At 67.9% G+C, this 54,746-nt stretch carries 55 protein-coding genes (1 of these 55 running past the window's edge); 46 read left to right on the top strand and 9 right to left on the bottom strand.

The genetic code is table 11. From position 1 onward, the window contains the following. The 8 genes in view from ETC07_RS10925 to murB are tightly spaced (at most 57 nt apart) and all read left to right on the top strand, a layout consistent with a single transcriptional unit that may run on beyond the window. A protein-coding gene (locus tag ETC07_RS10925) for a MotA/TolQ/ExbB proton channel family protein (RefSeq protein ID WP_136248553.1) crosses the window boundary here: on the top strand, positions 1-369 show its 3' portion. The gene continues 303 nt to the left of window position 1, outside the view; the window shows 369 of its 672 coding nt (coding positions 304-672); its start codon lies beyond the left edge, outside the window; the stop codon is at positions 367-369. After that, positions 366-788, top strand: coding sequence for an ExbD/TolR family protein (locus tag ETC07_RS10920; RefSeq protein ID WP_136248552.1), 423 nt, complete (start codon positions 366-368; stop codon positions 786-788). Before ETC07_RS10925 ends, ETC07_RS10920 begins: the two co-directional genes overlap by 4 nt. Continuing rightward, positions 785-2,530 (top strand): lipid A export permease/ATP-binding protein MsbA, encoded by a 1,746-nt coding sequence (gene msbA / locus ETC07_RS10915; RefSeq protein WP_136248551.1) that lies wholly within the window; start codon positions 785-787, stop codon positions 2,528-2,530. The genes ETC07_RS10920 and msbA overlap by 4 nt, the downstream gene beginning before the upstream one ends. After that, positions 2,527-3,522, top strand: coding sequence for a tetraacyldisaccharide 4'-kinase (lpxK, locus tag ETC07_RS10910; RefSeq protein ID WP_136248550.1), 996 nt, complete (start codon positions 2,527-2,529; stop codon positions 3,520-3,522). The genes msbA and lpxK overlap by 4 nt, the downstream gene beginning before the upstream one ends. Positions 3,523-3,579: 57 nt before the next feature. Beyond that, positions 3,580-3,783: a Trm112 family protein gene (locus ETC07_RS10905; RefSeq protein WP_136248549.1), complete on the top strand. Its 204-nt coding sequence runs from the start codon at positions 3,580-3,582 to the stop codon at positions 3,781-3,783. Positions 3,784-3,792: 9 nt separating this feature from the next. Then, entirely contained in the window at positions 3,793-4,566 is a 774-nt protein-coding gene (gene kdsB / locus ETC07_RS10900) for a 3-deoxy-manno-octulosonate cytidylyltransferase (RefSeq protein ID WP_136248548.1), read from the top strand. Continuing rightward, positions 4,566-5,042 (top strand): low molecular weight protein-tyrosine-phosphatase, encoded by a 477-nt coding sequence (locus ETC07_RS10895; RefSeq protein ID WP_136248547.1) that lies wholly within the window; start codon positions 4,566-4,568, stop codon positions 5,040-5,042. Before kdsB ends, ETC07_RS10895 begins: the two co-directional genes overlap by 1 nt. After that, positions 5,039-6,070 carry a UDP-N-acetylmuramate dehydrogenase gene (gene murB, locus ETC07_RS10890; protein WP_136248546.1) on the top strand — a complete coding sequence of 344 codons (1,032 nt, stop codon included), beginning with the start codon at positions 5,039-5,041 and terminating at the stop codon, positions 6,068-6,070. Before ETC07_RS10895 ends, murB begins: the two co-directional genes overlap by 4 nt. A gap of 351 nt (positions 6,071-6,421) precedes the next feature. Here the strand turns inward: murB and rne are convergent, their stop codons facing one another. Next, positions 6,422-9,616, bottom strand: coding sequence for a ribonuclease E (gene rne, locus ETC07_RS10885; RefSeq protein WP_205742542.1), 3,195 nt, complete (start codon positions 9,614-9,616; stop codon positions 6,422-6,424). Positions 9,617-10,183: 567 nt separating this feature from the next. Here rne and ETC07_RS10880 point away from each other — a divergent pair. Genes ETC07_RS10880 through sppA form a run of 3 tightly spaced genes read left to right on the top strand, consistent with a single transcriptional unit; the run spans position 10,184 to position 12,913 of the window. After that, positions 10,184-11,131, top strand: coding sequence for an RluA family pseudouridine synthase (locus tag ETC07_RS10880; protein ID WP_136248545.1), 948 nt, complete (start codon positions 10,184-10,186; stop codon positions 11,129-11,131). Positions 11,132-11,143: 12 nt separating this feature from the next. Beyond that, entirely contained in the window at positions 11,144-11,794 is a 651-nt protein-coding gene (locus ETC07_RS10875) for an HAD family hydrolase (protein ID WP_136248544.1), read from the top strand. A gap of 33 nt (positions 11,795-11,827) precedes the next feature. Beyond that, the gene (sppA, locus tag ETC07_RS10870; protein ID WP_136248543.1) at positions 11,828-12,913 is read left to right on the top strand and encodes a signal peptide peptidase SppA; all 1,086 of its coding nucleotides are present in this window, start codon (positions 11,828-11,830) and stop codon (positions 12,911-12,913) included. 53 nt (positions 12,914-12,966) lie between these two features. Here sppA and ETC07_RS10865 read toward each other — a convergent pair whose 3' ends face one another. Then, positions 12,967-13,548, bottom strand: a complete 582-nt coding sequence (locus ETC07_RS10865) for a Maf family protein (RefSeq protein WP_136248542.1) — start codon at positions 13,546-13,548, stop codon at positions 12,967-12,969. 115 nt (positions 13,549-13,663) lie between these two features. Between ETC07_RS10865 and ETC07_RS10860 the strand changes: the two genes are divergently transcribed. The 16 genes from ETC07_RS10860 to ETC07_RS10785 all read left to right on the top strand — a co-directional run bounded on the left by ETC07_RS10860 (position 13,664) and on the right by ETC07_RS10785 (position 27,446). After that, entirely contained in the window at positions 13,664-14,194 is a 531-nt protein-coding gene (locus ETC07_RS10860; RefSeq protein WP_136248541.1) for a YceD family protein, read from the top strand. Positions 14,195-14,226: 32 nt separating this feature from the next. Then, positions 14,227-14,397 carry a 50S ribosomal protein L32 gene (gene rpmF / locus ETC07_RS10855; RefSeq protein WP_136248540.1) on the top strand — a complete coding sequence of 57 codons (171 nt, stop codon included), beginning with the start codon at positions 14,227-14,229 and terminating at the stop codon, positions 14,395-14,397. A gap of 46 nt (positions 14,398-14,443) precedes the next feature. After that, on the top strand, positions 14,444-15,487 hold the full coding sequence (gene plsX / locus ETC07_RS10850) for a phosphate acyltransferase PlsX (protein ID WP_136248539.1): 1,044 nt from the start codon (positions 14,444-14,446) through the stop codon (positions 15,485-15,487). Between the two features lie 86 nt (positions 15,488-15,573). After that, on the top strand, positions 15,574-16,545 hold the full coding sequence (gene fabD / locus ETC07_RS10845) for an ACP S-malonyltransferase (protein ID WP_136248538.1): 972 nt from the start codon (positions 15,574-15,576) through the stop codon (positions 16,543-16,545). Positions 16,546-16,576: 31 nt separating this feature from the next. Then, complete coding sequence (fabG, locus tag ETC07_RS10840) at positions 16,577-17,320, top strand: 3-oxoacyl-ACP reductase FabG (protein ID WP_136248537.1); 744 nt, start codon at positions 16,577-16,579, stop codon at positions 17,318-17,320. Positions 17,321-17,445: 125 nt separating this feature from the next. Next, complete coding sequence (gene acpP, locus ETC07_RS10835) at positions 17,446-17,679, top strand: acyl carrier protein (protein ID WP_016854353.1); 234 nt, start codon at positions 17,446-17,448, stop codon at positions 17,677-17,679. Positions 17,680-17,874: 195 nt separating this feature from the next. Then, positions 17,875-19,113, top strand: coding sequence for a beta-ketoacyl-ACP synthase II (gene fabF / locus ETC07_RS10830; RefSeq protein WP_136248536.1), 1,239 nt, complete (start codon positions 17,875-17,877; stop codon positions 19,111-19,113). A gap of 35 nt (positions 19,114-19,148) precedes the next feature. After that, entirely contained in the window at positions 19,149-19,958 is an 810-nt protein-coding gene (gene pabC / locus ETC07_RS10825) for an aminodeoxychorismate lyase (protein WP_136248626.1), read from the top strand. A 13-nt stretch (positions 19,959-19,971) separates the two neighbouring features. Further along, positions 19,972-20,976, top strand: coding sequence for an endolytic transglycosylase MltG (gene mltG / locus ETC07_RS10820; RefSeq protein ID WP_136248535.1), 1,005 nt, complete (start codon positions 19,972-19,974; stop codon positions 20,974-20,976). Between the two features lie 14 nt (positions 20,977-20,990). Then, positions 20,991-21,641: a dTMP kinase gene (gene tmk, locus ETC07_RS10815; protein ID WP_136248534.1), complete on the top strand. Its 651-nt coding sequence runs from the start codon at positions 20,991-20,993 to the stop codon at positions 21,639-21,641. Next, the gene (locus ETC07_RS10810; protein ID WP_136248533.1) at positions 21,638-22,627 is read left to right on the top strand and encodes a DNA polymerase III subunit delta'; all 990 of its coding nucleotides are present in this window, start codon (positions 21,638-21,640) and stop codon (positions 22,625-22,627) included. The genes tmk and ETC07_RS10810 overlap by 4 nt, the downstream gene beginning before the upstream one ends. Before the next feature lie 22 nt (positions 22,628-22,649). Beyond that, entirely contained in the window at positions 22,650-22,985 is a 336-nt protein-coding gene (locus tag ETC07_RS10805) for a PilZ domain-containing protein (protein ID WP_136248532.1), read from the top strand. A gap of 48 nt (positions 22,986-23,033) precedes the next feature. After that, a complete protein-coding gene (locus ETC07_RS10800; protein ID WP_136248531.1) occupies positions 23,034-23,864 on the top strand; it encodes a TatD family hydrolase in 831 nt (276 codons plus the stop codon). Positions 23,865-23,890: 26 nt separating this feature from the next. Continuing rightward, on the top strand, positions 23,891-24,430 hold the full coding sequence (locus ETC07_RS10795) for a DUF1285 domain-containing protein (protein WP_136248530.1): 540 nt from the start codon (positions 23,891-23,893) through the stop codon (positions 24,428-24,430). After that, positions 24,427-26,616: an ATP-dependent helicase gene (locus ETC07_RS10790; protein ID WP_136248529.1), complete on the top strand. Its 2,190-nt coding sequence runs from the start codon at positions 24,427-24,429 to the stop codon at positions 26,614-26,616. Before ETC07_RS10795 ends, ETC07_RS10790 begins: the two co-directional genes overlap by 4 nt. Further along, positions 26,613-27,446, top strand: coding sequence for a sulfurtransferase (locus ETC07_RS10785; RefSeq protein ID WP_136248528.1), 834 nt, complete (start codon positions 26,613-26,615; stop codon positions 27,444-27,446). The genes ETC07_RS10790 and ETC07_RS10785 overlap by 4 nt, the downstream gene beginning before the upstream one ends. A 167-nt stretch (positions 27,447-27,613) precedes the next feature. Here the strand turns inward: ETC07_RS10785 and ETC07_RS10780 are convergent, their stop codons facing one another. Beyond that, positions 27,614-29,284, bottom strand: a complete 1,671-nt coding sequence (locus tag ETC07_RS10780; RefSeq protein WP_136248527.1) for an electron transfer flavoprotein-ubiquinone oxidoreductase — start codon at positions 29,282-29,284, stop codon at positions 27,614-27,616. Positions 29,285-29,630: 346 nt separating this feature from the next. Between ETC07_RS10780 and ETC07_RS10775 the strand changes: the two genes are divergently transcribed. Beyond that, positions 29,631-30,380: an electron transfer flavoprotein subunit beta/FixA family protein gene (locus tag ETC07_RS10775; protein WP_136248526.1), complete on the top strand. Its 750-nt coding sequence runs from the start codon at positions 29,631-29,633 to the stop codon at positions 30,378-30,380. 29 nt (positions 30,381-30,409) lie between these two features. Next, complete coding sequence (locus tag ETC07_RS10770) at positions 30,410-31,348, top strand: electron transfer flavoprotein subunit alpha/FixB family protein (protein WP_136248525.1); 939 nt, start codon at positions 30,410-30,412, stop codon at positions 31,346-31,348. 117 nt (positions 31,349-31,465) lie between these two features. On the opposite strand, the gene ETC07_RS10765 is transcribed toward ETC07_RS10770, so the two are convergent. Then, positions 31,466-32,005, bottom strand: coding sequence for a hypothetical protein (locus ETC07_RS10765; RefSeq protein WP_136248524.1), 540 nt, complete (start codon positions 32,003-32,005; stop codon positions 31,466-31,468). A 61-nt stretch (positions 32,006-32,066) separates the two neighbouring features. Between ETC07_RS10765 and ETC07_RS10760 the strand changes: the two genes are divergently transcribed. The 6 genes from ETC07_RS10760 to ETC07_RS10735 are packed head-to-tail and all read left to right on the top strand — an operon-like array spanning position 32,067 to position 37,072. Further along, on the top strand, positions 32,067-32,867 hold the full coding sequence (locus ETC07_RS10760) for a DUF3450 domain-containing protein (protein ID WP_136248523.1): 801 nt from the start codon (positions 32,067-32,069) through the stop codon (positions 32,865-32,867). Next, the gene (locus ETC07_RS10755; RefSeq protein WP_240724626.1) at positions 32,867-34,267 is read left to right on the top strand and encodes a MotA/TolQ/ExbB proton channel family protein; all 1,401 of its coding nucleotides are present in this window, start codon (positions 32,867-32,869) and stop codon (positions 34,265-34,267) included. Before ETC07_RS10760 ends, ETC07_RS10755 begins: the two co-directional genes overlap by 1 nt. Next, positions 34,248-34,784: a MotA/TolQ/ExbB proton channel family protein gene (locus ETC07_RS10750; protein ID WP_136248522.1), complete on the top strand. Its 537-nt coding sequence runs from the start codon at positions 34,248-34,250 to the stop codon at positions 34,782-34,784. The genes ETC07_RS10755 and ETC07_RS10750 overlap by 20 nt, the downstream gene beginning before the upstream one ends. Continuing rightward, positions 34,777-35,184, top strand: a complete 408-nt coding sequence (locus ETC07_RS10745; RefSeq protein WP_136248521.1) for an ExbD/TolR family protein — start codon at positions 34,777-34,779, stop codon at positions 35,182-35,184. Before ETC07_RS10750 ends, ETC07_RS10745 begins: the two co-directional genes overlap by 8 nt. Further along, positions 35,184-35,936 (top strand): energy transducer TonB, encoded by a 753-nt coding sequence (locus ETC07_RS10740; protein ID WP_136248520.1) that lies wholly within the window; start codon positions 35,184-35,186, stop codon positions 35,934-35,936. The genes ETC07_RS10745 and ETC07_RS10740 overlap by 1 nt, the downstream gene beginning before the upstream one ends. Further along, positions 35,933-37,072, top strand: a complete 1,140-nt coding sequence (locus ETC07_RS10735) for a tetratricopeptide repeat protein (RefSeq protein WP_136248519.1) — start codon at positions 35,933-35,935, stop codon at positions 37,070-37,072. The genes ETC07_RS10740 and ETC07_RS10735 overlap by 4 nt, the downstream gene beginning before the upstream one ends. 49 nt (positions 37,073-37,121) lie before the next feature. Here the strand turns inward: ETC07_RS10735 and xthA are convergent, their stop codons facing one another. Further along, complete coding sequence (gene xthA / locus ETC07_RS10730; protein ID WP_136248518.1) at positions 37,122-37,952, bottom strand: exodeoxyribonuclease III; 831 nt, start codon at positions 37,950-37,952, stop codon at positions 37,122-37,124. 3 nt (positions 37,953-37,955) lie between these two features. After that, complete coding sequence (locus ETC07_RS10725) at positions 37,956-38,192, bottom strand: hypothetical protein (protein ID WP_136248517.1); 237 nt, start codon at positions 38,190-38,192, stop codon at positions 37,956-37,958. A 161-nt stretch (positions 38,193-38,353) separates the two neighbouring features. On the opposite strand from ETC07_RS10725, the gene ETC07_RS10720 reads away from it, so the two are divergent. Together ETC07_RS10720 and dinG are read left to right on the top strand one after the other, a co-directional pair. Further along, the gene (locus tag ETC07_RS10720) at positions 38,354-39,634 is read left to right on the top strand and encodes a DEAD/DEAH box helicase (RefSeq protein ID WP_240724625.1); all 1,281 of its coding nucleotides are present in this window, start codon (positions 38,354-38,356) and stop codon (positions 39,632-39,634) included. 298 nt (positions 39,635-39,932) lie between these two features. Then, positions 39,933-42,068: an ATP-dependent DNA helicase DinG gene (gene dinG / locus ETC07_RS10715; protein WP_136248515.1), complete on the top strand. Its 2,136-nt coding sequence runs from the start codon at positions 39,933-39,935 to the stop codon at positions 42,066-42,068. On the opposite strand, the gene ETC07_RS10710 is transcribed toward dinG, so the two are convergent. Both ETC07_RS10710 and ETC07_RS10705 read right to left on the bottom strand, forming a co-directional pair. Beyond that, positions 42,069-42,659, bottom strand: a complete 591-nt coding sequence (locus ETC07_RS10710; RefSeq protein WP_136248514.1) for an SCO family protein — start codon at positions 42,657-42,659, stop codon at positions 42,069-42,071. 9 nt (positions 42,660-42,668) lie between these two features. Next, positions 42,669-43,526 carry a cytochrome c oxidase assembly protein gene (locus ETC07_RS10705; protein WP_136248513.1) on the bottom strand — a complete coding sequence of 286 codons (858 nt, stop codon included), beginning with the start codon at positions 43,524-43,526 and terminating at the stop codon, positions 42,669-42,671. Positions 43,527-43,708: 182 nt separating this feature from the next. On the opposite strand from ETC07_RS10705, the gene ETC07_RS10700 reads away from it, so the two are divergent. Further along, positions 43,709-44,590: an Nmad3 family putative nucleotide modification protein gene (locus ETC07_RS10700; RefSeq protein ID WP_136248512.1), complete on the top strand. Its 882-nt coding sequence runs from the start codon at positions 43,709-43,711 to the stop codon at positions 44,588-44,590. A 49-nt stretch (positions 44,591-44,639) separates the two neighbouring features. Here ETC07_RS10700 and ETC07_RS10695 read toward each other — a convergent pair whose 3' ends face one another. Beyond that, entirely contained in the window at positions 44,640-45,719 is a 1,080-nt protein-coding gene (locus ETC07_RS10695) for a 3-deoxy-7-phosphoheptulonate synthase (protein ID WP_136248511.1), read from the bottom strand. Between the two features lie 330 nt (positions 45,720-46,049). On the opposite strand from ETC07_RS10695, the gene rpoE reads away from it, so the two are divergent. From rpoE to era, 8 genes are all read left to right on the top strand, one after another. Beyond that, entirely contained in the window at positions 46,050-46,655 is a 606-nt protein-coding gene (gene rpoE, locus ETC07_RS10690; RefSeq protein WP_136248510.1) for an RNA polymerase sigma factor RpoE, read from the top strand. Positions 46,656-46,848: 193 nt separating this feature from the next. Further along, a complete protein-coding gene (locus ETC07_RS10685) occupies positions 46,849-47,592 on the top strand; it encodes a sigma-E factor negative regulatory protein (protein ID WP_136248509.1) in 744 nt (247 codons plus the stop codon). Between the two features lie 47 nt (positions 47,593-47,639). After that, entirely contained in the window at positions 47,640-48,602 is a 963-nt protein-coding gene (locus ETC07_RS10680) for a MucB/RseB C-terminal domain-containing protein (RefSeq protein ID WP_136248508.1), read from the top strand. Between the two features lie 138 nt (positions 48,603-48,740). Then, a complete protein-coding gene (locus ETC07_RS10675; protein WP_136248507.1) occupies positions 48,741-50,162 on the top strand; it encodes a DegQ family serine endoprotease in 1,422 nt (473 codons plus the stop codon). 165 nt (positions 50,163-50,327) lie between these two features. Then, a complete protein-coding gene (gene lepA / locus ETC07_RS10670) occupies positions 50,328-52,148 on the top strand; it encodes a translation elongation factor 4 (RefSeq protein WP_136248506.1) in 1,821 nt (606 codons plus the stop codon). A gap of 15 nt (positions 52,149-52,163) precedes the next feature. After that, positions 52,164-52,976, top strand: a complete 813-nt coding sequence (lepB, locus tag ETC07_RS10665; protein ID WP_136248505.1) for a signal peptidase I — start codon at positions 52,164-52,166, stop codon at positions 52,974-52,976. A gap of 42 nt (positions 52,977-53,018) precedes the next feature. Further along, on the top strand, positions 53,019-53,708 hold the full coding sequence (gene rnc / locus ETC07_RS10660; protein WP_136248504.1) for a ribonuclease III: 690 nt from the start codon (positions 53,019-53,021) through the stop codon (positions 53,706-53,708). Next, positions 53,705-54,604: a GTPase Era gene (gene era, locus ETC07_RS10655; protein WP_136248503.1), complete on the top strand. Its 900-nt coding sequence runs from the start codon at positions 53,705-53,707 to the stop codon at positions 54,602-54,604. The genes rnc and era overlap by 4 nt, the downstream gene beginning before the upstream one ends. The last annotated feature ends 142 nt before the right edge of the window (positions 54,605-54,746 follow it).

Here is a 54,746-nt window from a genome sequence, read left to right as displayed (position 1 = left end):
ATGGAGCGCTTCCTGAGCCCGCTCGGCACCGTCGCCTCGATCGCGCCGCTGATCGGGCTGTTGGGCACCGTGGTGGGCATGATCGAGGTCTTCGCGGTACTGGTCGCAAGCGACGGCGGTGAGCGCACCGCCGATCTGGCCGGTGGCATCTCCCGGGCGCTGGTGACGACCGCGGCAGGCCTGAGCGTGGCGATTCCCGCGCTGATCTTCCATCGCTACTTCCAGCGGCGGATCGAGGACATCACGCTGCGCATCGAGGCGCAGGCCGGCCAGGTGGTGGAATGCCTGGCCCATCACGACGGCGAGCTGACGCTGGCGGAGCGCCACGAGTCGGCCGGGCGCCCCGCGGGGAAGGGAGAGCTCCCATGAGGGTGCCGCGCAGGCGGCGCGAGGCGGTGGACATCAACCTGACCCCGCTGATTGATGTGGTCTTCCTGCTGCTGATCTTCTTCATGGTCTCGACCACCTTCGAGACCCGCCGGGCGCTCGAGTTGGAACTCCCCGAGGGCGTCGCCGGAGGCACCGCCGGGGCCAGTGCGGTGACGGTGGTGGTCACCCCCGACGATGGGTATCGCCTGGGTGGCCGGCGCCTGACGGCGGGACAGCTGGCCGTGGCGTTGAGCGACGCCGCCCCGGCCGCTCGCGAGCACGGGCTTGTGATCGAGGCCGACGCCCGCGCGACCCACGCCGACGTGGTGCGGGTGCTCGACCGGGCCGGCGCCCTGGACATTCGGCGGGTGCGAATCGCCACCGCCGAGGCGACACATTCTGAAGCGGAGACACCGTGAGCGAACACTCGGGCTGGACCCTCTACAAGCGTCTGCTGGGCTATGTGAAGCCCCATTGGAAAGCCTTCGCCCTGGCTGTCGTCGGCTATGCCATCTATGCCGCCTCCAGTACGGCGCTGGCCGAGATGATGAAGCGGCTGATCGACGGCATCCAACAACCGGACGCCGCCTTCCGCCTGATGCTGCCGTTGTTCGTGGTCGGCATGTTCGCGACCCGCGGACTGGGCACCTTCCTCGGCACCTATTTCATGAGCAGCGTCGCGCGGAACCTGGTCCACGCGCTGCGTTGCGACGTCTTCGGCCACATGCTGCACCTGCCGGGGCGCTTCTTCGACGAGCATTCCACGGGACACCTGATCTCACGGGTCACCTATCACGTCGAGCAGGTGACCGGGGCCGCCACCAAGGCGATCACCATCCTGCTGCGCGAGGGGTTGTTCGTGATCGGCCTGGTGGCTTACCTGCTCTGGACCAACTGGATGCTGACCCTGCTGTTCCTGGCGGTCACCCCGCTGATCGGCGGCGTGGTGAGCTATGCCAGCAAGCGTTTCCGACGCATCTCGCGGCGTATCCAGCGTTCCATGGGCGATGTGACCCACGTGGCCTCCGAGGCGCTATCCGGTTATCGGGTGGTGCGCACCCATGGCGCCGAGGCCTTCGAGAAGGCCCGCTTCGCCGAGGCCAGCGAGGTCAACCGTCGCCAGAGCATGAAGGAGGCCCTGACCAAGGCCACCAGCACGCCGGTGATCCAGCTGCTGGTGGCGCTGTCCCTGGCGATACTGGTGTGGTTGGCCATGTCGCCGGCGATGCTGGACGACATGACCCCCGGTGAATTCGTCGCCTTCATCACCGCGGCGTCGCTGATGGCCAAGCCGGTGCGCCAACTCACCGAGATCAATGCCACGATCCAGAAGGGACTGGCCGCGGCCGGTGAGCTGTTCGGCCTGCTGGATATCTCCCTCGAGGATGATGGTGGCCAGCGCGAGCCGGGTCGGCTCGAGGGGCGGGTCAGCCTCGAGGGCGTGCGCTTCGCCTATGGCGCCGATCAGCCGGAGGTGCTCAAGGGCATCGATCTGGAGGTCAGCCCCGGCGAGATGGTGGCCATCGTCGGCCGCTCGGGCAGCGGCAAGTCGACCCTGATGGGGCTGATGCCACGCTTTTATCGGCCGACGGCGGGACGCATTCGCCTGGACGGCGTGCCGATCGAGGACTTCAAGCTGCAGCCGCTGCGTCGCAGCATCGCCCTGGTCTCCCAGCAGGTCACGCTGTTCAACGCCAGCATCGCCGGCAACATTGCCTATGGCATCGATGACCCCGATCCGGCGGCGATCGAAGCCGCGGCACGGGCCGCTCACGCGCATGAGTTCATCGAACGCATGCCCCAGGGCTATGCCACCGTGGTGGGCGAGAACGGCGTGATGCTCTCCGGCGGCCAGCGCCAGCGCCTGGCCATCGCCCGGGCGATCTTCAAGGATGCGCCGTTGTTGATCCTCGACGAGGCGACCTCGGCGCTGGATACCGAGTCCGAGCGTTATATCCAGGCGGCCCTGGAGGAGGTGTGTCGCGATCGCACCACCTTCGTCATCGCGCATCGGCTCTCGACCATCGAGCGGGCCGATCGCATCCTGGTGATGGAGGGCGGCGAGATCGTCGAGCAGGGCAGCCATGCCGAGTTGCTGGCGCGCGAGGGCGCCTATGCGGCGCTGCACCGCCTGCAGTTCCAGGATGCCGGGCCGGCATGAAGGGATTCGGTGAGCGCTGGCTCGAGGCGGCCTACGCGGGAGCCTTCTGGCTGTGGCCGCTGCGCCCACTGGAACGGCTCTATCGTCGGGTGGTGGCGCGTCGGATCCGTGCCTACGCCGAGGGCCGGCGCAAGGTCTGGCGCGCCCCGGTGCCGGTCGTGGTGGTGGGCAACATCACCCTGGGCGGCACCGGCAAGTCGCCGTTGGTGGCCTGGCTGGCGCGCCATCTCGAGGAGGGCGGTTGGACGCCGGGCATCCTATCGCGGGGTTACGGCGGTCGGGCGGAGCGCTATCCATTGTGGGTCGATGTCGAGACCCCGGCCTCGGCCTGTGGCGACGAGCCCCGCATGCTGGCGGATCAGACCGGCGTGCCGGTGGTGGTCGACCCCGATCGCCCGCGGGGTGCCCGGCGGCTGGTGGAGGCAGGCTGCGATATCCTGCTGTCCGATGACGGCCTGCAGCATCTGCCGCTGGGCCGTGACCTCGAGCTGGTGGTGGTGGATGGCCACCGGGGGCTCGGCAACGGCCGCTGCCTGCCGGCCGGCCCGCTGCGTGAGCCGCTCGAGCGGCTGTCGACGGTGGATGCCGTGATGGTCAACGGCACGCCTCGCGACACCGCCCTCGACGGCCGCTATCGCATGCGCCTCGCGCCGGCCGGCTGGCGCCCGCTGGGCGGCGGTGATCGTCGGGCGGTGATGCCGACGCCGTTCGTGGCGCCGGTGCACGCCCTGGCCGGTATCGGCCGCCCGGCGCGCTTCTTCGAGACGCTCAAGGAGCTGGGGATCGCCCATTGGACGCATCCCTTCGCCGACCATCATCGCTTCAATGCCGATGACCTGACCTTCGCGGACGGTCGCCCGTTGGTGATGACCGCCAAGGACGCGGTCAAGTGCCGCGAGTTGGAGGCAGACGAGGCCTGGGTGTTGGAGGTGGAGGCGCTGCCCGATCCTGAATTCGTCGCCTGGCTGGACGAGCGCCTGGCGACGCTGTGACTTTCCTGGCGGCCGCCGTTCAGGCGGTCGTCGATGCTGATTCCGGAGGCGTGAGAGATGGACAAGCAACTGCTGGCGATGCTGATCTGCCCGTTGTGCAAGGGCAAGCTGGTCTATGATCGTGAGGCAGGCGAGTTGGTCTGTCGCTACGACGGCCTGGCCTATTCCGTGCGCGACGGTATCCCGGTGATGCTGCCCGACGAGGCGCGGGCCCTGGATGTGGACGAGAAACTGCCGCCGTCGACCGGCGCCGAGGGCTGAGGAGGCATGATGCAGGATTTCATCGCCGTGATTCCGGCGCGTTTCGCGTCTAGCCGTCTGCCGGGTAAACCGTTGCTCGATATCGCCGGCGAGCCGATGGTGGCGCATGTCTGGCGCCGGGCGGCGGCCAGCGCCGCCGGCCGTGTGGTGGTGGCCACCGATGATCCGCGCATCGAGGCAGGCCTCGCGTCGCTGGGTGCCGAGGTGGTGATGACCCGCGACGATCATCCGTCGGGTACCGATCGCCTGGCCGAGGTGGCCGAACGCCTGGGGCTTTCCGACGACGCCGTGCTGGTCAATGTCCAGGGCGACGAGCCGCTGCTGCCGTCTGCCTTGATCGATCAGGTGGCGGCCCGCCTCATGGACGACCCCGGCGCCTCGATCGCCACCCTGGCCGAGCCGATCGGCGATGTCGAGACGCTGTTCAATCCCAACGTGGTCAAGGTGGTGCGCGCACTCTCCGGGCGCGCGCTGTACTTCTCCCGTGCGCCCATCCCCTGGGATCGCGACACCTTCGCCGCCCGGCCCGAGCTGCTCGAGACCGATGCCTGGCTGCGTCATATCGGCCTCTACGCCTACCGCGCGAGTTTCCTCGCCGAGTATCGCCACTGGTCGCCCTCGGCGCTCGAACAGCTCGAACAGCTCGAGCAGTTGCGTGCCCTGCAGCATGGCCATGCCATCCAGGTCGCGTTGTCCCGGGAGCCGCATCCGGCCGGGGTGGACACCGCCGAGGACCTTGCCCGGGTTCGCGAGATCCTGGGGCATGCGGAAGGGGAGGCGTGATGCGGGTGCTGTTCGTCTGCCTGGGCAATATCTGTCGTTCGCCTACCGCCGAGGGCATGCTGCGTCGCCAGCTGGAGGAGGCGGGGCTCGCCGATCGCATCGAGGTCGATTCCTGCGGTATCGGTTCCTGGCACGCGGGCAAGGCTCCGGATGTCAGGGCCCAGGCCGCCGCGGCCTCGCGCGGGCTCGATATCTCCGCCCAGCGGGCCCGCCAGCTGGAGGATGACGACTTCATCCGCTACGACTATCTGCTGGCCATGGACCACGACAACCTGGCCGCGCTGGAGGCACGCCGTCCGGGCGGCGTCGAGGCACACCTGGGGCTCTTTCTGGCCTTCGCCGGGCTGCCCGAACGCGCGGTGCCGGACCCCTACTACGGTGGCGACGAGGGCTTCGAGACGGTGCTGGACCTGGTCGAGGCGGCCTCGAACGGCCTGGTCGCGGAGCTGCGTCGCCGCCTGGAGCGTGACGCTTGAGCCTGACGGTCCTCGCCGATCATGACCTGACCTCGGCCAATACGCTGGGGCTCGCCTGTCGTGCCGAACGCTTCGTCGCCCCGCGCAGCGCCGCCGAGCTCGGTGAGGCCCTGGCATTGGCCTGCCGGTCGGGCTGGCCGACCCTGGTGCTGGGCGGTGGTAGCAACCTGATATTGCCCGCCACGCTGCCCGGGTTGGTGGTCCAGCCGGCCCTGCGTGCATGGTGGCTGGAAGAGGCCGAGGGCGACGCCGTGCGGGTCCATGTCGAGGCCGGCGTGGTGTGGCACGAGCTGGTCATGGCGTTGGCCGAGCGAGGCCTCTGGGGGCTGGAGAACCTGGCGCTGATCCCCGGCCACTGTGGCGCGGCGCCGATCCAGAACATCGGTGCCTATGGCGTCGAGCTGGCGGAGGTGCTCGAGGCGGTGCATCTCGTCCGTCTCGACGATGGCCGCGAGGCGGTGCTGGACGCGCAGGCGTGTGGCTTCGGCTATCGCGACAGCGTCTTCAAGCATGCCCTGGCGGGGCGGGTGGTGATCACCCGGCTGGTGTTGCGGGTCTCGCGTCGGGGCGAGCCGAGGCTCGGTTACGGCGACCTGGCGCGCCGGGTCGGGGCGTCACCTACGCCGCTCGAGGTGGCCGAGGCCGTGTGTGCGGTGCGTCGTGAGAAGTTGCCGGACCCGGCGGTGCTCGGTAATGCCGGGAGCTTCTTCAAGAACCCGGTGGTCTCCGCGGAGCGTGCGGCGGCGCTGCGCGCGGTGCACCCCGACATGCCCGGCTACCCGTTGGCGGATGGCCGCACCAAGCTGGCGGCCGGCTGGCTGATCGATCGTTGCGGGCTCAAGGGCTGGCGTGACGGTCCCTTCGCGGTCCACGACCGTCAGGCCCTGGTGCTGGTCCATCATGGCGGTGGCGACGCGGCCGGACTGTTGGCCTTCGCCGCGAGTATTGCCGAGAGGGTGGAGCGCCGCTTCGCCGTGGCGCTGGAGCGTGAGCCCCGGCTGGTGGGAGAAGGCGAAGGCGAGACCTAGGCAATGTCTGAAAACCGTCTGCGCTCGGCCATGCCACGCTAACAATCAGCTCAAAGTCCCCATTGGCACTCCGTAAACTCCGGCTTTTGACGAGCGACATCCTGTCATTCGCTCTTCGAGCAGCGGAGCTGCCCAAATTGGCAACCCCTGTCGATTTGTCGCTGATTCTTGTCTTGCGCCCCACATGGATGTGGGAAGTGCGCGAGCCCGTCTGGAGCGGGCCTAGCCCTAGCCTTTGCTCGACGACTTTTCAGACAACGCCTAGCGCTACCGTTCGATTTTTTCCGTGACCGACGAAAACGCCCGTGGCCAATGGCCACGGGCGTTTGCTTTCAGGGGGTAGCGTCAGGATCAGCCTTCCTGCCGCTTAGCCTCCTGTTCCCGACGACGGATTTCTCGTGGGTCGTTATGGGCGCGACGGCGGCGATGCGGCGTCTCGTCTTTCGCCTTGGCCTGCGGCTCCGGCTTGGTCTCTTCGGGCTGAGCCTCGGCTTGCGGTTCCGGCTTGGCTTCGGACTTGGGCGCTTCGGCTTTCGGCTCCGGCTTGGCCTCGGCCTGGGGCGCTTCGGCTTTCGCTTCGGCCTTCGGCTCCGGCTTGGCCTCGGCCTGGGGCGCTTCGGCTTTCGCTTCGGCCTTCGGCTCCGGCTTGACCTCGGCTGCCTCAGTCTTGGCCTCGGCCTTCGGCTGCGGCTTAGTTTCGGCCTGGGGCGCTTCGGCTTTCGCTTCGGCCTTCGGCTCCGGCTTGACCTCGGGCTTGGGCGCTTCGGCCTTCGGCTCTGGCTTGGCTTCGGACTTGGGCGCTTCGGCCTTCGGCTGCGGCTTGGCCTCGGCCTGGGGCGCTTCGGCCTTCGGCTCTGGCTTGGCTTCGGACTTGGGCGCTTCGGCCTTCGGCTCCGGCTTGGCTTCGGACTTGGGCGCTTCGGCCTTCGGCTCTGGCTTGGCTTCGGACTTGGGCGCTTCGGCTTTCGCCTCGGCCTTCGGCTGCGGCTTGGCTTCGGCCTCGGGTGCTTCGGCTTTCGCCTCGGCCTGGGGTGCCTCGGACTTGGCCTCTTCGGGCTGGGTCTCGGCCTTGGCGGCCTCGGCCTGCAGGCGTTGCTGCTCGGCGACCGCGTCCGGGTTCAGGGCGTGCTGGCGACGACGCCGGCGCGGGTTGTTGCGCGTGCGTTTCGGCGTGGTATCCGTCGCGACGGCCGCGCCATCATCCTGGGGGCGCTCGGGCTTGGTCGGCTCGGCCTTGCGGTCCTGACCCTTGCCTTCCTGAGGCTTGGTGTCCTGAGACTTGCCACCCTGTTGCGGCTTGCCGCCCTGGGGCTTGCGCGCCGGGTTATTGCTTTCCTGAGGCTTGCGGCCCTCGGCCTGCTGACGACCGTCGTCCTGGCGCTGGCCGCGACCACGACCGCCACGGCCTTGGCCGCCGCTCTTGTCGGCCTGTTCGGACTTGTCGTTGCGGGGCTTGCCGTCGCCTTGGCGCTGCGGCTTGCCGTTGTTGCGCGACTCGTCGCGTTGGTCGCCGCGTTCCTGGCGCTGACCGCCACGCCGGTTGTTGCGCTGGCGGCCATTACCACCACCGGAACGGTTGTCGCCGGTCTTGTTGCCCTCGCCGCGCTGCTCCTGGCGACCGCCGTTGTCGCCGGCCGTGCGAGAGGCATTGGCCTGGCGCTGGCTCGATTGCGTGCCACGCTCGGATTGGCGGGGCGGCTGGCTCGGCTGGGCGGATTCTTCGCCGCTCAGCAGACGCGAGAAACCCTTGGCCAGGCGGCTCAGAACCCCCTCGCGAGCGGCCGACGTGGCGGCGCTGGGCTTCGCCGTGGGGGCCGGCTTGTGGGCCGGTTTCTCGGCGGGCTTGGCTTTCGGCTCGGCCGATGCGGCGGCCTTGGGCTTATTGGGCTTCGCCTCGCTCGGCGCGGCGGGCTCTTCCTGCAGCAGGGAGGCGGGCGCCGGGTCGTGGTGCACCACGGTCTTCACCGCGGCTTCGTCGCGCTGCACCGGCTTGCCGAAGGCGGCCTCGGGCTCCTTGCCGACCTCGGTGGCCGTAGGCAGCTCGTGGCTGGGCAGGCTGGCGGTGCCTTCCTCGTCGACATGGTCGTCGCGTAGACGCTGTACGTCGTAGTGGGGCGTGTCCATCTCGGGGTTGGGCAGCATCACCACGCGTACGCCCTGGCGACGCTCGATGTCGGCCAGCGTCGTGCGCTTCTCGTTGAGCAGGTAGGTGGCGACCGGCACCGGGAGGATGGCGCGAATCTGGGCGCTGCGCTCCTTCATCGCCTCTTCCTCGATCAGGCGCATGATCGATAGCGAGATGGAGCGCACGTCGCGGATGGTGCCCTGGCCGTCGCAGCGCGGGCAGACCACGCCGCTGGTCTCACCCAGCGAGGGGCGCAGCCGTTGGCGGGACATTTCCATCAGTCCGAAGCGGGAGATGCGACCGATCTGCACCCGGGCACGATCGAGCTTGAGCGCATCGCGCATGCGGTTCTCGACCTCACGCTGGTTGCGCGCCGGGCTCATGTCGATGAAGTCGATGACCACCAGGCCGCCGATGTCGCGCAGGCGCAACTGGCGGGCGATCTCGTCGGCCGCCTCGCTGTTGGTCTGCAGCGCGGTCTCCTCGATATCACTGCCGCGGGTGGCGCGGGCCGAGTTGATGTCGATGGAGACCAGTGCCTCGGTATGGTCGATGACGATCGAGCCGCCGGAGGGCAGCTTGACCTCGCGCTCGTAGGCGGTCTCGATCTGGGATTCGATCTGGAAGCGCGAGAACAGCGGGACCTCGTCGGCGTAGCGCTTGATCTTCTGCTGGTAGGAGGGCATCACCTGGCGGATGAAGCCGAGCGCTTCCTGATGAACCTGCTCGCTGTCGATCAACACCTCGCCGATGTCCTGGCGCAGATAGTCGCGCATGGCGCGGATGATGACGTTGGACTCGCGGTAGATCAGGAAGGGGGCGGACCGCTTACCGGCTTCCTCGGTGATCGACTCCCAGACCTGCACCAGGTAGTCGAGGTCCCATTGCAGCTCCTCGGGGTTACGCCCGATGCCGGCGGTGCGCACGATCAGGCCCATCTTGTCGGGCACGGTCAGCTGGCTCATGGCGTCCTTGAGCTGAGCGCGCTCCTCGCCCTCGATGCGTCGCGAGATGCCGCCGGCCCGAGGGTTGTTGGGCATCAGCACCAAAAAGCGCCCGGCCAGGCTGATGAAGGTGGTCAGGGCCGCGCCCTTGTTACCACGCTCCTCCTTGTCGACCTGGACGATGACTTCCTGGCCTTCCTTGAGCACTTCCTTGATGTTGGGGCGGCCCGAGGTTTCCTTGAGGAAGTACTCGCGGGAGATTTCCTTGAGGGGCAAGAAGCCATGGCGATCTGCGCCGAAATCGACGAAGGCCGCTTCGAGGGAGGGTTCCACGCGGGTGATCTTGCCGCGATAGATGTTGGCTTTCTTCTGTTCCCGGGCACCGGATTCGATGTCCAGGTCGTACAGGCGTTGTCCATCGACCAGGGCGACGCGCAGCTCTTCGGGCTGGGTCGCGTTGATGAGCATCCGTTTCATGTCGTCTCGCAAAATGGACGCGCCGGTGGGCGCCCATGGGCAATGACGAAGGCGAACCGCTGGGTGCTGCGTGCTTGTGCTCAGCGCATGTCGCGGAAGCGAAACTGCGCCCGTCCGTGTCGGGGCCTGAAAACGGTGGCGAGCCGGCACGGCATGATCATGTTGAGTACGGGGCGGAGGCAGGACATGTTCTCGGCGGGTCGTTGCGTTGCCCATCCGGTCCTGCGGTCACCGCCAACACCTGGCATTCATCGATTCGCCAACGCCGGCCTCCGGCACGGTGTTATACGTATCCCGTGGTCGCCGCTTGCTCGTCGGGAGCGAGGCGGGGCGGGCGTGGCGTTGTATCGTTTTCCTGTCGGCGGCGTGACCTCGTGGGGAGCGTCGTCGCGGCCTGATTTTATCGTTCCGGCCTGCGTGTCTGTCGTGCAGGCGCCGAGCGGACGGTTCTGTCCATTGGAACGCCTCGGCAATATAACAGTAAAGGAGATGCCCAGCAATTGGCGGCAGGACGCTACGCAGTGGGGTAGAATGCGGCTTTTACGACGCTGGCAAGTGGAGAGCTGGATGAGCGATGGTCGCGAGGTGCAGTGGGTGGAAGTGACCGAGGGCCAGGTGGGTCAGCGGGTCGACAACTTCCTGATGACGCGCGTCAAGGGCGTGCCTCGTACGTTGATCTATCGCATCGTGCGCAAGGGTGAGGTGCGGGTGAACAAGAAGCGCGTCAAGGCCGATACACGCCTGGCGCTGGGTGATGTGGTACGCATCCCGCCGCTCAGGCTTGCCCCGCGCGAGGCGGTGCGCGAGGTCAGCGATAACCTGCGTAACCTGCTGGCCGGCAGCGTGTTGCTGGAAGGTCGCGACTGGATGGTCATCAACAAGCCCTCGGGGCTGGCCGTGCATGGTGGTAGCGGGGTCAAGATCGGCCTGATCGAGGCCCTGCGCCAGGTCCGCGAAGACCTGGACTTCCTCGAGCTGGTGCATCGCCTGGATCGCGACACCTCCGGCTGTCTGCTGCTGGCCAAGTCGCGGCCGGCGCTGTTGAGTCTCAACGCGGCGCTCAAGCGCCATGAGATGAGCAAGCAGTACCTGGCCTTGGTGGCGGGCCGCTGGCCGGCTCGGCGCGACTTCGTCAGCGCCCGCCTGGATCGCTTCGACGCCGGCAACGGCGAGCGCCGGGTGAGGGTCGATAGCGCGGGCAAGGTGGCGCGCACGCGCTTCGCGGTGCGCGAAGCCTTCGCCCGCGCCACCCTGATCGAGGCCGAGCCGGTCACCGGTCGCACCCATCAGATTCGCGTGCATGCCGCGCATGCCGGCCACCCCTTGCTCGGCGATGATAAGTACGGTAGCCGGGAAGGCGGGCGTATCGCCGCGCAGCTGGGGTTGTCGCGGCTGTTCCTGCACGCGTCCTCGTTGACCTTTCCCGAGCCGACCAGCGGCAAGCCGGTGAAGATCCGCGCACCGCTGGGCGAGGCCCTCGACGGCGTGCTGGAAAGCGCCCGTCATGCCCGCTGACCCGGAGCCTTTATGCGTTATCGACTGATGATCTTCGACTGGGACGGCACCCTGATGGACTCGGTGGCACGCATCGTCGCCTGCATGCAGGCCGCCGGGCGCGATGTTGGCTGGGGGGAGCTGCCCGCGGAGAATGTGCGCGACATCATCGGGCTCGGGCTGCCCGAGGCCATCGCCAAGCTGTGCCCGGGGATCGGCCCCGAGGATGCGGAGGCCTTGCGACGCCGCTACGCCTATCACTTCGTGGAAGGCGACGTCACGCCGATGCCCTTTTATCCGGGGGTGGTCGAGGGCTTGTCGCGGCTGCGTACCGATGCCGGCAGCCGCCTGGCGGTGGCCACCGGGAAGAGCCGTCGCGGGCTCGATCGGGTCTTTCGCGAGAGCGACGCCGGGCACTGGTTCCATGCCAGTCGCACGGCCGACGAGACGCTTTCCAAGCCGCACCCGCGGATGCTCGAGGAGCTGCTTGCCGAACTCGCGGTGCCGGTCGAGGAGGCGGTGATGGTCGGCGACACCGAGTATGACCTGGAGATGGCCCGGGCGCTGGGCATGGATCGCATCGCCGTGACCTATGGGGTGCATGCGCCGGAGCGCCTGGCCGTCAGTCGTCCGGTGTTCACCGCCGAGGCCTTTCCGGCCCTGGTCGACTGGCTGCACGGCTGAACGCCGCGATTCTCGTTTTAAGGAGGTAACGTTATGGACGACGAACGACGCGATGATTGGACCCAGGGTCCCGAACTCAGCGCCGGGCAGGCCCGGGACGCACGGCGACGCCGAGACATGGCCGACGCAACGCCGGAGGCCGATGCGGAAGATGCCGAGACGCTGCGTGAGCGCCGTGCGCTTGCTCAGCAGGCGATGCTCGATCGTTGGATCGATGGTGTGCTCAGCGAACAGCGTCGTTCGCGGCGCTGGAAACTGTTCTTCCGCTTCCTGTTCGCCTTCCTGATCCTGGCCTCGCTGAGCACGACGCTCTACGGCCTCTTCGCGGTGCCGGGGAGTGGCGATGCGGCCGGTCCTCACCTGGGGGTCGTGGAGGTGGGTGGCGTGATCGATGGCGACTCCCGGGCCAGCGCCGAGCGGGTCATCGAGGGGGTGCGGCGGGCCTGGGAGGCGCCGGATGCCGAAGCGCTGGTGCTGCACATCGATAGCCCCGGTGGCAGCCCGGTGCAGTCTCAGCGCATTTATGACGAGCTGATGCGCCTGCGCGCGCAGGGTGACAAGCCAATCATCGCGGTGATCGAGGATATCGGTGCCAGCGGTGCCTACTATGTGGCTGCCGCCGCCGACCGGATCGTCGCCGCTCCGGCAAGCCTGGTGGGATCGATCGGTGTCATCAATGCCGGCTTCGGTTTCAAGGACGCCATCGAGCGCCTGGGAGTCGAGCGACGGGTGTTCACCGCCGGTGACAACAAGGCCTTCCTCGACCCCTTCTCGGCGATCTCCTCCGAGCAGCGCGAATTCTGGCAGCAAGTGCTTTCCACCACGCATCGCCAGTTCATCGATGACGTCAAGGCCGGGCGTGGCGACCGGCTCGCCGACGACGGGCGCCTGTTCAGCGGCCTGATCTGGACCGGCGAGCAGGCCCTCGATCTGGGGCTGATCGACGAGCTCGGCAGCCTCGATACGCTGGCGCGCGAGCGCCTGGCTACGCCGCGGACCGAGGATTACACGCCGCAGCTGGACCCCTTCGAGCGCTTGACGCGGCGCTTCGGGCGAGTCGCCGCCGAATGGGTCGGGCTGCCCCGGGCGGCCTCGCCGTTACGCTACGAGCTGCCTTGAGCCTTTGCTTGTTTCGCCGGCGCCGCTGATATCCTATTGCATGGCGCTTGGCGCTATCCCAGCGGGTCGAGTCCGGCCTCGCGTAGCCACTGGCAGAGTCGGATCAGTGGCAGCCCGATCAGGGTGTTGGGGTCGTCGCCTTCCAGGCGCTCGAACAGGGTGATGCCGAGGCCTTCCATGCGGAAGCTACCGGCGCTGTCCAGCGGGCGTTCGCGCTGGACGTAGCGGGCGATCTCGGCCTCGCCCAGCCGGCGGAAGAGTACATCGTAGCGCTCGTGACAGACCCGGTGGCTGGCGCGGCCGGTATCGATCAAGGCAAGGCCGGTCAAGAAGCTCACCCGCTGGCCGGAGAAACGCGCCAACTGGGTCCGGGCGGCCGCTGCATCGGCCGGCTTGCCGAGTGCCTCGCCGTCGAAGACCGCCACCTGGTCGGAGCCGATGATCAGGTGGTTCGGCCGGTCGGCGGCCAGGCGCTCGGCCTTGGCCAGCGCCAGGCGATGCACCAGCGCCTGGGGCGATTCTCCGGGGCGGGGCGTCTCGTCGATGTCGGGGCTCTCCCAGGCGTAGGGGAGCTCCAGGCGGTCGAGCAGCTGGCGGCGAAAGCGCGAGCCGGAGGCGAGTACCAGGCGTGACATGATGGGGTCCTCGTGTGTGCGAAGCGGCGGTCGATGCCGCCATGGGAGAAGCATTGTAACCCCATGGGGAGCGGGCTTTGACAGGGGGCAGGGGAGTGCCTATCATTGCGCGCCTATGTTGACCTCAAGACTCCCTGGCAGGGTCGAGCCCTATAAGCTCGCGGCCCATGCCGAACATCTCGAAGGCCTGGTGGCACTGGGCGACATGCCCCGTCTCGCCGAAGAAGCCGGCGGACAGGACGGTGATGCCTGCGTGTGGCTGGACTTCGCCATCGACGCCCAGGGGCGTCGCGAAATCCATGGTCGCCTGAGCGTCGAGCTTCAGTTGCTCTGCCGGCGCTGCCTCTCGCCGATGCCCGAGACGGTCGAGAGCGAGTTCCTGCTGGGGATGGTCACCAGTGATGCCCTGGCGGCGACTCTGCCGAGCACCCACGAGCCGGTGCTGGTGGAAAACGAACAGCTGAACCTGCTGGCGGTGATCGAGGACGAACTGATCCTCAGTCTGCCCCAGGTGGTTTACCACGACGAGGCTGACTGCGCGGTATCGCGCGACGAGCTGAGTAGTGGGGAGAGCGCCGAGTCGGACTCGGACTCGCCCGCGAAGAATCCCTTCGAGGTGCTCAAGCAACTCAAGGGTAAAACCTGATACCTCATCGATTCACTGTGGAGTGATATCTCATGGCAGTTCAAAAGAACCGCAAGACCCGTTCCCAGCGCGGCATGCGTCGCAGCCACGACGCCCTGAGCGGCAAGGCCCTGTCCCAGGACCAGGAGACCGGCACCACTCACCTGCGTCACCACGTCTCCCCGGACGGCTTCTACAAGGGTCGCAAGGTCGTCGACGCCTGAGGCGACGTCGTCCTGACGGTCGTCATGATGCCTGGCACCCGCTGACATGCGGATTGCTGTCGATGCCATGGGTGGGGACCTCGGTCCCCGCGTCGCCGTGGTGGGGGCCGCCAGTGCCGTCATGGCCGATCCCGAGCTCGATATCCGGTTGTTCGGCCCCGCCGAGCGGCTGGAGGAGGAGCTCTCCCGGCTGCCGCGGCGTCTCGCCGCGGCGTCGTCGCATCTGAGTGTCGAGAATGCGTCCGGCGAGATCCGCCAGGATCAGCGTCCGGCCCAGGCGTTACGCCAGGGCCGGGATTCCAGCATGGCGGCCATGCTGGGCTGCCTGGCGCGTGACGAGGCGGATGCCGGCGTCAGTGCCGGCAACACCGGGGCGTTGATGGCGCTGTCGCGTCGTGCGCTCGGGACCGTGGCGGGTGTCTCGCGCCCGGCGATCAGCACGGCCATCCCGACCGAAGGGGACGGACGTTGCTATCTGCTCGACCTGGGGGCCAATGTCGACGTCGAGGCGGCGCGGCTACTCGAGTTCGCCTTGATGGGTGACATCATGGCACGCCACATGGATGATCTCGCCAGGCCGCGAGTGGCCTTGCTCAATGTCGGCGTCGAGGGGGCCAAGGGGGCGGCGAGTGTGCAGCGTGCCGACGAGCGCTTGCGCTGCTGCGACGCGCTCGACTATATCGGCTTCATCGAAGGCGATGGCATCTTCGCCGGCGAGGCCGATGTGGTCGTCTGCGACGGTTTCGTCGGCAATGCCGTGCTCAAGGCCAGTGAAGGCCTGGCGCGGATGCTGGTGCGTCGGGTCCAGTCAACCTTCGAGGCGCACTGGACGAGTCGGTTGATCGGCCTGCTGGCGCGCCCGGCGCTGGCGCGGCTGCGTCGCGAGCTGGACCCAGTGCGCTATAATGGCGCCAGCCTGCTGGGCCTGGATGGCATCGTCATCAAGAGCCATGGCGGCGCCGATGCCGCGGGGTTTCATTACGCCGTGGCCCGCGCGGCGCAGGAAGTGCAGCATGGTCTGCCTCGACGGCTGGGCGATGAGCTTCAGCGTCGACGGTCCACTGCCGACTCGGCCGTCGTTCGCGACTGAGTCGATAGCGGATCCAGGACTTCCGGTTCCGTCGCCAAGGAAAGCGACGGGGCCGGTGTCAGTCAACAAGTGTAAAGGTGATCGACATGACACAACCCCTTGCCCTCATCTTTCCCGGGCAGGGCTCCCAGCAGATCGGCATGCTGCGCGAGCTGGCGGAGCGTTACAGCGTGGTGCGGACCACCTTCGAGGAGGCCGCCGACGCGCTGGGCTATGATCTCTGGCAGGTGGTCCAGGAAGGGCCCGCCGAGTCGCTCAATGCCACCGCCTGTACCCAGCCGGCGCTGCTGACCGCCAGTGTCGCCATCTGGCGTGTCTGGCAAGAGCTCGAAGGTCCGCGCCCGGGTGCGATGGCCGGCCATAGCCTGGGCGAATACAGCGCCATGGTGTGTGCCGGGGCGCTATCGTTCGCCGACGGCGTGCGGCTGGTCAAGCTGCGTGGCGAGGCGATGCAGGAGGCCGTGCCCATGGGCCAGGGCGCCATGGCGGCGATCCTCGGTCTGGACGACGCGGCCGTCGAGCAGGCCTGTGCCCAGGCCGCCGAGGGCGAAGTGGTCGCCGCGGTGAACTACAATGCGCCGGGGCAGGTGGTCATCGGCGGTAGCCAGGGAGCCGTCGAGCGTGCCATCGCGGCCTGCCAGGAGGCGGGTGCCAAGCGTGCCATGCCGCTGCCGGTATCGGTGCCGTCGCACTGCGACCTGATGCGCCCGGCCGCCAGTCGGTTGGCCGAGGCGATGGATGACATCGCGTTGCGCGTGCCGCGCTATACCGTGGTTCAGAACGTCGATGCCCAGGCCCATGCCGACGTCGACACCCTGCGCACGCGCCTGATCGAGCAGCTTTATCAGCCGGTGCGCTGGACGTCCTGCATCGAGAGCATGGTCGGCCAGGGGGCCGAGGTGTTCATCGAATGCGGGCCGGGCAAGGTGCTCACCGGCCTGAACAAGCGAATCGCCCGGGGCAGTCGCGGGCTGGCGGTCAATGATCCCGACAGCCTCTCGGCGGCCCTCGAGCTGGCCCGCGAGGCCGCGGGCCAGACGCCGTCGGCCAACGGCTGACCCCCTCTCCTGGATGAGAACGGAACAGACCATGTCAAGCGAGTCTAGAGTCGCCCTGATCACAGGGGCCAGTCGCGGTATCGGCCGCGCCATCGCCCACGAGCTCGGCCGCCAGGGCCGGATCGTGATTGGTACCGCCACCAGCGAGGCCGGCGCCGAGCGTATCGATGCCGACCTCAAGGCCCATGGCTTCGAGGGCGCGGGGCGTTGCCTCGACGTCACCGATCAGGCCAGCGTCGATGGCCTGATCAAGTCCATCGGCGAGGAGTTCGGTGCGCCGACGATCCTGGTCAACAACGCCGGCATCACCCGTGACAACCTGCTCATGCGCATGAAGGAAGATGAGTGGGATTCGGTGATCGACGCCAACCTCAAGTCCGTGTATCGCGTCAGCAAGGCCTGCCTGCGTGGCATGACCAAGGCGCGTTTCGGGCGCATCGTGTCGGTCAGCTCGGTGGTCGCCACCATGGGCAATCTCGGGCAGACCAACTACGCTGCTGCCAAGGCCGGCATGGAAGGTTTCAGTCGAGCGCTGGCCCGCGAGGTATCTTCTCGCGCCATTACCGTCAATACCGTGGCGCCGGGCTTCATCGCGACCGACATGACCGAGGCCCTGCCGGAGGCGCAGAAGGAGGCCCTGCTGAGCCAGATTCCGCTGACGCGGCTCGGTCAGCCCGAGGAAATCGCCGCGGCGGTCGGCTTCCTGACCGGCGAGTCGGCGGGCTATATCACCGGCGAGACATTGCACGTCAACGGCGGCATGAATATGCGCTGAAACCGCGGCATGTGGCGGTTGCGTTGTCCCTGGGTGGTCTATAAACTACCCCGCAGCTTATTGGCTTGCGGATCTGAAACGGCTGGTTAGCAGTCGCTTAACGTGAACGACTGGAGTACTTCATAATGAGCACCATCGAAGAGCGCGTGAAGAAGGTTGTGGCTGAGCGCCTGAACGTCAAGGAAGAGGACATCCAGAACTCTTCTTCATTCACCGAAGACCTCGGCGCGGATTCCCTGGATACCGTCGAGCTGGTGATGGCGCTCGAAGAGGAATTCGATACCGAAATTCCCGACGAGGAAGCCGAGAAGATCACCACCGTTCAGGAAGCCGTCGACTACGTCAACGCCCACCAGTAAGGGTGTTGTCGGACACCGCTTGCTGAGGTGTGCCCAGGGTCATGTATCCTGGTAAGAGAGCCGTCCTGCCATGCAGGACGGCTTTCGTGCTATCTGGGGAGGGGTGCGCGACCACAGTCGGCTCGGACTCGGGTATAATGCGCGCCAAGACGACCCCGCGGGGTCGTATCACTATCTGGATCGGGAGGAGAGCGGATGGCTCGTAGAAGGGTTGTGGTGACAGGGCTCGGCCTGGTCACGCCAGTCGGAAATACCGTGCAGGAAAGCTGGGGCAACATCCTGGCTGGTAATAGCGGTATCGCCCCCATCGAGCACTTCGATGCCAGCGGCTTCAATACACGGTTCGGTGGGTCGATCAAGGACTTCGACATCAGCCCCTACCTGAACCCGAAAGACGCCCGCAAGATGGATCTTTTCATCCAGTACGGGATGGCCGCGGGCGGACAGGCGATCGGCGACGCCGGCATCGAGTGCAACGCAGACAACGCCCACCGCATCGGCGTGGCGATCGGCTCGGGCATCGGTGGGCTGCCGATGATCGAGCATAACCACAATGCCCTGCAGAAGGGCGGGGCGCGTCGCATCTCGCCGTTCTTCGTGCCGGGGTCGATCATCAACATGATCTCGGGCAACCTGGCGATCCAGCACGGTTTCCGTGGGCCTAACATCGCCATCACCACCGCCTGTACCACCGGCACCCACAACATCGGCTACAGCGCCCGCACCATCGCCTACGGCGACGCCGACGTGATGGTCTGCGGCGGGGCCGAGATGGCCACCACGCCGCTGGGTCTGGGGGGCTTCTCCGCGGCTCGAGCATTGTCGACGCGCAACGAGGACCCGGCCGGCGCGAGCCGCCCCTGGGACCGTGACCGCGATGGCTTCGTGCTGTCCGATGGCGCCGGCGTGATGGTGCTCGAGGATTACGAGCACGCCAAGGCGCGCGGGGCGACCATCTACGCCGAGCTGACCGGCTTCGGCATGAGCGACGACGCCCACCACATGACCGCGCCGCCCGAAGACGGCAGCGGTGCCGCGCTGTCGATGGAGAACGCCATTCGCGACGCCAAGCTCGATCCGGCAGCCGTGGACTACATCAATGCCCACGGCACCTCCACGTCGGCCGGCGATCTGGCCGAGAGCCGTGCCGTGGAGCGCGTGCTCGGCGAGGCGTCGAAGGACGTGGCGGTCAGCTCCACCAAGTCGATGATCGGCCACCTGCTGGGGGCCGCCGGTGCCGTCGAGGCGGTCTTCTCGGTGCTGGCGATCCGCGATCAGGTCGCACCGCCGACCATCAACCTCGATAACCCCCAGGAAGGCTGCGTGCTGGACTACGTGCCCCATACCGCTCGGGAGATGAAGATCGACGTCAGCCTGTCGAACTCCTTCGGGTTCGGCGGCACTAACGGCACGCTGGTCTTCTCCAAGGTGTGAGCGGCCTGGCAGGCGAGGGCGATGCCGAGCGGTTGATGCCGGGGCAAGACATGCCCTTCGACGACCGCGGCCTGGCCTACGGGGACGGCCTGTTCGAGACCGTGCTGGTGCGTGACGGCGAGCCGTTGCTGTGGGACGAGCATCTGGCGCGGCTGGCTCGCGGGGCGCTCGCGTTGGGTATCCCGATGCCGCCGCGCGCGACCCTGGAGGCCCTGCCGGCGCGGGCCGGCCCGGGCCTCGCGGTGCTCAAGCTGGTGCTGACTCGCGGCAGCGGCGGTCGCGGTTATCTGGCGCCCGAGGCGCCTGCGCCGCGGCTACGTTGGCAGACCGCACCCTTCGCGCCGTTGGCGTCACGCTGGACCCAGGGCGTGCGGGTGCGGCACTGTCGGCTGCGGCTCGGTATTCAGCCGGCGCTGGCCGGTCTCAAGCATCTCAACCGGCTGGAGAACGTCCTGGCGCGGGCCGAATGGTCTGATCCCGAGGTGGCCGAGGGCGTGCTCGCCGACGCCGAAGGGCGGCTGGTCGAGGCGACCTGCATGAACCTCTTCTGGTGGCAGGACGGCGCCTGGCAGACCCCGCGCCTGGCACGCTGCGGCGTGGCCGGCACCCTGCGCGAGGCCTTGCTGGCCGATGGCCGGGTGCGCGAGACCGAAGCCTGGCCCGAGGCCCTCGAAGGCGCCGAGGCGGTTTGCCTGGGCAACTCCCTTCAGGGCCTGTGGCCGGTGGTCCGGCTCGACGCCGCCGATGGGGGCTGCCTGGCGCGCTGGGCGGTGAACGATCGCCACCGATCCCTCCAGGCCGAGGCTCACGCGAGGCTCGGCTATCCCTCCTATCGTGACGATTGAACGAGGAATCCCCATGAGGCGAGTGGCCAAGTTGCTGCCGCTATTGCTGATCCTGGCGGCCCTGGTGGCAGGCGCCGGTTATCGCTACTGGCAGACCCGCCTCGAGGCGCCGCTGGCCCTCGCGGCACCGACCCTGTTCGAGGTGCCGGCCGGTGCCGGCTTCCATCGTGTCGTCGATGAGCTCGGCGAACGCGACATCCTGGCCGATGGCTGGGCCTTCCGCCTGCTGGCCCGGCTCGATCCCGAGGCGCTGCCCGACCTGCGGCCCGGCGAGTATCGCCTGACCCCCGAGATGAGCGGGCGAGACCTGCTCGAGATGCTCGATCGCCACGCGGTGGTCACCTACCCGCTGACCATCCCCGAGGGTTGGACCTTCGCCCAGATGCGTGCCGAGCTGGACGCCGCACCCAAGCTCGAGCACGCGACCACGGACTGGTCCGATGCCGAGATCATGGCCGAGCTGGGCCGCGAGGGCGAGCTGCCGGAGGGGCGCTTCTTCCCCGACACCTACCGCTATCGCAAGGGCGTCAGCGACCTGGAGATCCTGCGCCAGTCGCTTGCGCGCATGGATGACATGCTAGACCGGGCCTGGGCCGAGCGCGCCGACGAGCTGCCGGTCGACACGCCTTACCAGGCGCTGATACTGGCCTCGTTGGTGGAGCGCGAAACCGGCGCCCCCGAGGAGCGCGAGCGTATCGCCGGGGTGTTCGTGCGCCGCCTGCAGCGGGGCATGCGCCTGCAGACCGATCCCACCGTGATCTACGGCATGGGCGACGAGTACGACGGCAACATCACCCGTGCCGACCTGCGCGAGGCCACGCCCTACAATACCTATGTGATCGACGGCCTTCCGCCGACGCCCATCGCCCTGCCGGGTCGGGCGGCGCTGCAAGCGGCGGTGGCCCCCGCCGACGGCGAGGCGCTCTATTTCGTGGCCCGGGGCGACGGCACCCACCACTTCTCGCGCTCGCTGCGTGAGCACAACAATGCCGTGAACCGCTATATCCGCAACCGCTGAGCATTGGAGAGGCCATGCAACGCCGAGGACGCTTCATCACCCTGGAAGGTGGCGAAGGGGTGGGCAAGTCCACCAACCTGGCCTGGATCGTCGAGCACCTCGAGGCGCGTGGCCTCGAGGTGGTGTGCACGCGTGAGCCGGGCGGTACGCCCCGCGCCGAGGCGATCCGTGGCCTGTTGATCGACCCCGCCGCCGACGAGCCGCTGGACGACGATGCCGAGTTGTTGCTGGTGTTCGCCGCCCGTGCCCAGCATCTGGCACGGGTGGTGCGCCCGGCGCTTGCGCGGGGCGCCTGGGTGGTCTGTGATCGCTTCACCGATGCCACCTTCGCCTACCAGGGCGGTGGGCGTGGCATTCCGGCGGCGCGTATCGCCGAGCTGGAAACGTTCGTCCAGCAGGGGCTCGCGCCCGACCTGACGCTGCTGCTCGACATGCCGATGGCCGCGGCCCAGCGCCGGCTCGAGGGGCGCCTCGAGCGCAGCGGCGGCCAGCGGGATCGCTTCGAGCGTGAGCGGGGCGAGTTCTTCGAGGCGGTGCGGCATGCCTACCTGGCGCGTGCCGCCGCCGAGCCCGAGCGCATCGCCGTGGTCGACGCCGAGCGTGCCCTGGACGAGGTTCAGGCCGAGCTTGGGCGCCTGCTGGACGCGCATCTGGAGGCTTCATGAGCGAGCCTATCCGGCCGCTGCCCTGGCTCGAGCCGCGCTGGCGGGAGCTGAAGGCGCTGGCCGATGCCGGCCGGCTGCCTCATGCGCTGCTGTTCTCCGGCCCGCATGGCGTGGGTAAGCCGTCGCTGGCCGAGGCATTGATCGCGCGCACCCTGTGTCAGGCCCCCGGCGAGGTGGCCTGCGGCCACTGTCATGCCTGCCAGATGCTGGCCTCCGGCTATCACCCGGATCTCAAGCGGGTCACCCCCGAGGAGGGCAAGCGCCAGATTCGCATCGATGCCATCCGCGAGATCAACGGCTTCGTCTCCCAGACGGCTCAGCAGGGAGGCTATCGGGTGATCGTCATCGCGCCGGCCGAGGCGATGAACGTGGCCGCCTCCAACGCCCTGCTCAAGAGCCTGGAGGAGCCTGGTGGTCGCACCCTGTTCGTGTTGCTCTCGGACATCCCTTCGCACCTGTTACCGACCATCCGCTCGCGCTGCCAGCACTGGAGCCTGGGCGCCCCCGCCGAGGCCGATTGCCTGGACTGGCTGGCCGAGCGCCTCGCCGGCCACGAGGAGGCACGCTTCTGGTGGCAGGCGGCCGGCGGGCTGCCACTGCGGGCGCTCGAGCTCGCCGAGCCCGATGCCCGTGCGCTGCGCCAGCAGCTCCATGAGACCTTCGATGCCCTGGTGCGTGGTGCCGAGCCGGTGGCCGAGGCCGCGCGCCTCGACCGCCAATCGCTCGATGCCATCCTGTGGTACGGTATCGCCTGGCTCGAGGACCTGATTCGCCTGGGGCTGTCGGGGGAAAGCGCGACGCTGCGCAACCCCGACCTGCTGCCGCTCTACCGCCAGGCGGTGAAGAACGGCCGCGTTCGCGACTGGTTCCGGCTGCTGGACTATGCTCGCGAACAGCGGCGCCTGCTCGGCGCGGGGGGCAACCCCAACCCGCAGCTGGTACTCGAAGCTTGGCTGGTGCGCTGGTCCGCGCTGCTGCGTTCCTGATTCCCCCTACAAGGAGAGCCACATGTCCGCACCCAAGGCCCTCTCCCTGACGATCCGAGACCTTCCCACGCTGCTCTCGGCCTACATGCCGTCACTGCAACGGGGAGGCATCTTCGTCTCGACCCGCGAGCGTCATGAGCTCGGCGAGGAGGTCGTCGTGTCGCTGACCCTGCCCGACGAGAGCGAAGTCCTGACGGTCACCGGCCAGGTGGCCTGGGTCTCGCCGGAGGGTGTCTCCGGGCACCGAGTGCCGGGCGTCGGCGTGCACTTCGGCGTCGAGGACCAGGGCGTACGCGACCATATCGAGACCCTGCTGGCGGGCCAGCTGGACAAGGGCGCCCCGACCTATACGCTCTGATGAGCTTCGAGCGCCTGAACTTACTCTACTTTCCGTGTGAACCTGCCGATGTTTGTCGACTCCCATTGCCATCTCGATCGTCTCGATCCCCGTACCCATGACGGCGACATCGCCGCCGCCCTCGAGGCCGCCCGTGCCCGTGACGTGCGCCAGTTCCTGGCCATTGCGGTCACCCTGGAGGAGGTGCCGGGCATCGCCGCCATCGCCCGCGAGCATGACGACGTGGTGATCTCCGCCGGCGTGCACCCGTTGCATGAGGTGCCGGAAGAGCCCAACGTCGAGGCCATCAAGGAATGCGCGGAGCGCTTCGAGGCGGTCGCCATCGGCGAGACGGGGCTCGACTATCATTACGATGGTGTGTCCCGCGCCGTGCAGCACGAGCGTTTCCGTCGCCATCTGATCGCCGCCGGCGAGCTCGAGCTGCCGGTGATCATCCACACCCGGGCGGCACGTGAGGACACACTGGCGTTGATCCGTGAGCATGTCGATCCGGCGGTGGGAGGCGTACTGCATTGCTTCACCGAGGATCTGGACATGGCCCGCGAGGCGGTGGCTCACGGTTTCTTGATCTCGCTGTCGGGCATCGTCACCTTCCGCAACGCCACGTCGGTGCGCGAGCTGGCGCGCAAGGTGCCGCTGGATCGGCTGCTGATCGAGACCGATAGCCCTTATCTCGCGCCGGTGCCGCACCGCGGCAAGCCCAACGAGCCGGCCTGGGTGGTCGAGGTCGCCGAGTGCATCGCCGAGGAACGCGGTATCAGCGTCGAGGAGGTGGCCATGCAGACCACCGCCAACTTCTATCGGCTGTTCAAGGCGGCGGCCCCCGAGGCGCCCGCCGAGATTCGCGAGGCCCTGTCGCGCTCCGGGCTGGTGGTGTGACCCGGCGCGATGCCTGAGGAGGCGCCATGAACCTGGAAACCTGGTTGGCCGGCATCGAGCCGGCGGGAGAGATCCCGCCCCTGGAGCGCTGGCATCCCGCTTGCTGTGGCGACATGGCGCTGACCATCGCCGCCGATGGCCGCTGGATCCACGAGGGCGGCACGATTCGCCGGCCGCGACTGGTGCGACTGCTGGCGAGCGTGCTGCGCCGTGAGGCCGACGGCGACTACTATCTCGTGACCCCCGCCGAGAAGTGGCGCATCCGCGTCGAGGATCGCCCCCTGGAGATCGTCGACGCCGAGCCGGATGAGTCCGGCGACTGGTGGCTGACCACCAACGTCGGGGACCGCCTGAGGCTCGATGCCGAACGCTGCCTGACGGTCACCGCCACGCCGCGAGGCGAGGCCGTGCCGGAGGTGCCGGTACGCTTCGGGCTGGCGGCTAGGCTCTCGAGGAACGTCTTCTATCGTCTCGTCGAGGTCGCCGAGACCCGCGGCACGGAGCTCGGCCTGGAGAGCGGTGGCGCCTGGCAGCCGCTGGGCCGCTGGGATGACGAGGCCTCATGAGGTTGACACCGGAACAGCGCGCCGTGGTCGGCCATCCCGAGGGCCACGCCCGGGTCGCCGCGGTGGCCGGGGCCGGCAAGACCACGACCCTGGTGGCGCGGGTGCTGAACCTGCTCGCGCGAGGCGTGGCCCCGGGGCGTATCCTGGTGCTGATGTTCAACCGCTCCGCCCGCGAGGACTTCCAGGCCCGGCTGGCCGCTTCGGCCCCCGCCGGCCAACCGCTGCCCGACGTGCGCACCTTCCATTCCCTGGGGCATCGCCTGACCCAGAGCCTGACCCGTTGGGGCGTGCTCGACCAGCGACGCCTGCTGACCGCCGACTGGCAGCTCGAGCGCCTGCTGCGCCAGGCCAGTCAGCAGGCGCTGGAGGCCTTTCCCGAGGCCGGCGAGCGAGCGCTGGAGGCCGAGAAGCTCGAGGCGTTGGCCCACTTCAGTGGCCTGGTGAAGGCCGAGATGGCCGAGCCGGCCGAACTCTATGCCCGGCTCGATTTCGGCGACGATACCGAGCATTTCGTCGCCGCCTTCGAACACGCCGAGACCCTGCTCGCCGATCAGGGCCTGATGACCTACGCCGACCTGCTGTATCGCCCGGTCAGGGCGCTCGAAGCCGACCCCGCGCTACGCGCCCGGGTCCAGGGCTTCCTCGACCAGGTGATCATCGACGAGTACCAGGACATCAATCCCGCCCAGCAGCGCCTTCTGGCGGTGCTGGCCGGCCGCGAGGCGGCGGTGATGGCGGTGGGCGATGCCAATCAATGCATCTACGAATGGCGCGGCGCGCATCCCGATACCATGCTCGAGGACTTCACCGCGATCTTCGGTCAGGCGCAGGACTACCCGCTCTCCACGACCTTCCGCCACGGCCATGCCCTGGCGTTGGCCGCCAACCATGCCATCGACGCCAATCGGCGCCGTCCGGATCAGTTGTGCCTGGCCGCGCCGGACAACCCCGATACCCGCCTGGCGGTGGGTCAGGGGAGCCAGGCACTGATCGATGAGCTGGCCGCTTGGCAGCGACAGGAACGGCGCCTCGACGAGGCCTGCCTGATGGTGCGCAGCTGGGCGCTGTCGGTGCCGCTGCAACTGGCGTTGTTGCGTGAAGGCGTGCCGTTCCGCTTGTCCCGGGAGGATCGCTTCGTGTTCCGGTTGCCGCTGGTCGAGGCCCTGGCCGGCTATCTGGCGCTGGCGCTCGATGGCAACCTGCTGCGCGATCCCGGCCATCTGCTGCTGCTGCTCTCCCAGCCGACGCCCTTCGTGCCACGCGAGCGCCTGTCGGCGTTGGCCACCCGGTTGGCCGAGAGTCAGCGCTGGCCGGAACGTCACGATCCGTTGCTGGCCTCGCTCAAGCCCCACCAGCGACGCACCCTCAAGCGTCGCTGGGCGCTGCTCTGTGAGCTTCCCAGGCGGGGCGGATGGACGCCGGCGCGGCTGCTCGAGCATGTCGCCGAGGAGGTCGAGGCCGAGAAGGTGCTCAAGCGCGCCGCGGCGCGCCGTGACAAGGGCGAGGAGGACGTGCGCCTGCTCGACGTGCTGGTGGAACAGGCCCGTGAAACCGAGAGCCTCGGCGCCTTCATCGAGCTGTTGAGGCGGCCGGTCCAGAATCGTGACGACGGCGTGCTGATCACCACCGTGCACGGCGCCAAGGGGCTCGAATGGCCGCTGGTGATGCTCGCCGGCATCAACGAGGAAGACTTCCCGCACTACACCCGCGATAACCCGCTCAGCCCACCGCGCCTCGAGGAGGAACGGCGGCTGTTCTATGTGGCGATCACCCGTGCCTGCGAGCGCCTGGTGATGCTGCATGACGGCGGCGACCACAAGCCCAGCCGCTTCCTCGCCGAGACCGCCTGGCGGGACGGGCTGCGCGTGGCCGAGCGCCTGGTCGCCGCGGACGCCGGGGCGGCGGAGCCGCTGCGTGTGGCCCGCCCGGCGCTGGTGCAGCACTACCTCGAGCGCCTGGGGCGGCCGCTGGCCGTCGAGGCCGCCGTGGGCGAGATCGCCACGCCACCGCCCGCCTATCGGGTCGGCCAGCGCCTCAGTCACGCGGTCTTCGGCGAGGGTGAGGTCAGCGTGGTGGAGGGCGATCCGGCCAATCCGGTCATCGAGGTGCGCTTCCGGCAGGCGGGGCTTCGGCGCTTGATCGCCCGGCGGGCACCCATCGAATTCCTGGAAGGGGAGGGAGCATGAACAGGGTATTGATCGAGGCCACCGAGCTTGCCGCGGCGCTCGAGGGTGACAGGCCACCCCAGGTGCTGGACTGCCGGGCTCGGCTCGGCGACCCCGAGGCCGGCGCACGGCTGTGGCGTGAGGGGCATGTGCCGGGCAGCCGACACCTGGACATGGACCGCGGGCTGGCCGCGCCGGCCCGCGCGGACGGGGCGGGAGGCCGTCATCCGCTGCCGAGCCACGCGGCCTTCACGGCGACGCTGGATCGCCTCGGCATCACCCCCGAACTGCCGCTGGTGGTCTACGACGACACGGGCGGGCAGCTGGCCGCGGCTCGGGCCTGGTGGATGCTCGCCTGCTGGGCCGGGCATCCCGAGGTGCGGCTGCTGAACGGCGGGCTCGGCGCCTGGCAGGAGGCCGGCGGTGCGTTGCCGGCCGGGCAGGAGCCGGCGCTCGTCCCCGGCGGCTGGTGCCCCGACTTTCACGACGACGCCTGGGTCGAGGCCGACGCCCTGAGCTCCGGCCACGCCCTGGCGCTCGATGCGCGCTCGGCAGAACGTTTCCGTGGCGGGCCCGAATCGGTGGACCCGGTGGTCGGCCACATCCCCGGTGCACGCTCGCGGCCGAGCGCCGACAATCTCACGGCCAGCGGTCGCTTCAAGTCGCCCGAGGCGCTGGACGCCGAGCTGCCGAAGGCGGATCCGATGATCGCCTACTGTGGTTCCGGCGTCACCGCCTGCCACGACATCCTCGCCTACGCGATCGCCGGCCGCCCGCTGCCGCGACTCTACGTCGGTTCCTGGAGCGACTGGATCAGCGACCCCGAACGGCCCATCGCCCGCGGTGACTGAGTCCGGGCTTCGCCCGGGGGCCGTCAGCTTGAAGAGCGGCGCTTCGCGCCTGGACGCCGGAAGAAAAACCGCCCCACAGGCATTCGGCCTGTGGGGCGGTTTTCTTCGTTTTTTGACGGGGGAAGCGCGGATTCAGATCGCGAGCGCAGCAGTGAACCGGCCTTTCCTCACATGTTGGGGTAGTTCGGTCCACCCCCGCCTTCCGGCGCCACCCAGGTGATGTTCTGGGCCGGGTCCTTGATGTCGCAGGTCTTGCAGTGGATGCAGTTCTGGAAGTTGATCTGGAACATCGGCTTGCCGGCGTCGTCCTCGACCACCTCGTAGACGCCCACCGGGCAGTAACGCTGGGCCGGCTCGGCATACTCGGGCAGGTTGTCGCGGATCGGCAGCTCGGGATCGCTCAGGCGCAGGTGGCAGGGCTGTTCTTCCTCGTGGTTGGTGTTGGAGAGAAACACCGAGGAGGGCTTGTCGAAGGAGATCACGCCATCCGGCTTGGGATAGTCGATCTTCTCGTGCTGGGCGGCCGGCTCGAGTGCGGCGTGGTCGGCGGTGGTGTCATGGACGGTCGGCAGCTTGCCGCCGAGCAGCTGGTCGAGGACATTATAGGCGCCGCCACCCACGGTGCCGTACTTGTGGATCGCCGGGCCGAAACTCGCGCTCTCGGCGAGTTCCCGGTAGGCCCAGCTGGCCTGCCACTTGCCCTCGAAGTCGGTCAGCTCGGCGCCGCCTTCGTCACTCTCGCCCAGCGCCTCGAAGACGCTCTCGGCGGCCACCATGCCGGACTTCATGGCGGTGTGCAGGCCCTTGATCTTGGCGAAGTTGAGGGTGCCGGCGTCGCAGCCGATCAGCAACCCGCCGGGGAAGGTCATCTTGGGCAGGCAGTTGAGCCCGCCCTTGGTGATGGCCCGGGCGCCGTAGGCGACCCGTGAACCACCCTCGAGGTACTGCTTGAGCACCGGGTGGTGCTTCATGCGCTGGAACTCGTCGAAGGGCGACAGGTACGGATTCTGGTAGGAAAGATCGAGGATCAGGCCGACCACCACCTGCTGATTCTCGGCGTGGTAGAGGAACCAGCCTCCGTGGGTCGAGGTGTCGAGCGGCCAGCCGGAGCCGTGCAGTACCAGGCCCGGTTCGTGCTTGTCGGTGGGCACGTCCCACAGCTCCTTCAGCCCGAGGCCGTAGTGCTGCGGGTCGCGGCCGGCATCCAGGTCGAAGCGGCTGATCAGCTGCTTGCCGATATGCCCGCGGGCACCCTCGGCGAACAGGGTGTACTTGGCGCGCAGCTCCATGCCCGGCATATGGCCGTCCTTGGGCTGACCGTCGGCGGCCACGCCCATGTCGCCGGTGACGATGCCGCGCACGATGCCGGCGTCATCGACCAGCGCCTCCTGGGCGGCGAAGCCGGGGAATACCTCGACGCCGAGCTCCTCGGCCTGTTCGGCCAACCAGCGGCACAGGTTGCCGGCGCTGATCACGTAGCGGGTCTGATCGCCACCGGTGTTGTGCATGGTCTTGGGCACCAGGGCATTGGGCAGCTTCTGGGCCTTCTCGGCATCCTTGAGCAGATACAGCTCGTCGCGTACGGCCGGGGTGGTCAGCGGGGCGCCGCGGGCTTCCCAGTCGGGGAACAGCTCCTGCAGGGCTCGGGGTTCGAAGACGGCACCGGAGAGAATATGAGCGCCCACCTCGGAGCCCTTCTCGACCACGCACACCGTCAATTCCTGCTCGGCCTCATGGGCCTGCTGCATCAGGCGGCAGGCGGAGGCCAGTCCCGAGGGGCCGGCGCCGACGATGACCACGTCGAACTCCATGCTGTCGCGCTCGATCTGTTCTGTCATTGTATGCTTCTCCTCCCAGCCGACGACGCCCGGCCTCTTGGCTCCGCTCGCGTCGACAGGCTCTTGAAACGGTCGTTGGCTCTGGGGAACTCCCCTGGTGGGCATGATAGCCGCATTGATTGCGGGGGAGAAACCGCAAAGCCCGATCCCCGGCATGACGGGGATTGTTGGAGTCACCCGGGGTGTGGCACATTGAAGGAGTTTTTTCGGCCAGGTGCCTATCAAACGCTTGCATGAAACGCATAAAAGCATATCGGTCGGTTCTATCAAAAAGGCCGATGGCGCGTTTCACCCGTGGGTCGCCGAGCCCCGTTTCCCAGGTTCCGAAGAACCCAGCGAGGACATTATGAAGGTACTCGTCGCGGTCAAACGCGTCATCGACTACAACGTCAAGATCCGGGTCAAGCCGGACCACTCCGACGTCGACCTCACCAACGTCAAGATGGCCATGAATCCCTTCTGCGAGATCGCCGTGGAAGAGGCGGTACGGCTCAAGGAAAAGGGCGTGGCCAGCGAGGTGGTGGCGGTCACCGTGGGCCCCAAGGCCGCCCAGGAACAGCTGCGCACCGCGCTGGCGTTGGGTGCCGACCGTGCCATCCACGTGCAGACCGAGGCTCCCGTCGAGTCGCTGGCCGCGGCCAAGCTGCTGGCCAAGGTGGTCGGCGAGGAGCAGCCACAGCTGACCATCCTCGGCAAGCAGGCCATCGACAGCGATAACAATCAGGTGGGGCAGATGCTCGCCGCGTTGACCGGTCGCCCCCAGGGCACCTTCGCCTCCGAGGTCGAAGTCGACGGCGATACCCTCAAGGTCACCCGCGAGATCGATGGCGGCCTGCAGACCGTCGCGCTGAAGCTGCCGGCCATCGTCACCACCGATCTGCGCTTGAACGAGCCGCGCTACGCCAAGCTGCCCGACATCATGAAGGCCAAGAAGAAGCCGCTGGATACCAAGACGCCCGATGAGCTGGGCGTGTCGGTGGACTCCGGCCTCAAGCGGGTCGCCGTCGAGCCGCCGGCCGAGCGCCAGGGCGGCGTCAAGGTGGGCTCCGTGGACGAGCTCGTGGACAAACTCAAGAACGAAGCCAAGGTGCTTTGACAACAGCTGCTTTGAGAGGAGTCGATCGGATGAGCATTCTGGTTCTAGCCGAACATCACGACGGCCAGCTGGCCGAGGCCACCGCCCATGTGGTCGCCGCGGCACAGCAGATTGCACGAGATGGTGGTGGCGATATCGACGTGCTGGTCGCCGGTGAAGGCGTCTCGGCCATCGCCGAGGCCGCCGCCCGACTCGATGGCGTGAGCCGGGTTCGCGTCGCCGATGACGCGGTCTACGCCCATCAGCTGGCCGAGCCGCTGGGTGACCTGCTGGTCGCGCTGTCCGGCGACTACGGCCACGTGCTGGCGACCGCTTCCACCACCGGCAAGAACGTGCTGCCGCGCCTCGCCGCGCTCAGCGACGTCAGCCAGATCTCCGAGATCATCGCCGTGGAGAGCGCCGATACCTTCAAGCGTCCGATCTATGCCGGCAATGCCATCGCCACCGTGCACAGCGAGGACGCGCTGAAGGTGATCACCGTGCGTCCCACCGCCTTCGATGCGGTGGGCGAGACGGGCGGTGGTGCCATCGAGGCCATCGATAACGGCGTCGACAACGCGCTGTCTTCGTTCATCGACGAGCGGCTCGAGCAGAGCGATCGCCCCGAGCTCGGCGCCGCCAAGGTCGTGGTCTCCGGCGGCCGGGGCATGGGTAGCGGCGAGAACTTCCAGCTGCTCGACGGCATCGCCGACAAGCTCGGCGCGGCCATCGGCGCCTCGCGCGCCGCGGTCGATGCCGGCTTCGTGGCCAACGACATGCAGGTCGGCCAGACCGGCAAGATCGTGGCCCCGGAATTGTATGTCGCGGTGGGCATCTCGGGCGCGATCCAGCACCTGGCGGGGATGAAGGACTCCAAGGTGATCGTCGCCATCAACAAGGACGAGGAAGCGCCGATCTTCCAGGTGGCCGATTATGGCCTCGTGGCGGATCTGTTCGAGGCCTTGCCGGAGCTCGAGAGCAAGCTGTAAACGAGGACACGAGACCCACGCCGGTGGCGCGCTCGATGATCGACGGCTTGACCGCCCAGGGCGGTGGATAACGGGTCGGTCTCTCCGCGGAGGGGCCGGCCCGTCGCCGTTGGTGGGTCACTCATCGGCAGGGGCGGATCGGTGGCGTAGCCAGCGACTCAGACGGTGGCTCACGGCCTGCCAGCGGTTCGCCTGTGGAGGCGATGAGCGTGCCGCGGTCAGCCGGGCACCGGCGTCCTGCAATGGGGAAATGACGGTCTCGAGCTGGCGCCTGCAGCGCTCTCTGTCCAGCGCGCCGGGGCACTGGGCCAGCAGCAGGGCCGCGTGGCTGAGGGCGATGTCGAGCGCTTCCCGGGCCGCTGGATACGCGCCGGCGGCGTCGCGACAGCCGCGCAGCTCGACGGCCAGCATCTCGATCAGCCGGGTATCCAGCCAGCAAGGCGTCTCGGGCGTCGCTCCCCGCGTCTCGAGGTCCTGTCGAATTGCCCGGAAGGAAACCGCGAGGAAGATGCAGGTATGGTGTAGCTGGGCGCGTTCCGCCGGCATGGCATGGCCGTCCTGTCGTGATGTCGAGGCGTCTTCGCCCACCGTGGCGAAGTCGAGCGATCGGCCCGGGCGGCAGAGTGCCGGGGCGATGGCATAGAGGCACTCTATCATTGATAACTATTCTTGTTCAGAGTAGGGTGCTGCGCATCTGCTGGAAGTTTCGGAGACAAGCGTGACCTATCCCCAACCCAGGCTCCGCCTTGCCGTGGCGGGCCTCGCGTTGCTCATGGCCGGCACGGCGACGGCGCAGTCGACGCTGCGTGACGAGGCCCTCGATGCCCAGCGCAGCCAGGCCGAGCTTCAGGCACGCATCGACAACGCCGACGATGACGTGCGCGACAAGCTTCAGGCGCTGCGCCAGGCTCGCCAGGAGACGCGCCGGCTGAGTGCCTACAATGCCGAGCTGGCGCCGTTGGTCGAGCGCCAGTCCGAGACCCTGACTCGCCGCGACGAGGCGCTTTCCACGCTGGCCGGGACGCGCGAGGCCCTCCCGGGCCTGATGCGCGACATGGTCGAGCGCCTGCGTGCCTGGGTGGAGCGCGACATGCCCTTCCTGCACGACGAACGCGTGGCGCGGGTGGAGAGCCTCGAGGAGCGCCTGGCCGACCCCGAGACGAGCCGCGACGAGAAGCTGTCCCGCGTGTTGGCGGCGTGGCGTGCCGAGCTCGATTACGGTCGCGGGATCGATGCCTGGCGTGGCCGGCTCGCGGGTGACACCCCCCGCGAGGTGGATTTCCTGCGCCTGGGGCGGGTCGGCTGGTATTACCTGGCGCCCGATGGTCGCCAGGGAGGCGTGTGGGATGCCGCGCAGGGTGAATGGCGGCCGCTCGATGATGCGGCTCGAGACGAGGTCCGCAAGGGTCTGGCCATCGCCCACGAACGCCGCGCCCCGGCACTGCTGAACCTGCCGATCTCCCAACCCATCTCTCAATCCGGCTCGCGCTCCGAGGCTTCAGCCGGGGAGGACGCCTGATGACCCTGCCGACCGTGATGCGTGCCGCGCTGGCGGGCCTGTGGCTGGCGGGTGCGCCGCTGCTCGCCCAGGCCCAGTCGGCCGCCGTGCCCGATGATGCTGCACCGCTGTCGACCCTGCGCGCCGAGCGCGAGGCCGCCGAGGCGCGCGACAACGCTCGCCTGGCCGAGCTGGTCGACGACCGCCAGGCCCTGGAGGCGGCGCTGGCCGAGGCACAGGAGGCGCTGGCCGGCGTTCGCGAGCGACGCGATGAGCTGGATGCGCGTCAGCAATCACAGCGCGAGGCGCTCGATGCCCTGAACGCCCGCCGCCAGGAGCAGGGGGGCGATCTCCAGGCGGTCTTCGACGAGGTGGCCGGCGTCAGCGGTGAGCTGCGTGACGACCTCGCCGACAGCTGGCTGACCCTCGGCGGCGACGCCGAGCTGCCGCCACGCCTGGAGGCCGATGGCATCCCCGACGCCGACCAGGTGGCGGGCCTGGCCGACAGCCTGATGGCGCTGACCCGGGAAACGGGGCGCGTGGTCGAGCTCGAGGCCCCGGTGGCCGGCGCCGACGGCGAGGTCGCCGAGCAGTCGCTGATCCGCCTCGGTGACCTGCAGGCGGCCACTGCCAACGGCCGCCTGCTGGCGCGCTCGGGCGATGCCGAGCGTCTGGTGGTATTGCCCAAGACACCGAACGCGGTCGCCGAGCGCCTGACGGCCTTCCAGCAAGGGCAGGGCGATCGCCTGGCCTTCGACCCGGCCGACGGCCAGGTCATCGACGCCATGGCCCAGACGCCGAACCTCTGGGAGCGCTTCCAGCAGGGCGGTGCCGTGGGCTATGTGGTCGTGGCGTTGGGCCTCGCCGGGCTGCTGGTGGCGCTGGGCCAGTATCTCTACCTGGCACGGGTGACCGTGCGGCTGCGACGTCAGCTCGGCGACCTCGAGCGGCTGCGTGACGACAACCCGCTGGGGCGCGTGCTCCAGCGTTTCCACGCCCTCGGCCCGGGTCATGCGCCGGAGGCACTCGAGGCGCGGCTCGACGAGGCGCTGCTGGCCGAACAGCCGAGGCTCGAACGCGGTCAGGGCATGGTCAAGATGCTCGCCGCGGTGGCACCTCTGCTGGGCCTGCTCGGCACCGTTACCGGCATGATCGTGACCTTCCAGTCGATCACCGTATTCGGCACCGGTGATCCGCAGTTGATGGCCGGCGGGATCAGCCAGGCCCTGGTGACCACGGTGCTGGGCCTGATCACCGCGGTGCCGTTGCTGTTCGCCCAGACCGCGCTATCCAGCCGCAGCCGCTCGCTGATCGGCATCCTCGAGGGACGAGCCAGCGCCGTGCTCGCCGATACCCTGGAGGCCGGCGGCGACGCCGCTTCCGCCCAGATGACGCCGCGCCATGCCGATGCCCTGGCTTAATTCCCTGGCCTGGCTGGTCGAGGCCGGCGGCCCGGTGCTGGTGGTCATCATCGGCGTGGCGGTGCTGCTGTTCTCGTTGGGCCTGGAGCGCTGGTGGTTCTTCCGCTTTCATTACCATCCGGCGCGCCGTTCCCTGGTGACACGCTGGGTGGCCCGTGAAGATCGCGTCAGCTGGAGCGCCCTGACCCTGCGCGAGGTCTGGACCCGTGAACTGATCGCGCGGCTGAGGGCACCGCTGCCCTGGTTGAAGCTGCTGGTGGTGGTCTGCCCGCTGTTCGGCCTGCTCGGCACGGTCACCGGCATGATCACCGTCTTCGAGAGCCTGTCGGTGAGCGAGGTCAATCAGGCCCGGGCGATGGCCGATGGCGTGGCCCGGGCGACCCTGCCGACGCTCAGCGGCATGGCGGTCTCGGTGGTGGGGCTCTTGTTCATCGCTCGTCTCGAACACATCATCCGGCGTGAGGATCAGCGGCTGCACGACCGCCTGGCACGCGCCGCGGAGGACGCACATGCGTAGACGCCGACTGGCCGCGACCAGCGAGGAGAGCAGCGAGGTCAACCTGACCCCGATGCTGGACGTGGTCTTCATCATGCTGATCTTCTTCATCGTCACCACCAGCTTCATCAAGGAGAGTGGTGTCGAGATCGAGCGCCCCGAATCCTCGGCGGCCTCGCCGCGTCCCGACGTGCAGGTGCTGGTGGCGATCACCCCGGAAGGCGCGGTATGGGTCGACGGCGAGCCGGTGGATCTGCATCGGATCGGGCCTCGCGTGGCGGGCCTGGTCAGCGATGATGGTTCGGTGGTGATCCAGGCCGATCGCGATGCCACCACGGGCGTGTTGATCGAGGTCATGGACCGGCTGCGCGAGGCCGACGTCGATAACGTGGCGGTGGCCGCTCAACGGAGCGCAGACTGATGCGGTTACCGGTTTCGCTGCTGGCCGGCGCGGCCCTGACACTGGCACTGTTCGCGCTGTTGGCGGGGCTGGTGGCGCCCCCCGAGGCCGAGCCCGAGCCGCGTCAGGAGGTCACCATGACGCTGGCCGAGGCGCCGGCCGAAAAGGCACCGGAGCCGGCCGCGACCGCCAGTGCGGCGCCCCCATCCCCGCCCAGTGCGCCGACGCCGCCCCCTCAGCCGGCGCCCGCGCCGCAGGTCGATAGCGCCATCTCGTTGCCGGAGCCGGAGCTGCCGCCGATGGAGACGCCGCAGACGCCGGTGGACGAGGCCTTGCCGGAGCTTACCGAGACGCCGCCGGAACCGCAGCCACAGCCGGAGCCCGAACCACAGCCGGAGCCAGAACCACAGCCGGAGCCGTCTCCGGACCCCGCGCCGAGCCAGGCCGCACCCAGCGAATCCGCCAGCGCATCGCCGGCGCCCGAAGCCAGCTCCAACGAGCCCGTGGATGTCGGCAGCTCCGCACAGGCCACGCATCAGGTGCCGCCCGAATATCCTTCGCGGGCCCGACGGCGTGGCCTCGAGGGGCATGTGGTGGTGCAGTTCATCATCCGCCGCGATGGTGGCGTCGAGCGCGACAGCATCCAGGTCGTGGAGGGCAGCCCGCGCCGCGTCTTCGACCGGGTCGCCCGCCGCGCCATCGCCGGCTGGCAGTTCACCTCGGCCGACCATCGTCGTCGGGCCCGTCAGCGCCTGGAGTTCCAGCTGAGATGAAGACCCTGATCCCGCCTCGCCTGTTATGCCTGTCCGCCTGGCTGCTGTTGGCGTCACCCGCGCTGGCGGCGCCGACGCTATCCGCTGCCCGCATCGACGACCTGCAAGGCCTGGAGCAGCGGCTCGAGCAGTCGGCGTTCGCTGCCGTGCGCGAGCGGGCCCTGGGCCAGGCCGAGCGGCTGGCCGGTGGCAATGCCTCGGATCGCTGGGCGCGTGCCCTCTATCTGCAGCTCGCCGCCAGCGCCGAGGCGCGCCTCGATGACCCGCTCGCCGCCGCCGGGCATCTGGCCACGGCGCGTGGCGTCGCCGGTGTCGACCCAGACCAGGCGGATCGTTGGTTGCGTCAGGAGGCGGGATTGCGCCTGCGCGGCGAGCAGCCCGCGCGGGCGCAGGCGTTGCTGAGCGAATGGTTCCGGCGTCATGACGGCACGGCGGAGGATCGCTGGCTGATGGCGCGGCTGCTGGCCGATGAGGACGACTGGGACGGCGCGGCGCGCTGGGTGAATCGCGCGCTGGAGGCCGACGGCGATCCCGGTGCGGCCCGGGCCCGGCTGGCCGCCAGCGTGCTGCAGCGTGCCGGTGACGACTCACAGGCGCTCGCGCTGATCGAGCGTCGCCTTGAGCGCGCGGACGGTGACGCCGATACCTGGCGTCGTGCCGCGGCACTCGCCCAGCGGCTGGGTGATGCCGGGCGCGCGGCGGCGATCTGGGAAGCCGGCTGGCGGCGCGGTGTGCTGTCGGGTCGCGATGACCTGCATCAGCGCATTCGCCTGCACCTGGCTGGCGACACCCCGGCGCGGGCCGCCGAGCTCTTGAGTGCCGCCCTCGAGGCGCAGACGTTACCCGACGACCTCGCCAATCGTCGCCTGCTGGCGCGCGCCTGGCAGGCGGCGCGGGATCACGAGCAGGCCCTGGCCGCCTGGCGCAGCGTCGCCGAACGTAGCGGGGAGGGCGCTGACTGGATGAGGTTGGGGGAGTTGGCCCACGGTTGGGGCGCATGGGAGATCGCCGGCGAGGCGCTGAGGAAGGCGCGTGATTCGGGCGAGCAGGAGGCCGAGGCCTGGTTGTCGAGCCTTCCGGAGCCGGCCAGCGGCCGGCAAGAGGGCGGAGTCGAAACGGGCGACTCCGCCGGTTAACCGCTGCGCCGAATGAGGGCTCGTCGCCGGGCAGGGGCCTTGCCGAGGGTCAGGCCTCGAACTCGCTCCACACGGGGGCGTGGTCGGAGGGTTTGGGCATGCCGCGCAGGTCATAGTCGATGCCGGCGTCGCAGAGCGTCCCGGCCAGCGCTTTGGTCACCAGGATGTAGTCGATGCGCAGCCCACGCCTGGGATCGCGATCGAAGCCCTTCGAGCGGTAGTCGAACCAGCTGAAGCGATCGTCCACGCGTGGATGGCAGAGCCGGTAGCTGTCGCTGAGCCCCCAGGCCTTGATGCCCTCGAGCCATTCCCGCTCCACCGGCTGGAAGCTGGTCTTGCCCTCGCGCAGCCAGCGCTTGCGGTTGGACTCTCCGATGCCGATGTCGATGTCCTCGGGCGAGATGTTGAAGTCGCCCATGATCGCCAGGCGTTCGTCGGCGGCATGGTGAGTGTCGAGCAGCCGCGACAGCTGCGCATAGAAGGCGCGCTTGTGGGGAAACTTCACCGGGTGATCGACGCTTTCGCCCTGAGGGAAGTAGCCATTCCACACCGTCAGCGGTTCGCCGCCGTCGATGCGCAGGCGCGCGCCGATCATCCGGCGCTGGGCATCCTCGTCATCATCGGGGAAGCCGCGATGGATCGTCTCGGGACCCTCGGGACACTGCTCGTTGCAGATCATCAGCGCCACGCCGTAGTGGCCCTTCTGGCCATGGAAGTGAACGCTGTAGCCCAGCGCCTCGACGGCCGCCACCGGGAACTCGCTGTCCTGAACCTTGGTTTCCTGCAGGCCGATCACCGCCGGACGGTACGCATCGACCAGCGCCTCCAGTTGGTGGAGGCGGGCGCGAATGCCGTTGATGTTGAATGACACCAGGCGCATCGGTCAGTCGTCCTTGTGTTCGGGCTTATCGGGGTGAATCTCGATCGTCTGGCCGCTTTCCTGGCGCGCCTGCTTGCGCTCCGCCTGCAGCTTGCGCTGCTGGAGCTTCTTGCTGGTGTAGCGCCGCGACGAGGTGATCTCGCCGGGATTCTCGTGGCGCCACTGCTTGTAATCCTTGCGTCGACCGGTGCGGATGGTCACCTTGTCGGCGATGGAACGGGTCTTTTTCTTGCGTGTCATGACGCAACTCCTCTCTCGATGGGCGCTATTCTAGCAGCTGGAGGCTTCGCTTCGACAGCAGACGCGCCCTCGGCGCGCGAGACTGGTACAATATGCGTTTGCGTCACGCATCGCTCGACGATGCCCCTCCATCCACGAACATGGACGAGACAGCACAGCCTATGAGCGAGTCGGAACAGACCACCGCACCGGCCCAGACCGAGAACCGCAAGCCCAAGCGTCGCCGCCGCAAGCCGCGCCGCCGCCAGTCGAACTGGGATCTGCGCCAGTTCCAGGTCCCCGCCGTGGCGGGCAAGTGGCGCTTCCACGATTTCGACCTGCCGCTGCCGCTGATGCGCGCCATCCATGCTCAGGGCTTCGAGTACTGCACGCCGATTCAGGCCGAGGCGCTGACGCACACGCTGCTGGGTGGCGATGCGGTCGGCAAGGCGCAGACCGGCACCGGCAAGACCGCTGCCTTCTTGATCTCGATGCTCGCCTACTTCCTCGAGGAAGAGACGCCGGACGGCCAGAAGCCGGGCGCGCCGCGGGCGCTGATCGTGGCGCCGACGCGCGAGCTGGCGCTGCAGATCGAGAAGGATGCCCGCGCGCTCGCTCGCTTCACCAAGCTGAACGTGGCCAGTGTGGTCGGCGGCATGGACTACCAGCAGCAGCTCGAAGGGCTCGGCGAGACCCTCGATATCCTGGTGGCCACTCCGGGCCGGCTGCTGGATTTCCACCAGAAGCGTGACGTCGACCTGAGCCAGGTCGAGGTGCTGGTGCTCGACGAGGCGGATCGCATGCTCTCGATGGGCTTCATCCCCGACGTCAAGCGCATCATCGCTCACACGCCCAAGCCCGAGGAGCGCCAGACCTTCCTGTTCTCGGCGACCTTCACCGAGGATATCCTCAAGCTGGCCAGCCAGTGGACCCGCTCGCCGGCCCATGTGGAGATCGAGGTCACCGTCGACAACGCCGCCAACATCGACCAGCACGTCTACCTGGTCGGCGACGAGGACAAGGCGCGGCTGCTGGTCAAGTTGCTGCAGCAGGACGGCTTCGAGCGGGTGATGGTGTTCTGCAATCGCCGTGACCTGGTGCGCAAGCTCGAGGGTCTGCTCAAGGATGCCGGCATCAATGCCGCGATGATCTCCGGTGACGTGCCCCAGAACCAACGTATCGGTACTCTGGAGAGCTTCCGCGAGGGCGAGATTCAGGTGCTGGTCGCCACCGATGTGGCGGGCCGTGGCATCCATATCGAGGACGTCAGCCACGTCATCAACTACACCCTGCCCGAGGATCCGGAGGACTACGTCCACCGCATCGGCCGTACCGGCCGCGCCGGTGCCAAGGGTGTGTCGATCAGCTTCGTGGGCGAAGAGGATGCCTTCTCGCTGCCCGAGATCGAGCGCTTCATCAACGACAAGCTGCCCTGCGAGCATCCGCCGGAAGGGCTCTTGTAGGCGCTAAGATCGTCGCTGCGCGCCGGGAAGTGGGAAGGCGCGGCTGCGTCGCTTGAAGTCAAGACACAATGGGCGGCTTCCCCCTGGTGAGCGGCGCCGGGGGCAGGGCTAAGCGAGGCGCTTTTGCCATGGCTGAGGCGATTCGCGCCGAAGGGTTGGCCAAGGATGGCCAACACCGATCCTGCAAGCGAAGCAGGAAGCGAGAACGCCGCAAGGCAAAAGGAGCGTCCAGGGAAGGATTGACCGTGTTCTCGCGAAGCCCTGCCACCGGAAAAACCGCGTTACTGTATGGACGGATATGCTTGAAGAGTCCCTGAAGGGCGAGATCCAGGGCGCCTATCGACGGGTGCTCGACGGGCTCGACCTGACGCCGCGCTACGGTCAGCGGCTGATGATCGCCGAGATCGCCCGTACCCTGGGTGGCATCGAGGCCGATGAATCCGGTCGGCGCACCAGCGACGAGCATGTCTGCGTGCTCGAGGCCGGTACCGGTACCGGCAAGACCCTGGCCTATCTGCTCGCCGCGTTGCCGGTGGCCAAGGCCCACGGCAAACGACTGGTGCTGGCCACCGCCACGGTGGCGCTGCAGGAACAGGTGCTGCACCAGGACCTGCCTTCCCTCAAGGCCCACAGCGGACTCTCCTTCGACTACGCCCTGGCCAAGGGGCGCGGGCGCTATGTGTGCGTGGCGCGCCTCGACCAGGCCATGGACGGCGGCGAGGACAACCCCACCCTGTCGCTGTTCGAGCAATCGCTGGACAGCGGCGGCGACGACTTCCAGCGGCTCGTCCAGTCGCTGGGCGAGGCCTACGGCAATGGCCGCTGGGCCGGCGACCGCGACAGCTGGCCGGAGAGCATCGACGATGCCCACTGGCGCAAGCTCACCGTCGATCATCGCCAGTGCACCAATCGGCGCTGCGGACACTTCGGCGCCTGCGCCTTCTTCCGCGCACGCCGCGACATGGACGACGCCGAGGTGATCGTCGCCAACCATGATCTGGTGCTGGCCGACCTGGCGCTGGGTGGCGGTGTGGTGTTGCCGGACCCCGGCGACTGCATCTATGTCTTCGACGAGGGGCATCACCTGCCGGACAAGGCGCTTAACCACTTCACGCATCGCTTCGCCGTGGGCTATGCGTTGCGCTGGTTGAGCACCCTCAAGAAGTCGCTCACCGAGTTACACCAGGCGCTGTCCGTGCAGCCCACCCTGGCGCGCTTGCTGGCGAGCCTGCCGGCGCTATTCGAGGCGCTGGAGCCACGGCTCGGCGAGGCCTTCTCGCTGGGCCATCAGCTCGCCGGACGGCCCGAGGGGCTGGGCGATGGCGAGGAGGGCGCTCAGCATCGCTTCGAGATGGGGCGGGTGCCGGCGGCGATGCGCGAGCAGGCCGATGGCCTGGTGACGCTGTTCGCCGAGCTGTCGCGGACCCTGGAGTCGATGGCCGACATCCTGCGTGAGAGCCTCGATCCCGAGAAGTCCACCGGGTTGCCCAAGGAACAGGCCGAGCCCTGGCTACCGCTGGTGGCGCTGCTGCATGGCCGCGCGCTGGAGGCGCATGCCCTGTGGCAGGCGTTCGCCGAGACCGACCCCGAGGGGGAGCCACCGCGGGCCCGCTGGCTGACGCTGGAGCGCTTCGGCGGCGACCCGGAGCTGACCTTCTCGGCGAGCCCGGTGTCCGCCGCGCATACCCTGGCGAAGTCGCTGTGGGGGCGCTGCTTCGGCGCCGTGGTGACCTCGGCGACCCTCACCGCGCTGGGGCGCTTCGAGCGGCTTCAGGAGCGAGCGGGGCTCGCCAATCGCTATCGCTACCAGAGCCTGCCGAGCCCCTTCGACTATTCCCGGGCGGTGCTCAGCGTGCCTCGTGAGGCGGCCGATCCCGCCGATCGCGAGGGCCATGAGCGGGCCATCGTCGAGTTCATCGAGGGGCTCGACGACGGCGAGGCGGTGCTGGCGCTGTTCTCGTCGCGTGCCCAGCTGCGTGCCGTCGAGCGGGCGCTCTCGGGGCAGGCCCGCCAGCGCGTGCTGGCCCAGGGCCGGCTGCCCAAGCGCGAGCTGGTGGAGCGCCACCGGGCGAAGGTCGACAAGGGCGAGGGCAGCATCCTGTTCGGCCTGGCGAGCTTCGCCGAGGGTATCGACCTGCCCGGCGACTACCTCACCCATGTGGTGATCACCCGGCTGCCGTTCGCGGTGCCCGACGACCCGGTCGGTGCGACGCTCGCCGAGTGGATCGAGCGTCAGGGCGGCAACCCCTTCATGCGCATCAGCGTACCCGATGCCTCGATCAAGCTGGTCCAGGCCTGCGGCCGGCTGATCCGCAAGGAGGCCGACCGCGGCCGCATCACGCTGCTCGATCGCCGCGTGCTGACCCGCCGCTATGGCCGCGCACTGCTCGATGCGCTCCCGCCCTTCGTGCGCGAGATCGACGGCCAGTCCTGATCACCCCGCCTCGGCCAGCAGCCGCTCGAGGTCGTGACGGATGGCCTCGCGAGTGTCGTCGAGGCGGATCAGCAGCCGGGCCTCCCCTCGTCGGTCGAAGACGAAGACACCGCTGGGATGGGACACCAGGTAATCCCCGGCGCGGTCGGCTTCCCCGTAGCCATAGGTCAGCCGGTAGCGCCGAGTGAGGGCGTCGAGCCGCTCACGGCTGCCGGTCAGGCCGACGATCGCCGAGCCGAAGGCGTCGGTGTAGGCCGAGAGCCTGCGGGGATCATCGCGGGCGGGGTCGACCGAGACGAACAGCACGCGTATCTCGTCCTGCCACTCGGGCGCGAGGGCCTTCAGGGTGGTGCCGAGCCGGGCGAGGGTGGTGGGGCAGACATCGGGGCAATGTGTGTAGCCGAAGACCAGCAGGTTGATCTCGCCGCGATAGCGGCTGGCCTCGACGGTTCGGCCCTGTTCGTCGGTCAGGGTGAAGGCCAGCGGCGGCATCAACGAGGCGATGTCCTTGGTGTCCCAGTCCGACTCGCCGCAGCCGTTCAGGGTCAGCAGCGCGAGCAGAACGATCCAGCGCAACGAGATAGCATGCATGAAGGCTCCTTAAAGGTGGCCGGAGGTGCCGGGCGTCGTTCCGGTCGTGGCCCGACGGCGTTCGTCGGCCTCGCCATGACGCAGCTGACGCAGCACGATCAGGGTGCCGATCACGCTCATCATGGTGGCCGGGATCCAGGTGATCAGCCCGCCGATCTGCTGGTCGACCAGCGGCGAGAGCGGCCAGGCGCGGCCGCATACCTCATAGACATCGAACAGCACCGTCGGACTGAAGGTGAGATAGGCACCGATCAGGATCTGTGGCGGCACCACGACGAGCAGCAGCAGGATGCGTCGCCCGGGGCCGAGTCGGCCATGTGGCGTCAGCACCAGCCACCAGAAGAGCAGGCCATCGAGCAGCATGCTCCAGTTCATCAGTTGATAGAGCGGCCGGCTCAGCATGGCATCGAAGTGAACCTCCGGGATCAGCCAGAAATAGATCAGGCCCACGAACAGCAGCGGCGCGACGCACGGATGCTGAAGCAGGTCGAACAGTGGGCGCACGGCCCTTCGCGCCGCCGGGAGCCGGGCCGGCATCCCGGCGGCCAGCACCGGCCCGGGGAAGGCGAGGATAATCAGGAAGGGCGCGGCATGATGCAGCACCAGATGCTGGGCCCGGTGGGGGAAGAACATGTACTGCGAAAGGTAATCGTAGTGGGTCTGGCTCACGGCGTAGACGAGCACCAGGCCGGTCAAGAAGGCCGTGGGTCTGAGCCATCCTGGTGATGCGTCGTGTCGGCGCATTCCCCTCAGGTAGACGGCTGCCGCCGCCAGGCAGGCGAGCCCCCACAGCGGCTCGAACTCCCAGGGGACGAGCCAGGAGGCCAGGGAGGCGAGAGAGTGCACCAGAGTCGTCGCGTCAGCCATCCGCCAGTCCTTATGGTTCGGAGCCTTACCGCCTCAAGCTAGCCGAGGCTCGCGTGGCCGGCAATCCGGGGCGCTCACGCTCTTCCGACGCTTGAAGCCGCGGGCGCGATTGGCCAGTATTTCCTCGCTCGACGAGGCGGCCGCGCCGCGTCGCTCCGGTCCATTTCCCGCAAGGAATCGCGATGAAACTGATCCTCAGTCGCAAGGGCTTCGATACGTCCGCCGGCGGTGTACCCAATCCGATCCTGCCCGATGGGCGCCTGCTGGCCCTACCGATTCCCGATGCGTGCGCGGTGAGCTCCTACGCCGAGATCACCCAGCAGGGCGAATCGCTGGGCCCGCTCGTCGCCGACCTGACCCGTGGGCGGATCGCCCCGGAGGATGGGGCCCACCTGGATCCCGACTTGCGCGCCGAACAGGTGCCGCGGCGGTCGGGCTGGCGGCCGCTGTTCGGCCAGATGGGCGCGGCCCAGAGTCATCTGCGCAACCAGGGCGTGGGGCCGGGGGACCTGTTCCTGTTCTTCGGGCTGTTTCGGCGTGTCGAACGCGTGGACGGGCGCTGGCGCTTCAAGGCCACGGCGCGGCCGCGTCACGTGCTGTGGGGCTGGCTGCAGGTGGACGAGGCGCTGACCCTGGGCGATCGCCTGCCGGCGGACCTCGAATGGGCCCGCAAGCATCCGCACTGTCAGCGGCTCGGCATGCCGCGCAACGTGCTCTATATGGCCCGCCGGACGCTGGCATTGCAGGGCGACGAGGGCACTAGCCTGGCGGGGGCGGGAATCTTCCCACGAGACACCGCCCGGCAACGACTGACCGCGCCGGATGCCGAGCGGGTCTCGCAGTGGGAGCTGCCGGGATGGTGCTATCCCGGCACGGATCGTACGCCGCTGAGCTACCATGCCGATCCTGGACGCTGGCAGCGCCGCGGTGATGCCGCCGCGCTGCGGGCGGTGGCCCGCGGCCAGGAGTTCGTGCTGGATGCTGGGCAGTATCCCGAGGCGGTGCACTGGGCGGCACGCTTGATCGGCGAGAGCGCCGGCGGGTCTCGATCGGTGGGACGATAACGAATAGGGCCCGCCGAGTGGCGGGCCCTCGTCGCGTCCGGGTGGCCTGTCAGGCGGCCGAGTGGCGCTTGGCCAGCACCGGGGCCAGCTTGTCGTTCATGGCCGTCAAGGCCTGCTCGGTGGCGTCCCAGTCGATGCAGGCATCGGTGATGGAGACGCCGTAGGCCAGCTGGCTCGGGTCAGAGGGCATCTTCTGATTGCCCCAGCCGATGTTGGATTCGACCATCAGGCCGATGATCGAGCGGTTGCCTTCGAGGATCTGGTTGGTGACATTTTCCAGCACCAGTGGCTGCAGGCTCGCATCCTTGTTGGAGTTGGCATGCGAGCAGTCGATCATGATGTTGGGCGTCACGCCGGCCTTGTGCAGCTCTTGCTCGGCGAGCGCCACGCTGACGCTGTCGTAGTTGGGCTTGCCATTGCCGCCACGCAACACCACATGGCCGTAGCCGTTGCCGCGGGTGCGGATGATCGCCACCTTGCCGGCCTGGTCGATGCCCAGGAAGTTGTGCGGGTGGGCCACCGACTGCAGGGCATTGACGGCTACATCCAGGCTGCCGTCGGTGCCGTTCTTGAAGCCCACCGGGCCGGATAGCCCGGAGGCCATCTCACGGTGCGTCTGGGACTCGGTGGTACGGGCGCCGACCGCCGACCAGCTGATGCAGTCTTGCAGGTACTGCGGCGAGATCGGGTCCAGCGCCTCGGTGGCCAGCGGCAGGCCCATTTCGGCCAGTTCGACCAGCAGGCGGCGGGCGATGTGCAGGCCTTCCTCGATCTCGAAGGAGCCGTTGAGATGGGGGTCGTTGATCAGGCCCTTCCAGCCCACGGTGGTGCGTGGTTTCTCGAAGTAGACGCGCATCACGATATACAGGCTGTCCTTGACCTCGTCGGCGAACCGACGCAGGCGGCGCGCGTAGTCGAGGGCGGCATCGACATCGTGGATCGAGCAGGGGCCGACTACCATCAGCAGGCGGGGGTCGTTGCCGTCGAGGATGTTCTGGATGACCTGGCGACCCTCGATCACCGTGCGCTCGGCGTCCTCGGAGAGCGGGATTTCTCGCTTGAGGTCGGCCGGGGGAAGAAGAACGTCTTCGGCCAGGACGTTGAGGTTGTTGACCTGTTGCTCGGGCATGGAATTGGGCTACCTGTATCGTGTCAGCGCTGGTGCGGCGTCAAACGCCTACTATCGCCCGCGTGCAGAGCAAATTCAATCGGCGGCGGAACTCCTCGCCGGCCTCGGTTGTCTTAGCGCTCGCGTCGGCGCTGCTCAATGGGCGGCCTGCCCGGACGCGCGTGGTGGCGTCCAGGCTTGATGCCGACTGGCGAAACAGGAACACTTAGTCTCCCGCCGACAACGGCGCATGCTCACCCCAGGGTCTAGGTTGATACATATGGAAGCGACACCCGTCTCATCGCGGCGCCAGCTGGCGCCGCGGCAGCTCCCGCCACGGGGAGGCGACGAATGAGCAACCGGGAAACCGATCAGCAACTCGTCGAGCGCGCGCAGAAGGGAGATACACGTGCCTTCGATCTGTTGGTGAAGAAATACCAGCACAAGATCATCGGCCTGATCGGCCGTTACGTGCATGATCACGCCGAGGTCCAGGATGTGGCCCAGGAGGCGTTCATCAAGGCCTATCGGGCACTGGGCAAGTTCCGCTCCGAGAGCGCCTTCTATACCTGGATGTATCGCATCGCCATCAATACCGCCAAGAATTACCTGGTGTCCAAGGGGCGTCGTCCGCCGGGTAGCGACATGGACATCGTCGATGCCGAGGTGGTCGATCACAGCGGGCGACTGGCGGACATCGAGACGCCGGAAGCGGCGATCGCCCGGGACGAGCTCCAGGGTGCCGTATTCGAGGCCATCGAGGCGCTTCCCGAAGACCTGCGCACGGCGATCACCCTGCGCGAGCTCGAGGGGCTGTCCTACGAGGACATCGCCAACATCATGGAATGCCCGGTCGGGACGGTGCGCTCGCGCATCTTCCGTGCCCGGGAAGCCGTGGATCAACACATTCGGCCGCTGGTCGCCACGACCCGCAACCAAGAAGCGGTCACCGAGTGAGGCGAATTTGCATCGTTTTTGCCAATTGGCTGAACTGTCGAGCGACAGTGACGTCATAAGCGGTGACCGATCCGTACACGATGAGGCTAGGGCCTCTCGACTTGGCCGGCATGACGGCCAGCGTGGTCGGGAATCCGGGCTTCCAACAAGCTGCAAGGCAGTATCGCCTTGACGATTGTGAGGGTGTAGAAACATGAGTCAGAACGCACGGGAATCGCTTTCTGCGCTAATGGACCACGAAGGGGACGAGCTGGAGTTACGGCGCGTTCTCAAGTCGCTGGATGACGAGCCCGATGCGGCAGATGCCTGGCGTCGCTATCACCTGATGCGCAGTTCGATGCGCCGCGAAAGCGAGGTTGATGTGTCGGTGGATCTCTCCGCGGGTGTCATGGCGGCCCTGCAGGACGAACCGGCACCGATGGCCGAGCCGGCGCCAAGCGTACGTCGTTCCTTGCCGCTGGGTCGCAGCGCCGGCATCGCCGCGGCAGTGTCGCTGATGGTGATCACCGGCGTGCAGTTCTACAACGGCGCCTCTCCGCTGAGCGGCAGCGAGGCACCGGTCGCGACTAATGCCGGGGTCTCTAATGCGGGTGTCTCCGCCGGTGCGACCCAGGCCGGCGCGACCAGTGCCGCGACCCATGCCTCGTCTGGCCTGGAATCGCTGGGTGGCACATCGTCCGCTCAGGGCGCATCGCTGGTCGACATGCCGATGTTCCAGGGCGGCGGCGCCGGCGAGCAGGGCGTGATGACCGTGGGCGCCGGCGCGCCGATGGTGTTGTCTCCCGCGCAACGCCAGTCGAAGCGCATGGATCGTCAGCAGGCGCTGTTGCTGCAGTCCTACCTCGATCGCCACGCCGAGGGTGCCGCCGCCACCGGGGGCGATGCCTGGATGCCCCTGCTGAGAGCCTCGGGGAGTGAGTCGCTGGGGCAGCGCTGATGGCGGTACGGCGGGGTGTGTTATGGCGGCGGGTCGGGGTGGCCTTGATGGCCACCGTCGTGGCTCCTGCCACCTTGGCGGATCCACGCGCGAGTGCGGTCGAATGTGCGCCGCTCGCCGAGCAAGACGCGCCCGACTCGGCCTCGGCCTGGTACGAACGTAGCCTATGGGCGAGCCACTGTTACGACTACCGGGCGCGGGCCGTGCGCATCGGCAGCGACGGGGTGCGGACCCTGGCCATGTCCCACGATATCGAGGATGGTGTCGAGCGTGAACGAGCCCGCTTCCTCGACGGGCCCGCCGTCGCCTTCGAGCGTCAGGGGCGCCTCGCCCGCCCGGGGGAGCTGGCCCAGGGCACGACCCAGACGACCCTGCCCGGGGCCATCGTCGAACACCTCGATACGCTCTATCGCCTGCAGCTCGCCAGCGCGGACCGCATCGCGGGCCGTCCGACCGTGCGGCTGGATATCGAACCCCTCGATGTCCAGCGCTACGGCCATCGCCTGTGGCTCGATGCCGCCACCGCCTTGCCGCTCAAGAAGATGCTGCTCGACGAGCGAGGCCGGGTCCTCGAAACCTTCCAGATCACCCAGTTACACCCGCCACGCCTCCATCGGGGGGCGGTCGAGCTGGCACCGGCCGCCTCGTCGCCCGACGTGTCCTGGCGGCCGGACTGGCTGCCCGAGGGTTTCGTGGTCCAGCCGGCGACGCCCCATGAGCGGCCTCGTCCGGGGGCGAGTCATCGGATCTACGGTGATGGTCTCTCGACCTTGAGCCTGTTCGTCGAGCCGCTCGAGGATCGCGACCTGCTGATGCCCGGCGTTCATCGCCTGGGCGTCTCTCATGCCGCGGTGCTACACCGCGAGATGGGCGGCCGGCCGCGGCAGGTCGTGGCCATGGGTGAGTTACCACCTCGCGTGCTGCGACGGGTGGTCGAATCCGTGGTCTGGGACGCTGGTGGCGATTCGACGGGGGCCGTTAGCGCCCAGGCGAACGCCGAGGCGCGCTGACATGATCACTCCCGGCCAGCCGGGGCGGGCGTCGAGGTCCCCGTCTTGACCGCCGTGCTGAACCTTTGGCCCTCGTCTGGGTAAGGGGGAGGGGCGAAGGCCCCTGCCATTCGTCGCACCTTGTCACAGGAGTCACTCATGACACGCATGACCCGCGCGTTATCCCTCTGGGGGCTGCTGGTCGTGGCGCTGCTCGCCGCACCGTCCGCCATGGCCCGTGAGTTGCCGGACTTTACCGAACTGGTGAAGGATGCCGCTCCTGGGGTCGTCAATATTTCCACCTCGAGGATGATCGAGCGTTCCGACTCGCCGTTTCGGAGCTTCGGTGACCAGCAGATTCCCGAGATATTCCGCCACTTCTTCGGCGACCGGCTGCCGATGCCCCCGGGCGATGGGCAAGGCGGTCGCCACCGTGAGGAGCGCCAGTCGCTGGGGTCGGGCTTCATCATCGATGGCGAGGGCTACATCATGACCAATGCCCACGTGGTCGATGGCGCCGACCAGATCCTGGTACGTCTCAATGATCGTCGCGAGCTCGAGGCCGAGCTGGTGGGCGCCGACGAGAAGACCGACGTAGCCGTGCTCAAGGTCGAGGCCGATGACCTGCCGACCCTGGACCTGGGTGACTCCGACCGTCTCGAGGTGGGTGAATGGGTGGCAGCCATCGGCTCGCCGTTCGGCTTCGATCATTCGGTGACCTCGGGCATCGTCAGCGCCATCAATCGCACCCTGCCGCGCGACGCCTACGTGCCCTTCATCCAGACCGACGTGGCCATCAACCCCGGCAACTCCGGCGGGCCGCTGTTCAATCTCGATGGCGAAGTGGTCGGCATCAACTCCCAGATCTTCACCCGCAGCGGCGGTTTCATGGGGCTGTCCTTTGCCATCCCCATCAATGTGGCGATGGATGTGGCCGACCAGCTCAAGTCCAGCGGTGCGGTCGAGCGTGGCTGGCTCGGGGTGGTGATACAGCCGGTGTCTCGTGAGTTGGCCGAGTCCTTCGGCATGGAGGGCCCGAAAGGCGCGCTGATCGCCGATCTCGACCCTCAGGGGCCGGCCGCCGAGGGTGGCCTGAAGGCCGGTGACGTGATTCTCTCGGTCGATGACCAGCCGGTCGAGCGTTCCAGCGCCCTGCCGCGGTTGATCGGTCATGTATCACCGGGCGGCAGCGTGGCAATCACCGTGCTGCGCGACGGTGATCAGCAGTCCCTGGACATCGAGGTCGGCGAGTGGCCGGACGGCCAGAAGGCCGGCGGCGACGAGCGCGAGGCGGCGCCGTCGCGCCTCGGCGTGAGCGTCCAGTCGCTGGACGATGCCCAGCGGCGCAAGCTTTCGCTCGACCAGGGCGTACGCGTGACCGAGGTGGATCCGGGCGGCATCGCGGCGGCCGCCGGCCTGCGCCCTGGCGATGTACTGGTCAGCATCGGCCGCGAGGCGGTGCAGAGCCCGGCGCAGCTCGCCGAGCTGGTCGCCGGGCTGCCGGCGGGCAGTGCGGTGCCGGTGCGGCTGTACCGCGACGGTCGTTCCTACTACGTGGCCCTGCGTCTGGCCGACGACTGAGCCCCACGAGACGCGCCGTGACCCGCGACCCGACGGCGCCCGCCGTCGGGTCGCTGTATCTGGAGGGCGCATCCCGCTACAATGCCGCCATCTCACTCGACGCACCTGGATAAGGCGGTCAGCCTGGGTTTTACAGGGGTGCGTACAAGAACCGGATCTTTTCGAATGTCAGACAGCGATAACCGCAAAGTAATCAATGGGATACGAAATTTTTCCATTATCGCCCACATCGATCATGGCAAGTCGACCCTGGCCGATCGCCTGATCCAGACCTGTGGTGGGCTCTCCGAGCGCGAGCTCAAGGAGCAGGTCCTCGATTCGATGGATCTGGAGCGTGAGCGCGGCATCACCATCAAGGCCCAGTCGGTGACGCTGGATTACCATGCGCCGGACGGCAACGTCTATCAGCTGAACTTCATCGATACCCCGGGGCACGTGGACTTCTCCTACGAGGTCTCGCGCTCGCTCTATGCCTGCGAGGGTGCCCTGCTGGTGGTCGACGCCGCCCAGGGCGTCGAGGCGCAGTCGGTGGCCAACTGCTACACGGCCATCGAGCAGGGCCTCGAGGTGCTGCCGGTGCTCAACAAGATGGACCTGCCTCAGGCCGATCCGACCAAGGTGGCCGAGGAGGTCGAGGAGATCATCGGCCTGGACGCCACCGACGCCTGCCAGGTGTCGGCCAAGAGCGGGATCGGCATCGATGCGCTGCTCGAGCGCCTGGTGCGGGACATTCCACCGCCCAAGGGCGACCGCGAGGCGCCGCTGCAGGCGTTGATCATCGACTCATGGTTCGACAACTACCTGGGCGTGGTGTCGCTGGTGCGGATCTTCGACGGCTCGCTGAACAAGGGCGACAAGATTCGCATCTCCTCCACCGGGCGCAACTGGCAGGCCAACGAGGTGGGCATCTTCACGCCGCAGCGCCGCCAGACCGACGTGCTGCGCGCCGGCGAGGTGGGCTTCGTGGTGGCCGGCATCAAGGACATTCACGGCGCCCCGGTGGGTGACACCATCACCCACGCCAAGACCCCCGAGGTCGAACGGCTGCCGGGCTTCCAGAAGGTCAAGCCGCAGGTCTATGCCGGCATGTTCCCGGTCTCCTCAGATGACTACGAGGTGTTCCGCGACGCGCTGGAGAAGCTGGCGCTCAACGATGCCTCGCTGGATTACGAGCCGGAGAACTCCGATGCCATGGGCTTCGGGTTCCGGGTCGGCTTCCTCGGCACCCTGCACATGGAGATCGTCCAGGAGCGGCTGGAGCGCGAGTACAACCTCGACCTGCTGACCACGGCCCCCACGGTGGTCTACGAGCTGATGATGAAGGACGGCGAGGTGTGCTACGTCTCCAATCCGTCCAAGCTGCCCGACATGGCGGACGTGGAAGAGATGCGCGAGCCGGTGGTGCGGGCCAGCATCCTGGTGCCGCAGGAGTTCGTCGGCAACGTCATCGCCGAGTGCGAGCAGCGTCGCGGTACCCAGCTCGACATGCTGTTCCTGGGCAGCCAGATCCAGCTCACCTACGAGCTGCCGATGGCCGAGGTGGTGATGGACTTCTTCGACCGCTTGAAGTCCATCTCCAAGGGCTACGCCTCGCTGGAATACAACTTCGAGCGCTTCGAGGCCGCCCAGCTGGTGCGTCTCGATGTGCTGATCAACAGCGACCGGGTCGATGCCCTGGCGGTAATCATTCATCGCGAGCACGCCCATCCTCGAGGCCGGGCGCTGGTCGAGAAGATGAAGGAGCTGATTCCGCGTCAGATGTTCGACGTGGCTATCCAGGCGGCCATCGGCGGCCAGGTCGTGGCACGCTCCACCGTCAAGGCGCTGCGCAAGAACGTCACCGCCAAGTGCTACGGCGGCGACGCCTCGCGCAAGAAGAAGTTGCTCGAGAAGCAGAAGGCGGGCAAGAAACGCATGAAGCAGGTCGGCCAGGTGGAGATTCCCCAGGATGCCTTCCTCGCCGTGCTCAAGGTCAACGACGACTAGGGAAGGCAACGACCGATGGATTTCACACTCCTGCTGACGGTGGCCGTGCTGGTCACCGGGGCGATCTGGCTGTTGGAACTGGTGTGGTGGCGGCGCGCGCGCCGTGCCCGCCTGGCGGCCGGCGCCGAGGGCGGCATCACCGAGAGCGCCGACACCGCCACCGCCACTCAAGAGAGGGCGCCTAAGGAACCCTGGCTGGTCGACTACGCGCGCTCCTTCTTCCCGGTGCTGTTGGTGGTGCTGGTGCTGCGCAGCTTCGTCGTCGAGCCCTTCCAGATCCCCTCGGGCTCGATGCGCCCGACCCTCGAGGTGGGGGATTTTATCCTGGTCAACAAGTTCACCTACGGCTTGCGCCTGCCGGTGCTGGATACCGAGATCGTCGACGTCGGTGAGCCCGAACGCGGTGACGTCATGGTGTTCCGCTTCCCCAGTGACCCGTCGGTCGACTTCATCAAGCGGGTGATCGGCCTGCCCGGTGATCGCATTCGTTACGAGGGCAAGCAGCTCTTCGTCAACGGCGAGCCGGTGGCCAAGTCGCTGCTCGAGGATGATGCGGTCGCGGCTCCCGGCGAACGGCTGCTGGAAGAGCAGCTAGGCGAGGTGATGCACCCTGTCTACAATAATCCACGCGATCCCGGTCCGCAGATGCGCGAGATCACGGTGCCTCCCGGTCACTACTTCATGATGGGAGACAATCGCGATCACTCCAACGACAGCCGCTACTGGGGCTTTGTGCCGGAGGACAACATCGTGGGCAAGGCCTTCGCCGTCTGGATGCACTGGGATGGCGGGCTGCCGAGTTTCACCAGTGTACGCCGTATCCAATGAATGCCGGGAGCGGCATTCCTTGCATGACATAGCAGGAGCTTCGTGAGCAATTCCCTGATCCAATTCAGCCGTCGCATCGGTCATGATTTCGCGCAGCTCGACCTGCTCGAACTGGCGCTGACCCATCGCAGCTATGGCGGCCGCAACAACGAGCGCCTGGAGTTCCTCGGCGACTCCATCGTCAACTTCGTCATCGCCGAAGACCTCTTTCAGCGCTTCCCCCAGGCACGCGAGGGTCAGCTATCGCGCCTGCGTGCCCGCCTGGTCAAGGGGCAGACCCTGGCCGAGCTGGCCCGCGAGATGGCGTTCGGTGGCGACCTGCTGTTGGGCTCCGGCGAGATGAAGAGCGGGGGGCATCGTCGCGATTCTATCCTCGCCGACGCGGTCGAGGCGGTGATCGGCGCCATCTATCTGGATGCCGGCATGGACACCGCGCGAGCCCGGGTCCTGGCCTGGTACGCCGAGCGCCTGGAGGCCATCAACCTGCAGGATACCCAGAAGGACCCCAAGACTCGCCTGCAGGAGTTCCTGCAGTCGCGTCAGTCGGCGCTGCCGCGCTATGAGGTGATCTCGGTGGAGGGCGAGGCCCATTCCCAGACCTTCACCGTGGAATGCCACGTCGAGACGCTCGCCGAGCACACCCTGGGGGTCGGCTCGAGCCGCCGTCACGCCGAACAGCAGGCCGCCGAGAAGGCCTTGTCCCGAATCGAAGGCCATGGAGGCCGCTCATGACTCAGCGCTGTGGCTTCGTGACCATCGTCGGTCGGCCGAATGTCGGCAAGTCGACGTTGATGAACCGGATCCTCGGTCAGAAGATTTCCATTACCTCGCGGCGCCCGCAGACCACGCGCCACCAGGTGATGGGCATCAAGACCGAGGGCGATGACCAGACCATCTACGTCGATACGCCGGGTATCCATATCCTCGAGAAGGATCGTGACAAGGCGATCAACCGCTTCATGAACCAGGCCGCCACTCAGGCCCTGCGTGACGTGGACTGCGTGGTGTTCATCATCGACCGCACTCGCTGGACCGCCGAGGACCAGGTGGTGCTGGATCGCCTGGCCCACGTCCAGGTGCCGGTGATCCTGGCGGTCAACAAGGTCGATCGTCTCAAGGACAAGCAGGAGTTGCTACCCTGGCTGGAATCGGTCGGCGCGCGGCGTGACTTCGCCGCCATCGTGCCGATCGCCGCCAAGCACGGCACCCAGGTGGAGGCGCTCGAGGCCGAGGTTACCAAGCACCTGCCCGAGAGTGTTCATTACTTCCCGGAGGAGCAGGTCACCAACAAGAGCCAGCGCTTCCTGGCCGCCGAGCTGGTGCGCGAGAAGGTCATGCGCCAGCTCGGCGACGAGCTGCCTTACCAGATGACCGTCGAGATCGAGGAGTTCCGCGACGAGGGGCGGGTGGTGCACATCAGTGCCTTGATCATGGTCGAGCGGCATGGCCAGAAGAAGATCCTGATCGGCGAGCGCGGCGAGCGGATCAAGAAGATCGGCCGCGAGGCGCGGCTCGACATGGAGCGAGCGCTGGATGCCAAGGTGATGCTCAACCTGTGGGTCAAGGTCAAGAGCGGTTGGTCCGATGACGAGCGTGCCTTGAAGAGCCTGGGCTACGATCTGGACTGACAGACTCGAGGGGCGAGGGGCGAGGAACAAGAGAGGGGCGACCGGGGTGACGGGAGACTATCCTGCTCGAACCTCGAACCTCGAACCTCGAACCTCGAACCTCGAACCTCGAACCTCGAACCTCGAACCTCGAACCTCGAAC

The sequence above is a fragment of the Halomonas borealis genome (assembly GCF_004798905.1).
GTDB classification, from domain to species: domain Bacteria; phylum Pseudomonadota; class Gammaproteobacteria; order Pseudomonadales; family Halomonadaceae; genus Halomonas; species Halomonas borealis.
This window is presented reverse-complemented; position numbering and strand designations above follow the sequence as displayed.

Excerpts from the sequence above, each read along its gene's own strand:
- ETC07_RS10920 (WP_136248552.1), top strand. The coding sequence starts at position 366 with ATGAGGGTGCCGCGCAGGCGGCGCGAGGCGGTGGACATCAACCTGACC.
- lpxK (WP_136248550.1), top strand. The coding sequence starts at position 2,527 with ATGAAGGGATTCGGTGAGCGCTGGCTCGAGGCGGCCTACGCGGGAGCC.
- ETC07_RS10905 (WP_136248549.1), top strand. The coding sequence starts at position 3,580 with ATGGACAAGCAACTGCTGGCGATGCTGATCTGCCCGTTGTGCAAGGGC.
- kdsB (WP_136248548.1), top strand. The coding sequence starts at position 3,793 with ATGCAGGATTTCATCGCCGTGATTCCGGCGCGTTTCGCGTCTAGCCGT.
- ETC07_RS10895 (WP_136248547.1), top strand. The coding sequence starts at position 4,566 with ATGCGGGTGCTGTTCGTCTGCCTGGGCAATATCTGTCGTTCGCCTACC.
- rne (WP_205742542.1), bottom strand. The coding sequence starts at position 9,616 with ATGAAACGGATGCTCATCAACGCGACCCAGCCCGAAGAGCTGCGCGTC.
- ETC07_RS10880 (WP_136248545.1), top strand. The coding sequence starts at position 10,184 with ATGAGCGATGGTCGCGAGGTGCAGTGGGTGGAAGTGACCGAGGGCCAG.
- ETC07_RS10875 (WP_136248544.1), top strand. The coding sequence starts at position 11,144 with ATGCGTTATCGACTGATGATCTTCGACTGGGACGGCACCCTGATGGAC.
- sppA (WP_136248543.1), top strand. The coding sequence starts at position 11,828 with ATGGACGACGAACGACGCGATGATTGGACCCAGGGTCCCGAACTCAGC.
- ETC07_RS10865 (WP_136248542.1), bottom strand. The coding sequence starts at position 13,548 with ATGTCACGCCTGGTACTCGCCTCCGGCTCGCGCTTTCGCCGCCAGCTG.
- ETC07_RS10860 (WP_136248541.1), top strand. The coding sequence starts at position 13,664 with ATGTTGACCTCAAGACTCCCTGGCAGGGTCGAGCCCTATAAGCTCGCG.
- rpmF (WP_136248540.1), top strand. The coding sequence starts at position 14,227 with ATGGCAGTTCAAAAGAACCGCAAGACCCGTTCCCAGCGCGGCATGCGT.
- plsX (WP_136248539.1), top strand. The coding sequence starts at position 14,444 with ATGCGGATTGCTGTCGATGCCATGGGTGGGGACCTCGGTCCCCGCGTC.
- fabD (WP_136248538.1), top strand. The coding sequence starts at position 15,574 with ATGACACAACCCCTTGCCCTCATCTTTCCCGGGCAGGGCTCCCAGCAG.
- fabG (WP_136248537.1), top strand. The coding sequence starts at position 16,577 with ATGTCAAGCGAGTCTAGAGTCGCCCTGATCACAGGGGCCAGTCGCGGT.
- acpP (WP_016854353.1), top strand. The coding sequence starts at position 17,446 with ATGAGCACCATCGAAGAGCGCGTGAAGAAGGTTGTGGCTGAGCGCCTG.
- fabF (WP_136248536.1), top strand. The coding sequence starts at position 17,875 with ATGGCTCGTAGAAGGGTTGTGGTGACAGGGCTCGGCCTGGTCACGCCA.
- pabC (WP_136248626.1), top strand. The coding sequence starts at position 19,149 with ATGCCGGGGCAAGACATGCCCTTCGACGACCGCGGCCTGGCCTACGGG.
- mltG (WP_136248535.1), top strand. The coding sequence starts at position 19,972 with ATGAGGCGAGTGGCCAAGTTGCTGCCGCTATTGCTGATCCTGGCGGCC.
- tmk (WP_136248534.1), top strand. The coding sequence starts at position 20,991 with ATGCAACGCCGAGGACGCTTCATCACCCTGGAAGGTGGCGAAGGGGTG.
- ETC07_RS10810 (WP_136248533.1), top strand. The coding sequence starts at position 21,638 with ATGAGCGAGCCTATCCGGCCGCTGCCCTGGCTCGAGCCGCGCTGGCGG.
- ETC07_RS10805 (WP_136248532.1), top strand. The coding sequence starts at position 22,650 with ATGTCCGCACCCAAGGCCCTCTCCCTGACGATCCGAGACCTTCCCACG.
- ETC07_RS10800 (WP_136248531.1), top strand. The coding sequence starts at position 23,034 with ATGTTTGTCGACTCCCATTGCCATCTCGATCGTCTCGATCCCCGTACC.
- ETC07_RS10795 (WP_136248530.1), top strand. The coding sequence starts at position 23,891 with ATGAACCTGGAAACCTGGTTGGCCGGCATCGAGCCGGCGGGAGAGATC.
- ETC07_RS10790 (WP_136248529.1), top strand. The coding sequence starts at position 24,427 with ATGAGGTTGACACCGGAACAGCGCGCCGTGGTCGGCCATCCCGAGGGC.
- ETC07_RS10785 (WP_136248528.1), top strand. The coding sequence starts at position 26,613 with ATGAACAGGGTATTGATCGAGGCCACCGAGCTTGCCGCGGCGCTCGAG.
- ETC07_RS10780 (WP_136248527.1), bottom strand. The coding sequence starts at position 29,284 with ATGACAGAACAGATCGAGCGCGACAGCATGGAGTTCGACGTGGTCATC.
- ETC07_RS10775 (WP_136248526.1), top strand. The coding sequence starts at position 29,631 with ATGAAGGTACTCGTCGCGGTCAAACGCGTCATCGACTACAACGTCAAG.
- ETC07_RS10770 (WP_136248525.1), top strand. The coding sequence starts at position 30,410 with ATGAGCATTCTGGTTCTAGCCGAACATCACGACGGCCAGCTGGCCGAG.
- ETC07_RS10765 (WP_136248524.1), bottom strand. The coding sequence starts at position 32,005 with ATGATAGAGTGCCTCTATGCCATCGCCCCGGCACTCTGCCGCCCGGGC.
- ETC07_RS10755 (WP_240724626.1), top strand. The coding sequence starts at position 32,867 with ATGACCCTGCCGACCGTGATGCGTGCCGCGCTGGCGGGCCTGTGGCTG.
- ETC07_RS10750 (WP_136248522.1), top strand. The coding sequence starts at position 34,248 with ATGCCGATGCCCTGGCTTAATTCCCTGGCCTGGCTGGTCGAGGCCGGC.
- ETC07_RS10745 (WP_136248521.1), top strand. The coding sequence starts at position 34,777 with ATGCGTAGACGCCGACTGGCCGCGACCAGCGAGGAGAGCAGCGAGGTC.
- ETC07_RS10740 (WP_136248520.1), top strand. The coding sequence starts at position 35,184 with ATGCGGTTACCGGTTTCGCTGCTGGCCGGCGCGGCCCTGACACTGGCA.
- ETC07_RS10735 (WP_136248519.1), top strand. The coding sequence starts at position 35,933 with ATGAAGACCCTGATCCCGCCTCGCCTGTTATGCCTGTCCGCCTGGCTG.
- xthA (WP_136248518.1), bottom strand. The coding sequence starts at position 37,952 with ATGCGCCTGGTGTCATTCAACATCAACGGCATTCGCGCCCGCCTCCAC.
- ETC07_RS10725 (WP_136248517.1), bottom strand. The coding sequence starts at position 38,192 with ATGACACGCAAGAAAAAGACCCGTTCCATCGCCGACAAGGTGACCATC.
- ETC07_RS10720 (WP_240724625.1), top strand. The coding sequence starts at position 38,354 with ATGAGCGAGTCGGAACAGACCACCGCACCGGCCCAGACCGAGAACCGC.
- dinG (WP_136248515.1), top strand. The coding sequence starts at position 39,933 with ATGCTTGAAGAGTCCCTGAAGGGCGAGATCCAGGGCGCCTATCGACGG.
- ETC07_RS10710 (WP_136248514.1), bottom strand. The coding sequence starts at position 42,659 with ATGCATGCTATCTCGTTGCGCTGGATCGTTCTGCTCGCGCTGCTGACC.
- ETC07_RS10705 (WP_136248513.1), bottom strand. The coding sequence starts at position 43,526 with ATGGCTGACGCGACGACTCTGGTGCACTCTCTCGCCTCCCTGGCCTCC.
- ETC07_RS10700 (WP_136248512.1), top strand. The coding sequence starts at position 43,709 with ATGAAACTGATCCTCAGTCGCAAGGGCTTCGATACGTCCGCCGGCGGT.
- ETC07_RS10695 (WP_136248511.1), bottom strand. The coding sequence starts at position 45,719 with ATGCCCGAGCAACAGGTCAACAACCTCAACGTCCTGGCCGAAGACGTT.
- rpoE (WP_136248510.1), top strand. The coding sequence starts at position 46,050 with ATGAGCAACCGGGAAACCGATCAGCAACTCGTCGAGCGCGCGCAGAAG.
- ETC07_RS10685 (WP_136248509.1), top strand. The coding sequence starts at position 46,849 with ATGAGTCAGAACGCACGGGAATCGCTTTCTGCGCTAATGGACCACGAA.
- ETC07_RS10680 (WP_136248508.1), top strand. The coding sequence starts at position 47,640 with ATGGCCACCGTCGTGGCTCCTGCCACCTTGGCGGATCCACGCGCGAGT.
- ETC07_RS10675 (WP_136248507.1), top strand. The coding sequence starts at position 48,741 with ATGACACGCATGACCCGCGCGTTATCCCTCTGGGGGCTGCTGGTCGTG.
- lepA (WP_136248506.1), top strand. The coding sequence starts at position 50,328 with ATGTCAGACAGCGATAACCGCAAAGTAATCAATGGGATACGAAATTTT.
- lepB (WP_136248505.1), top strand. The coding sequence starts at position 52,164 with ATGGATTTCACACTCCTGCTGACGGTGGCCGTGCTGGTCACCGGGGCG.
- era (WP_136248503.1), top strand. The coding sequence starts at position 53,705 with ATGACTCAGCGCTGTGGCTTCGTGACCATCGTCGGTCGGCCGAATGTC.